Source organism: Candidatus Hamiltonella defensa 5AT (Acyrthosiphon pisum) (genome assembly GCF_000021705.1).
GTDB lineage: Bacteria > Pseudomonadota > Gammaproteobacteria > Enterobacterales > Enterobacteriaceae > Hamiltonella > Hamiltonella defendens.
In genome coordinates this window covers 115,344-173,014 of record NC_012751.1, presented here as the reverse complement: position 1 = coordinate 173,014, position 57,671 = coordinate 115,344, and the positions used below count along the sequence as shown (strand labels likewise).

Here is a 57,671-nt window from a genome sequence, read left to right as displayed (position 1 = left end):
ATAAATACGTCAGATGTTTTAGCATATAGGCCTAGCCCACCCCCGGGTACTGAAAAAGACACCGTTAAATCTTCTCTGTACCAATCGGGAAAAGTACGAAACAAATACATGAATTCTTCAGCAGGTCTATGCCAATGATTAATTGCCTGAACCTTTAGTGACCAGTTATGCCGACCTAACGATTTATATCCATTGAAAACATTATGCACTACTTGACATTTTCCATTAACCTTTTTAATGAGCTGGCTCTCAAGTGCTTTTTCTATCACCAGTTTAGCCAGCTCATCAGGTGAAACTGGGTTAATAAAATTAACAACAGCTTGCTTTAACAACATAGGATGCTTTTGCCAGTAATGTTGTAAAAAATCCTGCCAGTTTATCATCAGATACATCTTACTTGCCTTCCCCCCCTATTTATAGCTAGGCAAAATTAATAAAAATCAACAATATAAGGATGAAGCCACTGTTGGAGATGTTCATGAACGTTTCGTCGGTAATTTTAACCTGAGATTGATGGGGTGTAGCATAGACTTTAGACGTTTTTCTCATCACACGAGGCCACAATTTCCAGTCCAAAACATAGCACTCTTTGATGAGCAAAAATGAGGTTTTCTTTTACAGCTTTATTATTTTTGTGGTCAAAAAGTGTAGATGAATGCTTAGATTAATCCATTAATCGAATAAGTATATATAAAATATATACCAGTTATATACATACTATTGTAAAAAATTGCATCTATACAAAAAGCTAGTTAATTTATCGGGCATAAATATGCCAGTGTTAACAACAGTTAGCTAGTTAATTAACTAAAATAGAAAAAGTTTAAGTGAAAAATTTATTTGCAGTAGATTGAAGCTAAGCTGACAGACACAAAAAGGCATAACGGTAAGTGACTCAGGAAGGTGAAAATGGGGAATACTTATTTTTTTTTAGCCGCATTCAGTTTTTTCTGAGCTTCTTTTTTAGCAGCACTTAGAGGATATTCCTCAATGACTCTTTGATAAATTTGCTTTGCTTTATCAGTTTTACCTGTTTCCTGCATGATCATACCCACTTTTAACATGGCATCTGGCCTTTTAGGCGATTTATGATATTTTTTAACAAGCACGGCATAATAATAAGAGGCTTTATTTTTCATTCCTTTATTATAAAAAAGCTGCCCTAGCCAATAATATGCGTTAGGTCGATAGATGGATTCCGAATACTCCTCTACAAAATGTTGTAACTTGATGATCGCTTGATCATCATCTTTTTTTTCAAAAATAAAAAAAAGTGCCGCATCATAATCCTTTTTTTCATTATTTTTACTTTCTGGGGTGGCTACTTTTGTTGCTCTGTTTTTATTATCTGTATTTTTTAGAGTTATGGCTTGTATCTCGGTTTTATCATTTTTAAAAGACATATCGCTCTGTTGATTGCTTTGTTTCTTTTTTATTTGCTCAATCTCATACTGATTTTTTTGAATCTGCCCCCGTAAATCATTTACATCCTCCTGTAAATCGGCAATTTTTTGTTCATATTCTGTTAGTAACTGACCACGACCGCCAGAAATACGCTCAAGCTGCGTAATACGATATTCCAGAGATTCTGAGTTTAGTTGACTGACGGGCGCTTTAGCCATCGTGGTGGATGGAATTGTTAATGCGCCAATCAGTAACGACAAACTGTATCGCTGTTTGAAGTTACTGTTCATTTCATTTGCTCACTTTATTAATAAATCAACACAGCTCTACGATTTTGAGAATAATCTTCTTTGTTATTACCCCGATAAACTGGCTTTTCTTTACCATAAGATACAATTGACATCTGTTGAGCAGAAACACCTTTACCTTGGAGGTACATCTTTACAGCGTTAGCCCGACGTTCCCCTAAAGCCATATTGTATTCTGATGTACCACTTTGATCTGTATGTCCCTCTATATCGACTTTAAAAGAGGGATTATTAAGTAAGAAATCAGCATGGGCATTAAGTATCTCAGCAAAATTGGGCTTAATGTTGTATTTATCAAAATCAAAATACACCACACTGGTTTTTTGCAATCCTTCTATTTGTGCTCGAGCCCGTTCATCAGCAGAAGACACACCTGAATTACCATTCATATCCGTGCTAATATCCGTTGTTTCAGCTCCCATTTCAGAATGATTTGTATTTTTATGAGAGGTACAAGCCATTACAGAAAAAATAAATAGAGCCAAAGTGAGGCGTTTGAGTATTTTATGATTGAATTTCATCATTTTAAACCTTTTTAGTTAAGAGAGAGGGAGGTTGTATCACAAATAAGGCGACCATGCTGGAAATTTTACCTGTCCGTCCACTTCTGGTAATAGGGCTTTAAAGCGCCCATCTGTTGAAACTAGCTGTAGTACTGAATTCGCGTTCTGAGTAGAACTATAGATTACCATTGTCGTATTAGGCGCGATGCTGGGCGTTTCGTCTAACAATGTGTCTGTTAATATTTGAACATCACCGGTTTTTAAATCCTGTTTGGCAATATGCTGTTGCCCATCTTTTGAATTCACCAAAATTAAAAATGTCCCGTCTGGGCTGACAGCTGAATTTTGATTCTGCTTTGCATTCCAGGTGATTCGTTGTGGTACACCATGACCGCTGATATCAATTTTATAAACTTGAGGCCGACCTGCTTGATCAGAGGTATAAGCTAAGTACCGACTATCCGGAAACCAACTAGGCTCTGTATTATTGCTGCGACTATCCGTGATTTGAGTGATGTTTCCAGAAGCAAGATCCATCATATAAATATTAAGGCTCCCAGTTTTAGATAAAGCAAAAGCCAATTTAGCCCCATCTGGAGAAAATGCCGGGGCACCATTATGACCTTGAAAATTCGCTATTTTTTGAATACTACCACTAGCTAAATTTTGTATGACTAAAGCTGATCTGCCACTTTCAAAATTCACGTAAGCCAATTTTTGACCATCAGGAGACCAAGCAGGGGACATCAATGGTTGAGATGAACGATATACAACAAATGGATTATAACCGTCATAATCAGAAATTTTTAGTTCATATGGGAGCTGCCGAGTGTTTTTTTGTACAACATAAGCAATTCTAGTAGAGAAAGCTCCTTTAATGCCTGTTAATTTTTGAAAAATTTCATCGCTGGCACTATGCGCCGCATAACGTAACCATTGTTGAGTCACTTTATATTGATTTTGTGTTAGCACTGTCCCTGATGAAAGCTCTACCAGCTGGTAAGAAATTAAATAGTGATTATCAGCCCCAGCTTGAATTTGACCGACTACAACAGCATCCACACCTAAACCATACCAAGAAGACGTGATCAATTCGGAGGCAGTAAAAGGTTTCTCTGGCATTCGAGAAGGATCAATCGGATTAAATTTGCCGCTATTTCGTAAATCTGAACTAATAATGTCCGCTATTTTTTCTGGCGGCTCAACAGTGCCTAGCCACTTAAATGGTACAACAGCAATAGGTCGGGCTGAATCAACCCCTTGAGTGATTTGAATACGTACTTGTGCATGTAATAAAGAAGTCCATAATATCAACAGACTGAGTAGCATTTTAAATACAGGCTTCATTTTATTTCCTTTATTCTATCAAATCATTCCAACAACTTTATAGAAAGTAAAAACGAGATTTTTATAGATGATTATGGTGTAAAAACCAGAGAAGCGTTTTTAAATACTTGATAAACATCTTTGTTGGGTGGCTTAGGAATATGTGCTTGCTTTGCTGCTGCTACCGCCGCTTGACAAAGATCAGTATCTCCGCTTTCCTCTCTAATACTGATTAATTTTCCATCAGGGGCTAATTTAATACGTAAATGACACGTTTTGCCCTTGTAAAGACTGGCATCATAGAATTTACTTTGAATCGCTTGTATAATTTGATTTAAATAACTTTTTATTTCAGTATCCGATCCCTTTTTTCCTCTTTCAGTCGTCTGGATTTTAGGCGTATTTTGAGGCGATGCCAAAGCATCAAATAATTGATCAACATTTTTTGTTGTGTTTTCAGACTTTTTTTTGGCTGCTGCCACTGCTTTTTTTCTTTTTTGTTCAGCCTGCGCTTTTTTTTCTATTTCAGACCTGATTCGCCTGGCCTCTATTTTTGCTTTGGCGGCGGCCAATTTAACTTGTTCTTGCTCTTCTTGTGCTTTTTTAATCGCAGAGTCGATCTGTTTTTGTTGATCGACTAAACGTTGATGCTGTTCTTCCATCTGGCGCTTTCTTTTTATAATTTCCTGTTTTTCATTTTCTTGTGCTTGCAAACGTTCCTCTTCTAAAATTTTTAAACGCTGTTGTTCTTCATTCTGTTTTTTCAATAATACTTCCGCTTGCTGTTGTGCTTCTTTTTTTTGCCTTTCTAACACCAGTTTTGATTCTGCTCCTTGATTTTTCTGAGGTTGGTATTTTTCTGTCATTGCAGATGAGTCTACTATAATCGCATCTATGACGTTATCTTTATCACCCTGACTTCCTTTATTCAGTTTGAACCTGGAGGAATTGACAATAATGAAAATGATGAAGATCAAATGCAAAAAGCCCGAAAGAATAAGAGCATAATTTAATTTATTCTCTTTAGTAAACTTTTCCAAAGTTATCTTCCAAATAAATCATCAGATTGAATGAATTTAAAATTTATATCGTCTGTGTCATCAGACCGACAGAAGTGACGCCGGTCTGATGTAACATATTGAGCACTTTCATGATTTCATCGTAAGCGACTTCTTTAGCTCCCCCTATCAAAAAAATCGCTTTTGAATTGTTTTTCAGCTGCATTTTTGCTTCAGAGATTAATTGTTGCTCTGAGAGTGCTTCCATTCTTTTATGATCAATAATCATAGCGTATTGACCTGTCCCAGACACTTCAATAATCACAGGGGAATGATTTCCATCTACCATTTTAGAGTGGCTTGTTTCAGGTAGGTTGACTTCAACACTTTGAGTAATAATAGGCGCCGTTGCCATAAAAATAAGCAAAAGTACCAATAATACATCGAGCAATGGAACCATATTAATTTCGGGCTTCAGCTCACGACGATGACGACCACGTATTCGCATTAAATAACCTTTTCTATCAAAGTGATCCAGGTGTTTATTGTTGGACCGCTTTTGTATTTATTATAGAGTTTTTATCCGTCTCAGAAGTCACAACCTCACGATGCAAAATAGCAATAAATTCCTCTACAAAGTTATCGTAATTTTGCTCAATTTTATTAATATTTTGATTAAAACGATTATAAGCCATAACGGCTGGGATAGCAGAAAATAAGCCAATCGCGGTGGCAATTAAAGCTTCTGCAATCCCAGGCGCTACCATTTGTAAGGTCGCTTGTTTTGCGGCACCTAATGCTATGAAAGAATGCATAATGCCCCAAACTGTACCAAAAAGACCGATATATGGACTAATAGATCCGATGGTACCAAGAAATGGAACATGCGTTTCTAAAGCTTCCAGCTCACGATTCATCGAAATACGCATGGCTCGGGCTGCCCCTTTAACAGCGGATTCACAAACATGATGATGTGCACGATGCAAACGCACAAATTCTTTAAACCCAGAATAAAAGATTTGCTCTGAACCGGAAAGCTTATCGCGTCGATCATCACTTTGTTGGTACAAACGCGACAGCTCAATACCAGACCAGAATCTGTTTTCAAAAGCATTGGCTGCCTTTGTAGCTGATCTTAAAATGCTTGTTTTTTTAAGAATAATTGCCCATGAAAAAATAGAAAAACAGATTAATATTGAGATAATACCTTTAACCAAAAAACTTGCCTTCAAAAACAAATCTAAAATACTCATTTCAGCCACAAAAAACTCCACGACTATCATTACAGTCAATATTTCATTAAAGTAAATCTTTATGATTCTGCTTATTTTATATACATCTACTTTTTTAGACCGGTCTTATGAGTGAAACTCAGACCAAGTATCACTTCGATTTAACGGCTAAAGCCAAAAATCCTGATAATAGCAAAAAAAAAAGACGCCAAATAAGTGTTCCAGGTATAAAAGCGAGAAAACATATATTTTTTGAAAATATAAATTTTCAGTGCCATTAATAGCGTTTTAGTCAGTATAACAAAAGGTTTTACGACAACACACAAATAGTGAGAGCAAGATAATTGGAATAAAAATAAATGCAATAAAAGTTATTACTTTAAAACTTAAAAAAGTTTCTGCTAAATCACATAAAGTAATACAAAAATCAAGATTTTTTATCATTTACAAACAAATAAACCTACTTGAATCGTAAACCCATAAGGGATCTTACCAGGCAAAACATTCAGAAAACGTTGCCACAAGCCGGAACAACCCAAATCATATCGCCGCCTTCTTGTAGAACATGAAAAATCTGATGTAAACTTTAAACCCGTTTGCTCCAGGACAGGTATGTCGGGTTTGACGTGGCCATACTAAAAACCAAATCATTAGGAGATTTTCATGTCAAAAAATATTGCAGAGTATGATGCTGATCTATGGCGCGCCATGAAGCAGGAAATAATACGTCAAGAAGAACACATTGAATTAATCGCGTCTGAAAACTACACAAGTCATCTTGTGATGGAGGCTCAAGGTTCACAGCTGACTAATAAATATGCGGAGGGATATCCGAGAAAACGCTATTACGGTGGATGTGAAAATGTTGATATCGTTGAAGAACTCGCAATAGAACGAGCAAAAAAATTATTTGATGCTGATTACGCAAATGTGCAACCGCATTCAGGCTCACAAGCGAATACTGCTGTTTATATGGCATTACTCAATCCTGGCGATACGGTATTAGGGATGGATTTAAATCATGGCGGCCATTTAACACATGGATCTGCAGCCAATTTTTCAGGAAAGCTGTATAATATTATTCCTTATGGTGTTGATCAAAAAGGAAAAATTGACTATAGCACTTTAGAAAAATTGGCAACACATCACAAACCCAAAATGATTATTGGAGGATTTTCTGCTTATTCAGGTATCGTTGATTGGAGAAAAATGCGCACTATTGCAGATAGCGTCGGGGCTTATTTATTGGTTGATATGGCTCATGTAGCAGGTTTAGTGGCAACGGGCGTTTACCCAACGCCGCTGCCTCATGCGCATGTGGTCACTACCACCACTCACAAAACCTTGGCTGGCCCTCGGGGTGGTTTAATTCTTGCAAAAGGGGGCAATGAATCATTATATAAAAAACTCAATTCGGCGATTTTCCCAGGAATTCAAGGGGGGCCATTAATGCACGTGATTGCAGCAAAAGCCGTAGCATTCAAAGAAGCCTTGGAACCTCAATTTAAAATTTATCAGCAGCAAGTGGTAAAAAATGCCAAAGCGATGGTCGACATATTTTTAAAGCGGGGTTATGAAATTGTTTCAGGTGGAACAGAAAATCACTTATTTTTACTGAATTTAGTAGATAAAGGCTTAACTGGAAAGGAGGTAGATGAATTGCTGGGCCGTGCTAACATTACAGTGAATAAAAATACGGTGCCCAATGATCCCAAAAGTCCTTTTATCACATCGGGTATACGGATTGGGACTCCAGCAATTACAAAACGAGGGTTTAAAGAGGAAGAAGCACGTGAAGTATCAGCTTGGATATGTGATTTATTAGATCATACTCAAGATGAAAAATTGATACATAATGTTAAGGAAAAAGTGCTGTCTATTTGCGCGCGCTTTCCTGTTTATTGATTTTTTTAAAAATTTTATTAAAGAAATATTGATTCATCAACATAAAACAATATTTCTTTTTTATTGATATTAAAAACAAGTTTCAATTAGCCTACCCTTCAATGAATACGGTCATTTTCTGCTCACATCTTTTCTTAGGTGAATATTAGTTTTAATTCTGGTTAATCAAAGTATAATATTAAAAAAAAATCTTCTTACTATAAAGCCATTTATCAAGCGAATTATTCGAGTGATATGCAAAACGATACCGTCTCAGGTGTGAGATAAGTAGAACAACAGACGTTTCAGATTGTATAGACAGGGAAAATGTGTCAGGTACATTTTTAAATTCAAACACGTCTATTTTTATTAAATGTAATATTGGGGAGTCAGCAAGTGAATATTGCTATTATCATTGGCACACATGGAAATTGTGCAAAATACCTTTTAGAAACAGCAGAAATGCTGATAGGTCAACAAAAAAACGTGGCTTATGTTGACTTTTTGCCAGGGGAAAACACGGAAACATTAGTACATAAATATCATGAAATATTAGCAACTTTGCAGGCCCAGGATGGGGTGTTGTTTTTATTGGATACTTGGGGTGGAAGCCCTTTTAATGCAGCAAATAGAATAATTGCTGATAAAGAAAATTATGAAGCGATTTCTGGTGTTAACGTGCCGATGCTGATTGAAGTTTTGATGGCGCGAGATGATGACATTTCTTTATCTCAATTAGTTTCTATCGCATTGGAAACAGGGAGTGCTGGAATCAAAGCGTCTAAAATGAGTAACGAACCTGCTCTGAAAAAATCGAATCTCCCTTCTTTGAATATTCATCCCGAATCTGAACGCTTCAATTTAGCATCTGTAAATGATCCACAGAATCAGGGCCACATGAAGATTCAATTAGTTCGTATTGATGATCGTTTAATTCATGGGCAAGTAGCCACTCGATGGACCAAAGAAACCAATGTAAATCGCATTATCGTGGTCAGTGATGAAGTCGCAGCAGATCAAATGCGAATCAGTTTATTAAAACAGGTTGCGCCGCCTGGCGTCAGTGGTCATGTTATCAATATTAACAAGGCGATTCGTGTTTATCACAATCCTAAATATGCAAATGATCGAGTCATGCTGCTATTTACTCATCCTTCTGATGTACTACGGTTGATTGAAGGGGGAGTGAAGATTTCGTCAGTGAATGTAGGGGGTATGGCTTATACTCAAGGTAAAATCAAAATAAACAATGCTATCTCGGTTTTCGAGAAAGATATTGATGCATTTACGACATTATCTCAACTAGGAATAAAACTGGATGTTCGTCAAGTTCCTTCAGATATCTCCTCTAATATCATGGATTTAATCAGTAAGATAAAAAATAAAAAATTAATTTATTCAGAATAAATTAATTTTTTTGTTGTGTTTCAACTTTTTATTAACAGCAGGAAAAGTTCAATGGAGATAACGACTCTTCAAATTTTACTCATATTTTTTATTGCATGCATTGCTGGCATGGACTCTGTTTTAGATGAATTTCAATTTCATCGTCCATTGGTTGCCTGTACTTTGATTGGCTTGGTTTTGGGGGATCTCAAAACAGGGATCATCATAGGGGGGACCCTTGAAATGATTGCCCTAGGCTGGATGAATATTGGTGCTGCGATGGCTCCCGATACGGCTTTGGCTTCTATTATTTCCAGTATTTTAGTAATAGCGGGAGGACAAAGTATCGGCGCAGGGATTGCGTTAGCAATACCTCTGGCAGCGGCAGGGCAGGTTTTAACGATCATTGTTCGTAGCATCACTGTTGCTTTTCAACATGCTGCTGACAGAGCTGCGGAGCAAGGCAATCTCAGAGGCATCAGCTTCTTGCACATTTCCGCTTTATTTTTGCAAGCGATGCGTGTTGCTGTGCCTGTCCTGGTTGTTGCTTTATCAGTTGGAACCAGCGAAGTACGAGCCTTACTGAGTTCTATTCCTGAAGTAGTCACAGGAGGATTAAATATTGCAGGAGGTATTATCGTGGTAGTCGGCTATGCCATGGTCATCAATATGATGGGAGCTCGATACCTGATGCCATTTTTTTATTTAGGATTTGTCACTGCCGCATTCATTCAGTTCAACCTTGTCGCTTTGGGTGTCATCGGAATAGTCATGGCGATTTTGTATATCCAATTAAATCCGAAATATCATAAATCAGCGTCTGAGCCATCTGATGCAAACAAACTTTATAATGATCTTGATAACGAATTAGATTAATTCAGAGAAAAATTATGATTGATACGACTGAAACATCTCAAAAAGAAACCCAAACAATCGCAGATGAAAATGTGGCATCCAGTAAAAAAAAATTAACGGCAGGTGATATGCGTTCGGCATTTATCCGTTCTAATCTTTTTCAAGGTTCCTGGAATTTTGAACGTATGCAGGCATTAGGATTTTGTTTTTCGATGATCCCTGCGATCCGCCGTTTGTATCCAGAAAATAATGCTGAACGTCAACAAGCAATCAAACGCCATTTAGAATTTTTTAATACTCATCCTTACGTTATGGCGCCTGTCATAGGTGTCACGATGGCAATGGAAGAAAAACGAGCCAATGGTGCACCCATTGATGATGCAGCCATTAACGGAATTAAAGTCGGTTTAATGGGTCCTCTTGCCGGCGTGGGTGATCCGATTTTTTGGGGAACGGTACGTCCTGTTTTTGCTGCTCTTGGAGCAGGGATTGCCATGAGTGGAAGCCTACTGGGACCTTTATTGTTTTTTATATTATTTAACCTTGTGCGTTTATTATCTCTCTATTACGGCATAGCTTATGGTTACTCAAAAGGCATGAGTATGGTGAGTGACATGAAGGGAGGGGTCTTGCAAAAATTAACAGAAGGCGCTTCTATTCTTGGGTTATTTGTGATGGGTGCCCTAGTGAATAAATGGACACATATTAATATCCCTGTCGTTGTCTCTACAATCACAGATCAAACAGGTCATACCACTGTCACGACGTTACAAACTATTTTTGATCAACTGATGCCTGGTTTAGTGCCATTACTATTGACCTTTGCATGTATGTGGATGTTACGGCGAAATGTTAATGCCCTATGGATTATTCTAGGTTTCTTTGCCATCGGCATCTTTGGTTATTGGCTCGGCTTTCTTGCTCCTTAATTTTTGAATGCCTGTTTTAATTTCTGAACCTGGATCTTGAATAATAAAAAACAGGCAAAAATTAAGAGATTTTAGGAACTCACTTTATGTCAAATGTCGATCATACTTTAATTATTTTCATCATCTCCTTTTTAATTTATGCCGTTTATAATGAATTTATTTTAAATTTCATCAAAGGAAAAACCATTCTTAAGGTTAATTTAGAACGTAAAAATAAAGTTGATGCCACTATTTTGATAGGATTAACAATAATTTTTATATATAACAATATGATAAATTTATCATCGCCCTTAACGATATATTTACTATTCGGTTTATTATTGTTAATAATTTATATATTTTATATTCGATATCCAAAATTAATTTTTAAAAAAGACGGATTTTTTTATTGTAATATTCTTATTAATTATAAAAATATAAAAAAGATAAAATTATCTGAAGACGGAATTTTAGCCATTCATTTAAAAAAACGATCAATATTTATTAAAGTGGTGTATTTCGAAGATTTAAAAAAAATGGTTCATGTCTTTCTTGAAAAGACCACATTTTGAGATGTTTAAAAAGTCGATCATTTTGAAGAGAAATCAAGACGTTTTATATTAACTGATGAAATAAGGGTTTCACTATCCGTTGTCTTCCCAAATACCCTGGATCATGAGTTGCAGTTGTGGCTGCTGACGAAATACATTGATATCCAGCTTATAGGCCAAAGTCACTTTTTTGAACAGGGGATACGGCCACGATTTTGAATCAACATTAAAAGCAATCGCATCTAAAGGAATACCACCTTCAATCGGTTCAACTTGTAATTTAAGATGACAACCACAAAGTAGACGTTGTTTTAAAATGCGAAATTTTCCATCAAAAACGGGTTCTGGAAATCCTTGCCCCCAAGGCCCTGCATCACGAAGTAATTGCGCTGTTTCTAAAGAAATCTTATCAGGAGAGAGCTCACCATCGGACCAAATACTATTTTCAAGCTCCAGGTCCTTTAAAGAAGCCGTCACTCGTTCGGCAAAACATTGACGAAAGAGATCAAATTTATTCTGCTCAATCAATAAACCAGCAGCCATAGCATGCCCGCCAAATTTAAGTATCAGCCCAGGGTAGGCTCGGTCAATCTGTTCCAGGAGATCTCGCATATGTACGCTCGTCACAGAACGCCCAGACCCTTTGAGCTGTCCGCCGTCGGTTGGTGCAAAAGCAATGACTGGCCGATAAAAACGATCTTTGATACGTGACGCTAAAATGCCAACCACACCTTGATGCCATTTAGGGTGATAAAGCGCAAGACCCTTTGGTAGCGGCTGATCATGACATTCAATTTGATGACATAAATCCAATGCCTCTTTTTTCATGCTTTGTTCAATCTCTCGTCTTACTTTATTTAAAGCATCGAGATCTCTGGCCAACTCTCTGGCTTCAGACAGATCTTGCGTCAGTAACAGAGAAACGCCTGTCGACATATTGTCCAAGCGACCTGCCGCATTTAAGCGAGGAGCAAGAGCAAAGCCAAGGTCAGCGGCCGTTAATCTGTGCTCGCTTCGAGAAGCCACTTCGAGTAAGGCGACAATACCAGGGCGACTTTTGCCCGCACGGATACGATTTAAGCCCTGATGCACCAAAATACGGTTATTTGTATCAAGTGGGACGACATCTGCCACTGTGCCTAAAGCCACCAAATCCAAAAATTCCGCCAAATTCGGCTCCTGGATATTTTTTTTATGAAACCATCCCTCTTTTCTCAAATGCGCTCTTAATCCAAGCATCAGATAAAAAGTGACCCCGACCCCCGCTAGAGATTTAGAAGGAAAAGGACAATTAAGTTGATTGGGATTAATAATGGCATCCGCATTAGGCAAGCGCTCAGTCGGAAGATGATGATCTGTGATCAGTACCTGCATGCCTTTGTGATGTGCCAAATCGACACCTTCATGTGAAGAAATGCCATTATCTACGGTGATGATCAGATCTGCGCCACGAAGAGATACCTGTTCCACTATCTTTGGAGTCAATCCGTAGCCTTCTTCAAAACGATTGGGTATCAAAAAATGCACATTTTGGGCTCCCATTGCTTCCAGGGCCATCATCGCCAATGCTGTACTGGTCGCGCCATCTACATCAAAATCCCCCACAATCATCATCCGCTTTTGCAATGAGAAGGCCTCTTTTAAAATCTGAATCGCGTCTTCTATGCCTGCCAATGCTTGCCAATCGCATAAACTTTTTGTCCCTCGCGCCAGTTGTTGATCTTTTGTTATCCCTCGACTGGCATATAACTGGCGAATCAATTGAGGGTATGTTTCTGAGAGCGGATGATGGTGCATTTCCCTTCGGCGTAATTGTTTTTTGATATTCACGATGATTTCCGTTTTATAGAGGCATCTTTCAGTGGAGGTAAACCTCAATGGGTTTTAAACCGGGTGAAGACTTTATTTTTCGTTCAAATGAAATTTGAACAAGAGGTTAAGTGTATTCAGTAAAAGAAACAATTCTGAAACTGATCACCCACGATTTTTATCGTTAATAGTGATGATGAGGCGATTAAATCATTTTACTGATTTAGGGGCATTTTGGGGTAGTAAGCCAGAGCGTTTTTTGGAGGAATTGCAGGTGCAGAATCATAAGCCGACAGATTCTACAGGAAAGTCTCAAACTACACTAGAAGAGGGACAAAAAAAATCGACAGAGACACCGCCACCGATATCGCTAAAGACAGAGGACATGGAACGGACAAAGAAACGACCACCAGTATCACCGTCGCAGAGCGACCCAAAAGAAAATTTCTTAGAACAGATTCAAAGAGGTGTCCCTCTAAAAAAAGTAAAAGTAGAAGAAACGCCGAAAAAACCAAGTGACTCAACTGCTTTTAAGAATATGATCACTCACCGAATGCTTGATACTGGTCCTGGTCCTGATGCTGATTAGGGTGATTAATTGAATAAACCTCAAAATCCTCCTCTCTTTATTTTCAATTTTTTATGAGGTTTGCTTTGTCTGGAGGTAAAGCGGCGTTGTATTAGGGGAATTTGTGTGTTTTTAGGAGAGATAATATGAATACACACTTTTCTCACGCTTATCAACAGCGTTCTGACATTTCTAAATGGGGTTGTTTGAATACCTTTGGTAAAGGCAAAAATTGTTTTCCCAATACAGTCAGTTGGCGATAGCGATCTTCCAACTGATGGCAAGTATGAAATCACTCGATCAGATCGCAATCAGTGATTTGATGACCAAAAGGATGAGGGGCAATCACAGCTGATCGATAAAAGTGGATGAGATGTCAATTTCATAACAGGGTTGATAAGCCGTTCCGGTTAATTTCATTCGTCCTTGATGAATAAAATTTTCTAATAATTGAGCCAATTGTTGCAACATGTCTGGATCCCCTTTAAGTTTAAAAGGCCCTTGAGTTTTTACAGCTTGTATGGCTTTTTCTTTGACATTACCCGCCACAATGCCTGAGAAAGCACAACGTAAAGCAGCCGCGAGCGCCTCTGGCGCCTGGTCGCATTTTAGATTGAGATCTGCCATATTTTGATGCGTTGGATTAAACGGATGCTGTTGTTTTTCGTTAATATGAATCGACCAGTTGAAACTATAGGCATCTTTTGTGTAGCAACGATTTTCTTTGACTTTTTTCATCATTTTTTTCATTTTTTGTGCGACTTCTTTCTCCTGACCAATCATAATTTGATAAAAACGACAGGCTTGAGGGCCCAATGTTTCGATAACAAACGTATTAAGTGCATTAAAATATTCCGCGCTTTCTTCTGGGCCGGTGAGAATCAGCGGTAAAATCTGATGCCTGTTTTTAACATCCATCAAAATGCTTAAAAGATAGAGAAATTCTTCTGCTGTGCCGACACCACCAGGGAAAATAATAATGCCGTGGGCCATGCGTACAAAAGCCTCCAGGCGTTTTTCTATATCTGGCATAATAATCAGCTCGTTAACCATGGGGTTGGGTGGCTCTGAGGCAATAATAGAAGGTTCCGTAATGCCAATAAAACGCCCTTTTTTATATAGTTGCTGAGCGTGACCAATCGCCGCGCCTTTCATTGGCGCTTCCATGACACCCGGCCCGCATCCTGTGCAGATATTCAATTCTCTCAAACCCAACTGATGCCCAACCTGATGAGCATATAAATACTCTTGTGTGTTAATAGAATGGCCACCCCAACAGACGATAAGATTGGGTTCTTGATGAGTATGAAGCGCTCGCGCATGACGGAGTATAGAAAAAACTTGATTTGTTAAATAAACAGAAGCCGTTGCATCTTGAAGAAATGGGGTTTCTGACATTTTACCCTGTAAAAATAAAATATCGCGTAATACAGAAAAGAGATTCGCCTGTAATAGTTTCATTATTTTTTGATCAATAAGAGCTGCAGCAGGGGGATTGATCAGCTCCAGTTCAATACCGCGTTCGTGGCGCAATATATTGATCCGAAAATCTTCATAACGTGATAACAATTCTTTGCTATCGTCTGTTTGGCTACCTGAACTGAGCACAGCCAGCGCGCAATGACGAAAAAGATCATACAAATAGGTATTTTGTGTTTGTTTGAGCATGTCCACTTCTAGATGAGACAACAGATCCATAGAACCCAGTGGATTGATATTTACTATCAAAATGATTCCTTTTGTAGGCATTCATCGTAACGCAGCAATTCATTCATAGAGATTTTTTCTTTTGTTTTGGCATCTACTTTTTTCACAATGATCGCAGCATACAGGCTGTGGCTTCCATCTTTAGCAGGGAGGCTGCCTGGAACAACGACGGCACCGGCAGGAACACGACCATAATGCATCGTTTGGGTTTCACGATCATAAATGCGGGTACTTTGGCTGATAAACACGCCCATAGAAATCACAGCGCCTTCTTCCACCACCACGCCTTCAACGATTTCTGAACGAGCACCAATAAAACAGTTGTCTTCGATAATAGTCGGATTGGTTTGTAGAGGTTCCAAAACACCTCCAATACCCACACCGCCTGATAGGTGAACGTTTTTACCAATTTGGGCGCAAGAACCCACTGTGGCCCAAGTATCGATCATCGTACCCTCATCAACAAAAGCGCCGACGTTAACATAAGAGGGCATGAGAACCGTATTTTTCGCGATAAATGCGCCTTTTCGTACGGTTGCCTGGGGAACCACACGTAAGCGTTCACGTAAAAATCTGTCGCTTTGATAATCAGAAAATTTCAAAGGTATTTTATCGTAATACGCTGTTTCCAAGCCTTTTATCATCTGGTTATCATGAATACAGAAAAAGAGCAGGATTGTTTTTTTTAGCCATTCATGTGTTACCCAATGCCCATTTATTTTTTCGGCAACTCTTCGTTCGCCCCTGTCTAATTGCTCAATAATCTCATCAATGGTCTTCCTCAGCGAGGGAGCTACATTTTTTGCCGTGATACTGGCGCGATTTTCATAGGCATTCTCAATCATCTTTTGTGCGTCTGACATGTTCATATTTTCTCAATATAAGTGAATGATTTTGATGTATCTCAAAAAGATTTATCTTAAAGAGGATGAATCCTGATGCTTAATCAGCTTAGAAACAGGTTCATCTGGACGCCAGGTTAAAATTTCGCAGCCATCATGAGTGACTGCAACGGTGTGTTCATATTGTGCGGATAAGCTGCGGTCTTTGGTTTTGACTGTCCATTTGTCTTTCATGACTCGAATATGTGCTTTGCCTGCGTTCACCATAGGTTCAATCGTAAAAGTCATGCCTGCTTTCAAAATAAGACCATGATCTTCATCATCATAATGTAATACTTGAGGATCTTCATGAAATGTTCGGCCTATACCATGTCCACAATATTCCCGTACAACAGAAAAATGATGTGATTCAACAAAAGCTTGCATGGCTTTGCCTAATGAGCGCAGACGAATACCAGGCTTCACCATTTTGATGCCTAAATAAAGTGTTTCCAAGGTGGTACGACACAGACGTTCAGCGATAATTGTCGGTTTTCCGACCATAAACATCCTGGAAGTATCGCCGTGAAAGCCATCTTTGATGACGGTCACATCGATATTGAGAATGTCTCCTCTTTTTAAGATTTTTTCATCAGATGGAATGCCATGACAAATCACATCATTAAGCGAAATACAAACTGATTTTGGAAAACCCCGATAGCCCAGACAAGCAGGAATGGCTTTTTGCTGATTTGTAATGTAATCATGACAAATACTATCCAGTTCACCAGTCGACATCCCTTCTTTCACATGAGGTTCAATCATTTCTAACACTGCTGCTGCTAAACGACCAGCGACTCGCATTTTTTCAATTTCTTCAGATGTTTTTATAAAAATAGACATAAAAGCACTTGCTACTCCTCACTGCCGTTTTGAAAATGTTTGAGTGAATATTTTAATTCATCTTTTCAATAAAAATGATTGATGCTGATTCTACATTGAAAGTATGAAGTTATCTTCATGGAATTTGTATATCAGGAGCCCTGGGTGTGGTTTTTATCTAAATATTGATACCTAAACGTTGCGACCACTGAATCAATTGAGCTACTTTGTGGACATCAAGTTTTTTCATCATATTAAGACGATGTGTTTCTACCGTTTTTTCACTGATATAAAGCCTGTCTGCAATGATTCGATTGGAGACCCCTTCTGTAATCAGTTTGAGAATTTGTCGTTCCCGTGAGGTTAATATAGAAGGATAATGCTCCGATTCTTTGATTAATTTCAGTACACTATCCACATTTAAAGTAGGGTCTATATATTGTTTCCCTGCAAGTACGGTTTGCACCGCCGCCATTAAAATTTGTTGAGGGCTTTTTTTAATCACATAACCCAGAGCCCCCATTTTTAATGTTTGACTCGCATAATGCTCTTCTTCTCGAGCAGTTAAGACTAAAATGTTCAGTTGTGGCCATCGGCGATGTAATTGTAAAATCACTTCTTGACCATTCATTCCAGGTAATCCTAAATCCAGGATGACCATATCAGGCTCTGTTTGAACACATAAATTATAAACATCTAATCCATTCTCTGTTTGCCCTACTACTTGATAACGTTTATAAGGCGAGAGCATATTTTTGATACCATTAATAATGAGCTCATGATCATCTACGATCAATATTTTTACGTTCATACTTCTTTCCCCTAGCTTTCAAAATAAAAATTTTTATAATTAATTAATTAATTAATTAATTAATTAATTATTTATATTATTTTTTGATTTAAATTTTTTAATTCTTTGATATCTTTTTCCGTTATTTTATTGTTTTCATGAATACTTTTTTCTAACTCTACCACTTTTTCTTGCAATTCTATGAATCCTGCCTGTCCTGCACACCCTTTCAATTTATGTAAATGATCGGCGAGATAGACTGGATCCGGATTGTGAATGGATTCGGCTATCTCTTCAGCTAACTTTGACATGGATAAATATATTTTTGATATTAGGTTTTTGTCTTTTGTATCCAAAACGGGTTTTAGCGTCGATACCTGTGCGACTAAAGAGATATCGCGCTTTATCTGAAATTGAGCTGTCAGGTCAAGAATACCGGCGAGATCTGCTATAGTTACGGGCTTACATAAATAATCATTCATGCCTGCTTTACAAACCCTTTGTTTTTCTGAAGGACTCGCGTTAGCGGTTAAAGCAACAATCATGCATTCTCTATCCCTATTTTTGAGATCTGTTCGCCACAACCTGGTCGTTTGTAAACCATTTAGCTTTGGCATACGAATGTCCATCAACACTAAATCAAAACGTTGATGATGCGCGAGCTCCAGCGCTTCATCACCACTATGAGCCAACTCCACGTCATGACCCAGTTCAGACAACATCATGCCTATAATTTTAAGATTTATTTCTGAATCGTCCACCAATAAAACGCTCATTTTCCAGGGTTGGACGGGTAATTTTGATTCAGGGAGATGTTCTTGTTCAAAAAGTATTTTTTTCACATTTGAATAAAGCCTTCCTGGCAGATAAATCAGATCTTTATCCAAAAGCTTTGGGTTGACCTCATTATTTGACAGACACGCTATCCCCCAAGCGTTCAGTTGGGGGATTAATGAGGAGGGAGCAGATAAACTGCCGCTGAAAATAGTAGGAGGCGCATATTTTTCATTGACAGGAATCTCAAAACAGACACGTGTCCCTAAATTCAAAGTGCTCTGTAAATCCAGAGTGCCTTTCATGAGGCTGGCTAAATTACTCGCAATCGTGAGTCCAAGACCTGTTCCTTTGTTAATTCCTGCCTGAAAAAAAGGTTGAAATATTTTTTTCTGAAATTTTTCATCGATCCCACAACCGGTATCTTCAACGGTAAAACAGAGCTTGTGATTTTCATGTTGGACGTAAAGAGAAATAGATCCCTTTTGAGTGAATTTTACCGCATTACCTAGTAGGTTAATTAAAATTTGTCTTAAACGTAAAGCATCTAGTTTTAATACTAAAGGCACCTCTTTACTGACGAAGGTATACAAATTCAGTGAATGTTTAAACGCTTGGCTTTGAATGGTTAACATGGCTTGATCTAAAATGGGCAGCAATTCCGTCTGCTCTAAGACCAATGTCATCTGACCTGATTCTATATGTGAAAAATCAAGTAATGCATTAATGATACTTAACAAAGAAGCAGAACATTGTTGTGTTGTATCCAACAGCTTTAATTGGGAAGGACTCAAAGAAGTATGTTTGAGTAATTCAATAGCACCAAGAGCGCCATTGAGAGGTGTTCGGATTTCGTGGCTAATCGTGGTTAAATGTAAGCTTTTACGACGATTGGCCTGTTCTGCCACTTGTTTGGCGCGTTCCAACTGTAGTGTTCGTTCATTGACTCTCGTTTCTAAAGTATCATATTGCTTATTAAGTATATCCAGTAAATCATTATATGACTGAGCGATTCGTCCTAGTTCATGATGACGATTCATTGGTAGACGTTTTTCCATGGATTCCGGCCCTGTTGTACTCATGATTTTAACGAAATTCCAGAGGGGAACGGCCAGGTAATAGCGTAATAAAAAAAATACGGTGAGAGTAAGTAATACCAAAATGCAGATGGCAAAGGGTAATTGATCTAACGCTGGCTGAGCGGCTTCTTTTAGGAAATTGGCGCGGGGATAAACGATCAATTGTTGCAATTTTTGGACAGGTAATCGTAAACGCCAAACCAAAAAATTTTCAGTTTGTTGTAATCCATCATGCAACTTAATCGTTCTAAGTTCTTTCAAAAGATGATTGATTGTTTTTTTTGAGCTGAGGGGGTGGGAAGACGCTAAGAGATCACCCGCCTCATCTAATAATAAATGAATATCCTGATTCTTTTTTTGGGGATCATGAGAAAAAAAACGGTTTATGTTCAAAGCAATGCCAGAGAATCCTCCATGTTTATTACATAAAGCAAGAGAAAGATGCCATCCATCGTTTTTTACATAAACTGGTTTTCCCCAAAAAATATTGTCTTTTGGAGAACCAGACAACAGATCTAATAACTCATTTTGTCTTTTTATGAGCTCTTGATGAGAAAGAGTTTTAGGTGTGAACAGAGCGATCCCTTTTTCGGGTTGTATGATAAAACTAAAAAAATAATTTTTTTGATCTATCATTCTTGAGACCTGTAAGATATTTTGCGCACTGCTCAGAAGTGGCAACCTATTGCAGTTTTGATTTTGAATGAATGATCCAGAAAAATCTTTAGCGTTATGGGGAGCAATTTCATCAATTTGTGTCAATAAAAGCGCATCGCGCTCAGCTGTTTGAAACAGCTGATTGATTAATCCAACTTGTAAATCCGCTTTATTTTCTAACTCCTTAATCAAACGCGTTGTTGTGTTTTCAAATGAAAAAAAAACATTCATCGCTGTTGCAATGAACCAAATGCACGTCAAGTTGATACCCAATAATAGGGTCAATTTATTGACCAGTGATGAGGATTTATTCTTTTTCATAGTATTATCATCCCGATTTTTTAAGGGCATTTTGTCAAACCAGTACTAGTTCGCGTTCAATAAATTTTATTCTAAACTTTGATATGTTTAAAAAATCAAACATTTTCAATTGAGGTTTTCGCCTTATATTTTAAATCTCTTATTGAGTTAATAATATAAATGTCCAAATTCACTTGGGAGTTGAGATGCAAGAAATATTAAATGTGCTCCCTCTGGTGACCGATATCCAGCTTTTAAAAAGCTCAAATACCATTGAGTTTATTTTAGATAACGTCCAGGCCCAGGCAAAAGATTATCAACATTCTGTTTGTGTAGGATTGCTTTTATGTGAAGAAAAGATTTTATACGATGTCATCTTTAAACATATAAGCTTACTATTCGCCTCCTTGGAAGAGGCACAAGATTACGGACTAGAACTCAGAAAGAAACATTGGTGGTTATGGTGTCGAGCTGATGGTGATATTGGGACCAATGTAGAACAGATGGCATCCATATTAGATCAACTATTATCTTTTAGACATTATCTGATCTCACTGATATCAAATCATTCTAAAAATTGATGAGAACTTTTTGGTCATCATTTCAAAATGAGTCTAAATCGGATGATGAATCTGAATGATATTTCCCTCTTTATTTTCCCGTTTAACTATAGTTGATATTATTCGGGATAATTTTCAAAAAAATAAATGCGATATCACAATGAAAAAAATCATCAGCCTTTTTATCTGTTTTTTGTTAAGCAACCCCTTTTTAAAGGCACAGACCATTCATTGGCAAGGTGCCCCGTTTTTTATTTACACTCATGGCATCTCGCTTGGAAAACTTCTAAAAGAAATCGGGCTTAACTACGGTATTCCTGTGATCGTAAGCCCCGACATTACTGACACTTTTTCCGGCGAATTAAAAGATAAAACCCCTAATCAAATGTTAGATGAGTTATCCACTCGATATAATTTGACGTGGTATTTTGATGGTGATGTCATTTATTTTTATAAAATTCAAGATATTAAAAAGCAGATTCTGTCTTCTGGTGATTTACCCATCAAAGCATTAATTAAGTATTTAAAAAATAGCGGCCTCCCTAATGGGAAAAATTGTGCCTTAAAAGCCTTGACTCGTCTTAATACAGTAGAAATCAGCGGTGTGCCTGTGTGTATTGAGCGTGCAACCCAGTTAACCTCATTATTAAATACACAACGGCAAAATTATAATGACAATAAACAAGCCGTCCGGGTGTTTTCACTGAAGTATGCTTCAGCCACTGATACCACTTATCAATATCGTGATCAAAAAGTGACTTTACCAGGATTAGTGAGTGTTTTACGTGACATGAATTCACAAAATACCATCGCTATAGGAGAAAATAAAACCTCTGGCAAAGATCAATCTTTAGGGTTACCCCTATTTTCGGCCGATCCTCGTCAAAACGCCCTCATTGTGAGGGATAGAGTGGTTAACATGCCAATTTATGCCAGTTTAGTAAAACAACTTGATGTTCGCCCGATTGAAATAGAAATTTCAGTCGCGATTATTGATGTTGATGCCTCGGATATAAACCAGTTAGGTATTAATTGGGAGGCTTCTGCGTCTCTGGGCGGTGGTAAAGTTTCGTTTAATAAGGGTTTTATATCCAGTGATGACGGTGGATTTTCTACCGTTGTGGGCAATGATTTCATGGTACGAATTAATGCGTTAGAACAACATTCAAAAGCTCGGGTTTTATCGCGTCCTTCTATAGTCACTCTAAACAATATTCAAGCGGTGCTGGATAAAAACGTGACATTTTATACGAAATTACAAGGGGATAAGGTGGCAAAACTAGATTCAAGAACGACGGGTACCCTGATGCAGGTCACACCTAGAATGATTAAAGATAAAGGCAAAGAAGACGTACTATTAAATCTCGATATTCAAGATGGTCAGCAGAGACCTTCTATTAATAATACAACCGAAATACTACCTCAAATAGATAATTCTCAAATTACGACTCAAGCAGTTCTTAAACCTGGACAAAATCTTTTATTGGGAGGATTTATTCAAGATAGTCAAAAAGCTTCAAAGCACAAAATTCCTTTATTGGGAGACATTCCTTTAATTGGAGGACTATTTCGTAGTTCAAGCAAACAATCCAGTAGTGTTGTCAGATTATTTTTAATAAAAGCTGTGCCGGTGAAGAATAAAAGGCAATAAAATATGAAAGCACAGTTTAAAGTACGCTTATTGAATGGCATATTGAATGGCCGTGAAATTTTATTGCCAGAAGGCATATTTACTTTCGGAGAGCAGGATTGCGATATCTTTTTAGTATTGCCAGATGCTCATATCCTGACACTCAAAATCGAAGAAAATGAAATTTTCATGGAGGCTCAATGTCAGGTTTGGGTCAATGGTGTTGCGTTTGATTTAAACCATCCTTTGCCGCTTCATCAGGTGATTGAAGCAGATGGCATTTATATGCTCTTGGGAGCACATGACGATACTCTTACTGCGATGCCTTTACCAAGGCGGGTTGATCAAAGACCCTCTCTATGGTTATCAGTATTAGCGCTCATTTTATTATTCACTTTTTTAGGGGGAGTGTATTGGCTTTCTTCTAATAAGAATAGGCTTTTAAAGCACAGTGAAAAGAAAATGATTGAATATCAATCGACAAACATCGCAAGTCAACTGGCAAAGAAATTAAACACATTAAAATTAAAAGAAGTGAAGACTATTTGGCAGCCTGATGGAAGCGTCATTTTAAATGGATATTGCCAAAATTCTGATTTAATAAAAAATGTACAGAACTTTTTGTTGGCGAATGAGATCGCATATCACAATAATCTGATCTGCGATGATCATTTAATGTTAAGTGTAAAAAACGTTTTCCTTCAATTTGGTTATCCTGACGTTGAGGTCAAGCAAGGTAGTCTTCCTAACACGTTGGTAATTCATGGATTAATTCAATCAGGGCCAGAATGGGCAAAAGTGCAGGAAGCCCTTTCATCTATTGCAGGGTTAAAAGGATGGAGCGTTGTTAACAATCAGGGCGAACAAATTAAGTTTTTGATACAACAATTAATGGAATCGGATCTGCTGGGTTATTTAAGCATGGAGCAAAATAAACAAAATATTGTGATGAGCGGTTGGCTTTCTTCTGAACAGCAAAAAAAATTAAATGAAATGTTAGACAATATTCATCAAAAAGATCCCACTTTTCCCAAAGTCATTTATCAAAATATTCCTGTATTCGATCAATCTGCACAGATATTACCCTCTCCTGTCATGAGCTACGGTGGTAATATTAAATCTGTATTTATTGATTTAGAAAACGGACAGCGTTTACAAGTAGGCACAGTATTATCGAATGGATATAAAGTTATATTCATAGGCAAGCAAGGAATACAACTCATCAAAGGAAATGACATGATACATATTCCTTTAAATTTTTAATTTTTAGACGTTATTGAGAACATCATTTTTATGGCCACTATCACTTATCTTGAAGACTCATTAAAAAACTGTCCTGAACAATTACAGTCAAAATTAGATGAATTGGATGAAGCAGAGGTGACACTAAAATCCGCTTTATCTTCACCAAAAACCCCTGAAGAATATGAAGGGCTACAAAAACTTTATGATTCAGTATTAAGTGCTAGAAAAATCATCAAAACATTGTCTTATCGTTATCACAAAAAAAAACCAGAAAATCTTTTTGATCACGATCAATTTAGTTAGAAAAATCCAAAAATTGAAAGACGAACTCACAAAAGAGGTCTAAATTACTTATAAAATAAATTAAATGAATTTTTTTAAAAAAAATATATATTTAATCAATAATTAATATTAATATTTAGTGGTCAAAATTAAATCACCAGGGAGTGTATATTATGAATATGCAGGTTATGCCTGATTTAGTTAATCTGGTTAATGAAAATAAGGCTTTTTATGCTGAAAACAGCGACAAAACTATTCCAGCCAAGGGCGCTACCGAAGGTATCCAAAAGCTCACAAAAAATCAAATGGGGCGTCTAGAAAACATTTTAAAACAATTGATTCATTCAGTAGAACATGAACCTGTTGATGTTGGTAATAAATTACAGGAACTGCTGACTCTTGCAAAAGAAAACATCTCTAATAAAGATGACTTTAAAAAATATATAAATGATTTTAAGCAATTCATTAATCAGCATAAAGAAGCAAAAGCTAATAAAGAAGCAAAAGCAAAAGCTAAGGCTGACGCGAACATAAAGCTGGTTGCTTTAGCGGTTGAACATTTTCTAAAAGAAGTCGATCCCAAGCGAATCAACAAAAACATGTTGCTTTTCGAGAAGCAGCTCCATGAAATAGCGCTTTCAGGACACCTTTCAGAAATACAGCACAAAGAAATCAGAGAGCAAGCGCGAAAACTACATAATAAACATATATCACCTACAAGAAATAAACGGAGTGTTTTTAATGAGCCTGACCTTAGTGATGATTCTGATGATAATCGCCAGGATTTTAATCATAAAGATATATCTTCTATTCCTATAAGAAATAAACGTAGTATTTCTAATGAACCTGCCCCTGGTCCTGATCCGTATGATAATCCCAACGATGTTGAGGGTAGAACTCTTTTAAGCATGTTATCCAGTGCGCTTCATGATCCTAATATAAGTATGTGGATGTTAATGATATTGCTCTCAATGTGCGAATACAATGCGAGTGCTTCTGGCGCCCTTCATATAGCGGAAAATCAAAAAAAAGCATTAGAAAGACAACAGGCAGCTCAGGAATTAAGCAATCGAGTCAATGAGCTTGTAGATGAAATTCCGCCCAGTGATGCTACTAAAAAGGAAGATTTTACTAAAGAATTAATTGAAAAGGCCGAAGCATTAGGTCTTCAAGTTGATGGTAAAAACATTGTTGAGTATCTAAAGAATCAAACGTCAGATGGAAAAGGTGGTTATCAGATTTCGAGAGATTGTCTTGATGCCATAAAAGGTGCTTCTGATCAAATTGTGTCTGTAGCAACTCAAGTTTCTAGTGAGGCTCAAATAAAGGTTTCTCAGCAAAATAATACAGCATCAAACTGGATGAACCTGGCAAAAACAATGGTATCTGCTTTGGGTCAACTATGCAGAACCATTATGAGCTCTTAGTCACCTGCTTAAATAACAAAATTATCTTAAATAGAATCCATGACTTTATAAAAAATCATCTTAAATGTTTGAAAATGCCGGGGGTGTCATATGGTTGCAGAAATTGATGTTAATCAAACAAAATATCATGGCTTTCAAAAACAAAAAGAGGTTGGTACCTTAACTTCTTTTATAGACAAAAAGAAAGAAGAAAAAACACAGGAACAAGAACTCAAAAAAATATTAAAACAATTAAAACAACGCTTTGTTAATTTTAATTTAAAATCAGAAAATTTAATTTTGATATTAAAAAATCATACATCGCAAACTGAAGCAGTCAACTCTCTTGAGAAACAATTAAAAAATCAAAGTTTGGCCCCACACGAACGACAAGAAATCATCTCCAATTTATTGCCTCATATAAAAAACTTTTTTAATCATTCAAATACTAAAAACGATAAAGCAATTTCACAAAGATCTGCAATAAAAAAATCTTCAATAGAATTAAAAGACAAAATCCCTACTGCACTTGATGCAATAAAAGGGGCAAACCATTTGCTCGATTCTATTTCGGATTTTTGCAATCTTTCCCATGTTTCAGACTTAATGGGTGCTTCCCCTGAAAAGGCAAAGGAAGCCATCAAAATGACTCTTTACCAATTGCATTCTTTAGGTAAGGATCTTGATTCTTTTTCTTCTAATAAGGATCTGGTTAATCTTTTTTCCCGTTTAAAAACACTTCATTCAAATTTACTATTACTTCAAAACACTCCTGATTTCTCTGTTAATAACAACCATGATGCGTATTTAAATTTCGGAAACAACATTATAAATAACAATTTGAGTTTTCAAAATATAATGATCGCCGTCTTTTTGCATTATCAACAAGTTGTTATAAATAATATGTCATCACAGAATCAACAAGACAGGGATAATCTTAAACATCAAAAATTATTAATAGATTATGAGCACCAAAAATTGGTAGATATGATTCATCAACAACAAGAACAAATTAAAAAAAATGAAGAAAGAAGCTGGTGGGATAAATTAATAGACGTTATCGTTAATGTGGTCCAGGTTATCATTGGTGTAGTAGAAGTTTGTATCGGAGATGAAGTCTCTGGTGCGGCTAATATTCTTGCAGGTGCGTGCGGTTTGGCAAAAGATTTATGTCAAATTCTGGAAGCCTGCCATATTGGTAATAAGGAGGCAGAAGATAAAGCAATTGAAGTCTTAACGGGTTTATCAACGTTTTTTCAGTTTGTTGCACTAATGACTGATATGTTTTCTGTTCTCTATAAGCCCGCTAAATTACTAAAAGAAGGTGCAGTAAAACTCATCAGAAAGGGAGGTAGTGACGCTCTTGCAGATGCTGCTAAAGTTGGATCATCCCGATTGGCTGAAGCCGCCGCAGAAGGCATGGAGAAAAAGGGGATCAAATTACTTGAAGAGAGAATGGAAAAACAGCTTGGAAAAGAAGCAGAAGAGTTTATCGAAAATCTTTCTGAAAGGTTTAACTTTAACCCGGAGGAAGGAGGAATTGAGCTGAAAAATATGGCGTCGGGTGAGGGTGAAGAGGCTGAATTTGCATTCGAGGACATTAATGCTAAACCAAAAAATATCCAAAAAAATATCGATCGAGCAACAGAATTTTTTGAAAAATCAAAAAAACAAATCATAAACCGCATTAAGCAGAACGTAATGAAAGCCGCTAAGCAAGCCGCCAAAGATGGAGAAGAAATCACACAAGAAGCAATCAATCAGATTATATTAATGTCAGTATCTAAAGAAATCGAAAAAACGGCTTTCAGATCATTCAGATTTGCAGGGTATCGTGCAGCTCAAGCCTTTGTTGAAGCATCAAAATTAACATTTGACGGTATCATAGAATGGCAAGTCACAGGCTTAACATACGAACAGGAAAAAGACGCTGCAGAAAGAGAGATTTCTAAAAATGAGGTCGATAATACCAAAAAAAGGACAGAACTAAACCAAAAAAATCAGCAAAATGAAGTGAAATTTCTTCAAGCAGAGCAGCAAGAAACCATTAAATCGTTACAGCAGGTGGGGCAGCTGAATGACTTAATAATGGGTGGGTAATTAACTAGTAGGCCACTCACCATAAATAAAAATCAGGAGATCATTATGAATTACAATACCGGATTAACTCAAACTACTTCAAACTTTTTTTCTGTAAACCCAGAGAAAGCTTCTCCAACTTTTGAAAACGATCAAAGTGATAAATCAAAATTAAAGGAAGAGCGACCAGGATTTTCCAGCGTTATATTGAAGACTATTGAAGAAGAACTGAAAGTGAATGGTAAAAAAGTCAAGCCTGACCCAGAGTTAATAAAAATAACAAAAAAAATGGAGGAAGAACTAAACAGTATTCCTTCAGCCACTATCGAAGGAAAGAATAAATCACAAATAAATGACAAAGATATAGAGCCTATGGCAAAGATATGTTTAAAGTATGCGTTCCCTATCGTAAAGATTCTTGAAAAGTCTGAAATCAGTAATAATCCTAAAAACGGTATCATTTTAGATAATCTAGATACTATCAGTAAACGTGTACATGACATAGCTAACGGGCCTTCAGATAACATGGAGCTCGTCATGTTACAGCTCATGATCATGATCATGCTGGTGGCATTAGAGACTTTAAAAAAGAACTGCATGGACCTTGAGCTGAAAGATAAAAGCCAAATGCGTAGATGCGAGCTCATGCTGGCCTCAGCAGATGAAAAAGCAAAAGGAGGTTATATTGATAGTGGTTGCAAAATTTTCGGGGGCTTACTTGGGGCGGTATGCTCATCTTATGGTATGGCAAAAGGAAATGAGTTGGGTTCTATTGCCGGTCATGCTAGCAGTGGTGTGTCTGGTCTTGGTGGCATCGCCAGTCAAAATGATTATAAGCAATCAAATTACGACAATGCGTTTGCTCAAAATGCAACTGACATGGTTCAGTCAGCTGACACTATGTTTCAGAATAACCAAAAAATAGTGATAGACCTCTTGACCACTTTATTGCAATTTATGAAAGAAATGATGCCTCTGCTCTCTCGTTTACTGCATGGAGGGAGTTTTGTCGCCGGCGGTTAATGAAAAATCGGCGGTTGTTTTTTTCATATAATAGAGCGACTTTGTATAAAATATACTCGATCCATTTATCACCCATAGAAATAATAAACTGATTACTATATGATAAACACACTCCCGATAGGGGGGGCAAAACAAACTTTTTGAGGAATCAAATATGAAAAAAACATTAGCATTCATTATTGCAGTGACGATATCTTCCACTGCTATTGCTGCGGAAGGTTCTATGTTGAAGCAACCCAACCCTACGGAAGTCACTTCTAAAGTGGCGTCTTCAGCAGTGACTTCTTCGACGGCTGATTCAGCGGGTAATATCAAAAAGACTAAAATTGAGAAGTATCATAAAAAAACTGAAAAAAAAAGGATGAAAAAAGATTCTAAAAATAAGCCGGATGCTAATATGAAAAAAGAGAGCAATTTTAATATGAAATAATCCATTTTTTTCTGGTTTAAAAAAAATGCTCATTTAGCATCACATTCCTTATTACCCTATCTTTAGGTCACATTGCATAGTTTAACCGATTGGCCGAAAAGATAATTTAGGATGGTTTGTAACACAAACCATCCTTCCCATAACCTCTCTCAACCCACGCGGCCTACTTCATTAAAGTTAAACAACCCGAGAGTTAGAGCTTAAGTCGAACGAATCGTTTTGCTTATAAGGCCTTTCTGAGTTTTAATTTGCTTTCGACTCAGCCTGATGTATGGAAATGCCATGCTTTTTTTGTATTTCTTTTATTTTTTCTCTTTCGCTTGAATAAGATTGAATCACTTCTTGAAGCTTTTCTTGTTTTTTGCTTGAATTTTTAAGCTCTTTTAAAACGTTCCCGAATACGATGAACCCAACAATGGCTCCCCCTATTATTACAGCCGGTACGGCTCCAATAGATGCAAGCAATAAAATAACAGTTGTACCAATTCCGGCAACTACCCCTGTGCGCGTGAAAGTTGATGTCATTGCTGCTGAAAAGCTTTTCCAGAAAGTTTCTTCTCTGGGAAGAGAGTTGTTTATTAAATCGAGTCTCTTCAAAGCCATGCTTGTGATTTTATTTATGCATTCTTTCTTTACTTCTTTTGGTATATCTAGATTAGAGATCTGAATAACTTTCTCATTGATTTTATTTCCATTTTTCTCAATTTCTTCTTTGTTTATTTTTTTTGTTGAATTAAAAATGAAATAATCTTTTTTATCTAAAATTTTGTCTACAATGTCTGGAAAACTCAACGTCTGTTCGCAGTTTTTGAGTTTTGATTCATAATTCTTTTTTAAAGAATCATTTATTGTAATCTTCGTTTTATCCGAAAAACCTTTGATCTCTTTGTTAAATTCTTTAACACGATCTTCTTGAACTTGATCTATTTTTTTGCTGAATTTTTCAAGTTTTCCAAAAGAGTTGAGATGATCAGTATCAACCTTACTTATTTCTTCCTGTAAGATTTTTTTATGTTTTTTAAAAATTTCTTTAGTTTTTACATCAGTTATATCAGTTATTATTGCAGTTGTTTTTTCTGGGAATCGCTGCGCTAACAATTTACGTAACGACGATTCATGATCCATAGAATTTTCTAATAATTTTTTTAAAATAGCATCTATTTTTTCTTCTGTAGGCTCTTCATTCCATTTATATGGATTTTGAGTATCTTTTGTTTTTTTCAAAACATCATTATATTCATCTAATTTTTTATGTAGTTTTTCTTGATGATCTTTGTCTTTCCCATATTGATTCAATACTTGTAAAAGTCTATCACTATTGATATTAAGCTCAGGATGACGTTTAGAAAATTCTGATTGAAAATGAACTAAAAGTTGATTCAGCTGCGACTCTTTTTTTGGATGCTTTTCTAATAATGCATTTACAATAAAACAAATATCGTTGATATCTGGATTTTTCTTCCATTTAATTTTTTCTTCAAAATTATTCTTTTCTATTTTAATCCAATTATTACCTAATATATCTTCTAAAATTTTTAGATGACTACCACCATGGCTCAATTTTTTAATGGGGCTTTTTGTGGATGTATTGGCATATTCATTCAATATCCTCAAAAGTTGATCGTGCTCTTTAACTATTGTCTCTTCATGAAGAGGATTCTCAGCTGGCTGAGTCACTAAATTATGATTAACATTGTCATCTACATCATTGAATAAATTGTTATTAGTAGAATCATCAGACTGAGAGTCAGGCGTATTATTTTGATTATCTTCACTGCTGACCAATTTATTTTCTTGAGTAGCAGGAGATATTATTGATATTGTATTTTGTGTTGTATCCTGAGTTATTGTATCAGTAGAAAATGCAGGCACTTCGGGAGTTTTTTCGGCATCGTTACTATCACGTGAATTTTTTGTATAAGTATATGAAGTTAAATTACTTTCAGCAACTTTGATTTGTTCATTAACCGTGTTTAAAATGGTACGCAAACTCGACTTAAAAAAACTACAACTTTCTAAAGTTTCTCCAATGATTTTTTTAAGTTCACTCAGATCTTTAGGCTGTTTATGTTGAGACCATGCGACTTTGTTGCTATCTGTTATAATCAGAAAATCTTTGAATCTGTCTTTTACGTTGTTCTGACGAACTGTTCTGTGTTCATCATTTACATCTAAATCATTTATATATTTATTTAACTTTTTAAATAAAGTTACCTGAATTAAAGCAAAATCAAGACTAAGTCTTGATTTATCAGTCTTAGATTGTGGCTCCCCATTTAATTTAACCTGATCCGCTTTATTTTGAGAAAAAATACCCTTGTCTGTATTTTTAGCAGTAAGCCTCTTTTTAGAAATAGCACTTGCCCCTTTTTGTTTGGAGGAGTCTTGACTTTTTAAAAAAGTAAAAAATTTTAAATTCATATTTGAAACTGTTGATTTTGGCATACTGACCTCTTTACTAACTTAGTATGAATTGCATTATTAAAATATATTTTAAGTTATTCCTTTTTTAAAAGGCGCTTTTTAAAAAAGTGAGTGGTTAATATTAAAAATATTTTTAACTTTACAGTAACTTGAAATTAAAAAAAACTTGAAGGTCACAAATTGATAGAATAAGGAAAAAACAATCAAATTGATATTTCATTGGGATTGATCACATCGATTGGGTGCTTTTTTTAAAAGAACCTGAGCCTTGATACGTGACACCAGACACATTATCTATTTTTTGATTCATTTAAAATATGAGGTATACACCGGATATTCCCTTTTAGAAAAAATCGATAGATTGTCAGCATTAATACTTAAACGAAGGGGAAAATAATGCAATCAATACAATTTATTTTATTTCTTAAAGCCGGCTCATTGAAATGCTCTGGTGAATATTATGATGTTCCTTCTGGAAGTTTGGTTGTTTCAGATGAAAGTGCTGTCGCTTCTACTGTTGATGGTTATCATTTAAAAAATATTATATGCTATTCGGCTGATTTATTACCGATTTACAAAACACTGACACAGCATTCATCACAATCAAATTCATTTCAACGTTTTGCATTTGATCGCTGTAAAATATTGTCTCTTCAAAAAAATATTATTCAAGTCACTGAACGACTTATGAGCATTCAACCTGGAATGTCGCTTCGATTTATTTATCTTTATTGCCTGGGTTTGGATAGTGAATATTTTTATAATTTGCTGAATTTGATGGTCGGCAATAGCAATGAGTTGCTAGAATTTTTTGAACAAAATAGTCTTAATGCGTGGAGTGTTTCACGCTATGCCGAAGAACTAGGTGTATCATCACGAAAATTGAATTTCTTGTTTTATCAAAAGTTTGGAACGTCCGTAAAACAGTGGCTATTAGACAAGCGTTTAAAAAAAGGATTAGAATTGCTCAAGTCGACTCGGCTACGTGTCTCTGATATAGCGATGGAGTGTGGTTTTAGTAATCATGCTCATTTTTCAGACAGTTTTCGTCGTCGCTATCAGCATTCGCCTTCGCAATTGCGTACTTTAATCTAAAATTAGGAGAAAACCATGAATATTGAATCCTTGATAAATGCTCTGTCAGATAAAATGTCAAAAGTTTCTCAAGATTTAAAAGCCAAAGTATCATCTACTGACCTCAATAATCCTGGCCACATGGTAAAAATGCAATACAGCATACAGCAGTATAGTAATTTAGTGAGCATTCAGAGTTCATTAGTTAGAGTATTTAAAGATCTTTTTAGTTCGATTATTTCAAAAATATGACGATACTTTCAAAATCCTGTCGCCAACTGATCGTTGAAGCCGCTATTGCTGGCCTCAACCACAATTTTTGTAAAGAAAGTCGTGCAATCATGGAATCTCTGCCTTTTTTAGTGCCTGATATTAACGTCCGTTTAACTTGTCATGCCTTATTACTGCATGGTCTTGGCGAAACTCAAAAGGCAATCAATTTACTTAAAGACAGTTCATTAGAAGAAGCCATAGTGCTTAGAGAAATATTTTTAAATGTTGAAACATAAAAAGATAAAAAATCAATGTACAGATAAAACATTATTTTGGAGCTATGACTATGACCACTGAACCTATTATTGCGTTAACTGAGCATCTACAGAACGTCCAAAAAGATAAAAAAGCGCAAGGAACTCCTGAACAAATTAATCGTTTTTTTGATCTCCTTTATAATAAAAAGCCTGTAACAGATACCCCTCAAGATGCACTGGGTATTCAATATGGTGTGGCCCGCGCAACAGTAAAAATTGATTTAGATGCTAAAATTGCGGGCGTTTTGGGGCAAGGAATTAATAAATTAGTGAGTATGCAATGAGGTCTGTAAGACGTATTTTTTATATATTTTTAATAATACTGTCTTTAAGCGCTTGTAATGTTCAACTTTATTCCGGATTAGCGCAGTCTGAAGCCAATCAAATGTTGGCGTTGCTGATGCTTCACCATATCAATGCTGAAAAACAGCAAAACAAAGATGGCACCGTGACTGTGAATGTTGACCGTAAGCATTTTATCGATGCAGTCGAGCTATTACGCCAAAATGGCTTCCCTCGGAGAAACTATGTCACTGTGGATAAAATATTTCCTTCAAATCAACTGGTGACTTCTCCTGGGCAAGAACAGGCCAAGATGGTTTACATTAAAGAGCAGCAGTTAGAAAGCATGCTAAGCCATATGGAAGGGGTGATTCGTGTTGATGTCAGCATCGCTGTTGCCGCACCTTCAAACGATAAAAACATGAATCCCAGTTCTGCCTCGGTATTTATGAAATATTCTCCTGAAATCAATTTAGAAATTTATCAATCTCAAATTAAAAATTTAATTCACGATGCCATACCCGGCATTGATTACTCAAAAATCAGTATATTAATGCAGCCTGCCAATTTTCGATTTACTCCTAAAAAAATAACAGAGGCAGACAACTTACAAAAACAGGAACAATCACATTCTGCGCTGGAATGGCTATTAGAGCACATTAAAGTCATACAGATGATTTTGGCTGGTTTGGCAGGAGTGGTAGCCGTATTGTCAGTAGTGGGCTGGATAAGGTATTTACGAAAATGAAAGACCAAAATGAACCTGTTTATCCCAATTTCGATCAAAAGTGTGGGGGTATTAAGACCATTTCGAGTCAGCTTTTACATTTACATCAACTGGCCTGGCAACCCGCTCGTTTTGCTCATCCTTTATGGTTAACCAAAGCAGGTTTAAAAGCGCAAAGCTACTGTTACGGGAATTCTCCTGCTCTTGATGCAGCTTTGAACCGTTATCTCATTCATGTGCGGAACTTTCCTCTCGAACCTCTCCCCGCTGTTTTAACAGATCAACAAAAGTCAGATTTATTGCTGGAATCTCGTTTAAAGAAACTCTGTATGGCGTTAGGCCTTATCAGCTTAAAATGCGTAGAATATCTAAGGATAGCGCATTATCGTCAGGCGTTTCATCCCACTCTTAATGAAACAGATATGCGTCAACTTTTAGGGATTGGCTGTCCATCTCAAAGTGCTATCAGCTTGACTCCCGATTTATTACCAAAGATAGCCAGACAGTTGGGTTATGGCATTTTTCATTCGATAGAATCAGGTAATTTAATTTGGCGTGCATTCTCTATTCTTTTGCCACCTTTACCTAGAGCCATTCATTTTCCTCAAGCACGTCTTTGGCTCGGACGTTTGGAGCGCCTTTTATGAGTAATCCTTTTCATATCAGCATCAAGGAATACAACAGTTCACTGCCAATCGGGCCTTACATCCCCTCAGAATTTTTAAAAAAAATTGACTGGAAAGAAACAATAGAAGAACAAGCTCACAAAAAAGCCAGAGCGATCTTACAGCATGCAGAGGAAGAAAAAACAGCCATATTGAGGGAAGCTCAACTAGAAGCAGAAAAAATAAAACAAAAGCAACAGGATAAATTAGAAGCCTCGCTCCTTGAACGACATGTGAAATGGTTATTAGAGAATAAAAAAATCGAGGACATTTTAGTAGAAAGTGTTCGCCAAAATATTATACAAGCTATCACCACAGTCATCAGAAGTTGGGCTGGCCAGCAATCTATTGATGAAATCCTGGTGGCCCGTTTGGCCGATAAAGTGGAGAAGTTAGCAAAACAAGGCAGCTTAACTTTAAGGGTACATCCAAAGCGCTTATCCCCTGTATTACATGAAACCTTCGCTCATCGTTTACTTTTATCCGAAGACGAGACTTTGGATGTCAATCAGGCCATTTTGGCTTCTCCATTACTTTCAGTAGATATTTGCCTGGATCGTCATTTATCAGAATTAATCATCTGGATAGAAGCCGCATCAGAGGGGATAGCGTCATGAGTACAATCAACAGCCATCATTCACTCTTGATCAATGATATTGATCATCGTCAGTCAGCTGAAAGTGAAAAAAAAACCACAATTGCTCACCAAATATCTCCTGGCAGCTCTGTCATGGAAGCCATCTTCGAACAACAGGTACAATTAAGCAGTCAAACTGAAACGATAGAAATGATGGGGCTTAAGATAGGAGAATATTACAAACAGCTGAAAAATACGCGCTCTGAAAGAAGTAAAAACCTGCTACTTCAATTCATTGAGAGCCAAGGCAAAGATGGTTTCAATGATTTACTAAAAAAAAATTTATCCCATCATGCCAATTCGGATTTACTGTTGGCTCAACAAATATTACAAACTGGTTTTTTATTAACACAGCAGGGGCATAACCCTTTGCGGCGGCGCCAATTATCAAAGCAACTCGCAGATTTAATGGAGCAAGAAGGTTGGGAAATTTCCTTATTTGGTCTATTAGAATTTAATGACATGCCCACTGAAAATTTTTCGCGCCTAAGACGCCTTTTTCAACAGGTGATAGATGATGAAGAATATTCCGTGATAAATTTTTTTGAAAAAATAAAAGAATGGGCAGATCGTAAGCGTAGGATCAGAGTCCTTTTACGTGCCATGGCATTTGAATTAAATTCACAGCCCGCTCCAGAGAAAGGGCGGAGGCTAAAAATAATGATCGATCGATTAAAACGCCTTCTTCTTTTTCTCAGTCTAGATGAGCGTTGTGAAGTGATGGCATCTTGTTATGGGTTAGAAGGTGATGTCTTACTATCCCAAATATTAGAGATAACCGCTCAATCCTGGGTCTTCAAAGATTGGCTAGAAGAGCGTTTAGATGATGCTTTCAATTTAGAGAATCTACAAAAGCGCGAATTGATTTTTGATTTAACCAGGCTTTTTAAAATCATGCCTGATGGCTGTTTTACTGATGATGATCATCGTGAACAAATTTTAGAAGCGTTTTCTTCTTTTGAATGTTGAACTTTAAAAAGTGGATATCAATCTCGTCGTCACTCGTAACTTGCAACTGTTTGTTCGACTAGCTCAACTGCCTTGTGAATCGATTGAATCCTGTATGGAATGGAGAATCGGGCAACGGGTCGTTTTTTTAGAGGTCCGCCAGCAAAGAGTATTATTAACAACAGGACGTTTACAGGAATATGCAAACAATACTCAATTATTTGATTTACAAAAGCGTTGGCGTCTCGAACGTTTCCAAGGTATACCGCAACGTATCTATTTATTAAATGCAGGTGTTATGGTCAGCTGTTGTTTTGATTTTTCATCCAGGGCTGAGCTCTGGTATCAAATTTATTTACAGCAATATGTATTATTGCGATCTCTGCCAGGCACATGGTCATGAGAGGAGATAAAATAAAAAAAGCGCTGGCTTTACTGTTAGAGCGGCAAGATATTTTTTTAGCGGTCATGTTGCTTGTCGCCATCTTTATGATGATTTTGCCATTACCCACAGAATTGATCGATGTCTTGATTGCCGTCAATCTGGGGCTTTCTGCTATTTTACTGATGATTTCTATTTACATTCGGGATCCACTTGAATTTTCAGTATTCCCTTCTTTATTGCTGATCACCACTTTATATCGCCTTGCCTTAACCATCAGTACCAGCCGTTTAGTATTACTACAACATGATGCAGGCGAAATTGTTGAAGCTTTTGGACAATTTGTTGTGGGCGGTAATCTGACAGTAGGTCTGATTATCTTTAGCATTATTACTGTTGTTCAATTTATCGTCATCACAAAGGGCTCAGAACGGGTTGCTGAAGTGAGCGCCCGCTTTTCTTTGGATGGAATGCCCGGTAAACAAATGAGTATTGATGGTGATTTACGATCAGGATCTATCGATTCGGCTGAAGCGGGGAGACAAAGAGAACGAGTTCAAAAAGAAAGTCGCTTGTTTGGTGCGATGGATGGTGCGATGAAATTCGTTAAAGGAGACGCAATTGCAAGTATCATCGTGATTTTGGTCAATATTATTGGTGGCATTTCGGTTGGGGTTTTTCAACACCAGATGTCTGCGAGCGAGGCATTACAAACTTATGCGGTTCTCTCTGTCGGGGATGGTTTGGCCTCTCAAATCCCTTCCCTCCTGATTTCAATCACTGCCGGGATTGTGGTAACACGAGTACCAGGGAAAGAAAGAAAAAGTCTTGCAAATGAATTAGCTAATCAAGTGGGCAGGCAACCTGAAGCTTTATGGATGGCCGGAGGTATTTTGCTCGTATTTGCATTGATCCCAGGTTTTCCTTTTTTCGTTTTTGCTTTGTTGGCTTCTCTTGTTGCCAGCCCCGCTTTTCTTGTTTATCGCAAAAAAAAGAAGCTCGGCCAATCTGAATCTATGGGTTTGAATGCCGACGGGGAACCTCAAAATGAAATGAAGCCAGGGGCTGTGCCTTTACTGCTACATTGTGCGCCCAATTTAAACCGCTCTAATCTCAAAACGGAAATTGATTCACTGCGTTTACGTCTTTTTGAACACCTTGGCCTACCAGTCCCTGAGGTCGTTGTACATATCAATCAACAATTAGAAAAAAATGGTTTATCCATCAGCGTCTATCAGGAAAGAGTATTAGAATTGGTATTAGCAGAAAATGAATTGCTGATCGAACGGCCTCACGCCGAATTAACAGTACGCCATCAAAATTTAAGCCGACGTATGGGCGAGCTGTATTGGATATCTTCTGACCAAAAATCACAGGCAATAAGCTTGAAGATCACTTTTTTTGAAGGGGACGAACGCATTATTCAATGCTTGAATTATGTGTTTGAGCGCCATTCTTCTGAATTTATCGGTGTACAGGAAACTCGTTATTTAATGGATGCTATGGAAAAAAATTATGCGGAACTGATAAAAGAGTTGCAGCGTCAAATGCCGGTGAACAAAATTTCAAATATTTTGCAAAAACTGGTACAGGAAAACATTTCTATCCGCGATCTGCGAACCATTTTTGGCGCAATAGTGGAATGGGCACCTAAAGAAAAAGACAATGTGATGTTGACCGAATATGTCCGTATTGCGCTTAGGCGTCATATCTGCCAACGTTTTAGCCACAGTAAAAATTATTTGACCGTATTTCGTGTAGGGGAAGGGCTAGAAAATATTATTCGTCGTTCTATTCGTCAGACTTCTGCAGGCGCTTATTCAGAGCTCAATGCAAAAAAATCCACTCTCATTTTAAATAAAATTAAAAAATCCATTGAAAATAAAACGGATATTTTATTACTAACCAGCATCGATGTACGCCACTACTTGCGTAAAATGATTGAACATGATCTCTTTTCATTACCTGTCTTATCTTTTCAGGAAATAGGCGATGAAATGCCGATTAAAGTAGAAGGCATGGTCGAATTCATTGGAGAAGAGTTAAATGAGTTTGAATAAAATTCATTTGCCAGATGTCTCACCAGTGAGTGAGCGCCTGAAAAAAAAACTGGCTTTTACGATCCCTGTACCCAGTGGCGCTGTTTATAGAGGACCGATACTGGATGTTGGACGCACCTTAATCAAGGTGAGTTTACCTGGCGTCAGAATGGGTGAACTCTGCCGAATAGAGCCGAATCGAATTTTAGCAGAAGTCGTTTCTATTGAACAAAAAACAGCGCTTTTATCCCCTTTTTCATCCTGTGATGGCCTTTATGCAGGTCAATGGGTTTCTCCTTTAAAATATTCTCATCAAGTCCCTGTCAGCATGTCCTTAATGGGGCGTATTCTCAATGGATTAGGTCATCCCATCGATGATGGTCCTGGCTTGGGTTACCATTGGCGTTCATTAGACAACGCCCCTCCTGATCCTCTGAAGCGTAAACCCATTACAGACCAACTTGTCACAGGTATTCGATCATTAGACGCGATATTATCTTGCGGAGAAGGTCAAAGAATCGGGATTTTTGCAGCAGCAGGGGTAGGAAAAAGTACTTTACTTGGGATGCTGTGCGATGGCAGTGATGCTGATGTGATGGTATTGGCACTGATTGGAGAACGGGGCCGAGAAGTTCGCGAATTTTTAGAGCAAGTACTTACCCCTAAAGCCCGACAGCGTACCGTTGTGGTCGTGGCCACCTCAGATCGACCTGCTTTAGAACGCTTAAAAGGGATTTATACGGCCACCACCATTGCTGAATATTTTCGGGATTGTGGTAAAAAAGTCGTATTAATGGTGGATTCTCTCACGCGTTATGCCAGAGCCGCGAGAGAAATTGGTTTAGCCGCTGGCGAGCCACCCGCTGCTGGCAGTTTCCCTCCAAGTGTATTTGCTCAAATGCCGCGTTTACTTGAACGAACAGGAAACAGCGATCTTGGAAGCATTACCGCATTTTATACCGTACTGGTAGAAGGTGATGACATGAATGAACCTGTTGCTGACGAAGTGCGTTCTCTGCTAGATGGGCACATTATATTATCCAGAAAATTAGCCGGAGCGGGTCATTACCCTGCGATTGACATTGCGGCCAGTGTGAGTCGAATTATGCCACAAATAGCCTCTTCCTGGCACTTGGAAATGGCGCAAAAATTGCGATTCATATTGGCGCGTTATGAAGAAATTGAATTATTGGTACGAGTGGGAGAATATCAAAAAGGGCAGGATTTAGAAGCAGATGATGCCTTAAAACGATACCCAGCTGTTTGTAACTTTTTGAAGCAGAAAGGAGGTGAGCATTGGGCATTAGAAAAAACATTAAAAATGCTCGAACAAACAGTGATCTCGTGACCTTGGTTCGTCTATTAAATCTAAAAAAAAATAGAGAACAAACTTTACGTCGCTGTATTTCTGGAAGCATCAAAACACAGGAAAATTTAAAATGGCAAACTGAAGGTTGCCGCATCAAGCGTGAACAAATATGTGAACAATTAAAAAAATTGACACATTGGCAGGGTGTTTTAGAGGCTAACGAATTTGCTGAACACAAGGAATTGTTTCACTCATTTTATGAGCAAGAGCGTGAACAGTTATCAAAAAGAAATGAATTTTTGATGCAATTGAAACAGGTTGAAAAAAAACTTCAAGAACTTCAGCTTTTGTTAAAACTCAATTTAATAAAACAAGAAAAATTACGGATACTTATTAAAGATGAATCGAATTCATATTGAAGGTGCCATTCCCTTACCTCCACCAGAAAAGGCACGTCGTCAATCAAAAGACGGACAAGATCACGAACAAAAGAAAAAGCATTTTCAACATTTATTGCAGCCCCCCTCTCCTTCAACTCAATTAAAAGAAGATCTGAACCCCTCGCTTTCTCCTTTAAGAGAAAAATGGGCAGATTATCATATTGTATCGGGAGTACTTACGGGTACCGTGATCAGAGTCAGTTTTGCTCAAAAAGGCTTTGTCGTCAGATTAACCTGTCCTGGCGATATAATAAAAAAACGAGTGCTAGGATTAAGTAAACGTTGGGAGAGGGAATTAGTACGTATCGGCATACCCTGTTTTTTGGAGGTCAGTGATGCTACTACAAGTCCTCCCTGAATTTAAAGCATTAAGCGCTTTAGTAGGAAATGGCCGGAAAAAAGAAGAAGTGACCGTCAACATGAGAGTGATGGAAGGCCCAGGGATTTATTTTTCAGTGATGTTAAACGAATTACCCTGTGGCCTTTGGTTATCCGAGCAACAGTGGTCATCCTGGTTAGAATCCATCATTTCTGTTGCCTCTCCAGATTGCTTGCACCCTGATTTGTTGATGGGTATCTCCGATTGGACTTTATCTTATTTGCCTAACTTATTTCCTAAAATGACATTGGGCCATGATATCCCTCGTCCAGCCAGTTTAATAAAACAATGGGCTGTTGTTTGTAATTACAACATAAATCAACAGGAATTTGGTTTTGTGCTGCTAAATTGGTCTGCTCATTTTTTGCTTGAAACCTTGGCAGATTGGCATTCTGTTGATAAGGAAAAAGAGTTTTATGATAAAAATAATGATAAATTACAGTATGAATGCGGACTAGTCGCAGGATGGTGTCGCTTATCTGTATCTCAGTTGAAACATATTCAAGTGGAGGATGGCTTAAGGTTACTGGCCTGTGCCGAACTGGATCAAAGCTGTTGCTGGATGTGGCCAGAGCAGGGTTCCCAATTTTATATCAGCTTAAACGAAGGCAAAACTGTGACGATAAAAGACATCAATGACAATATTGACACTTTTTTGGAGTTAGATTCCGATACAGAGTCAAATGACTTTTCTTATAAAGCGCCTTCTGATGAAGACGCTCCGGATGCATCATCACCTGATGTTATTCCTGAATTTGAAGAAGAGCCAAAAAAAATCTCTTTAAATGAATTCACACAGACTTTGGTGATGGAAATTGGTCGCATTAACATACCAATCCAGGATCTGAATCAACTTTTTGTTGGAAAAACGTTAAATTGTAAAACGAGCTTTTATGGGGAAGTGATGATCCGTTTAAACGGCCGCAAGATAGGATCCGGTAATTTATTGAACTGCGATGGGGAATTGATTGTTCGCATTGAGCAGTGGTTATTGGATAAATAGGGTTAGAAGTTTGTCAATTCATCTGTCTCAATGGCATTTATAAAAAATGCCTTTTAAAAATAAATCCTCCCCAAAATATCGTGCTCCCCTGAACTAAATCCCAATTTTATTATCAGTAAGTTGATTAAGTTTGATGTCAATTAAATGATATCGATACTGTTTAATGTGTACCGCTCAATACTTTAGCAGGATCTAATTTGCTGGCTCGACGTGCTGGATACCAGCTGGCCATTAAACTGAGTAATAATGAAGTCATAAATACGTAAAATACGTCAAACCAATGCAGCTCAACGGGAAAGAAATTGATAAAATAAATATCCCCAGACAAAAATGAATAACCCATCCATTTTTCCAGTAAGTGCATAATTTCAGTTAATTTTAGTGATAGCAGCACACCAAGAAATACTCCACTGATACTACCGATCAAACCTGTCCATAAACCATAAAAAATAAAAATGGTTTGTATGAGTTTATCTTGAGCTCCTAATGTACGTAATATAGCAATATCATTTTTTTTATCTTTTACCACCATGATGAGAGTCGAAACGATATTAAAACTGGACACACTCATCACTAATACCATCGCGATATACATGATGCTTCGAATCATTTGAATGTCATGATACATATAACCATAGGTAGAGATCCAACTACTAAAATTGACATCACTTTTTGTCGCTTGAGCTGCTTTATGAGTGATATGATCTGCATTAAAAATATCCTTTATTTTTATTTTAATACCACTGATTTTATCACCCATTTCTAAATATTGTTGTGCATCTGACAAGGGAATGATAGCCAGATTATGGTCTAATTGACCACTGAGCTGAAATACGCCTATCACTTGTAGATGTATCCGCTTTGGTTTTAATAATCTGATTTGAGTATTTATGTTAGGGATCAGGATGGTTAGCCATGACCCCACTTTGACACCGAGAGTGTTTGCTAAGCCTTGACCTAAAATAATTTGTTTCTGGCTGGCTTTAAATTTTTGCCAAGCATGATTAAGAACGAAATCGGGTAAAGCACTAATGCTGTGTTCCCTTTTTAGAGAAACGCCATTGATCTGCACTGCTCGAATTTTTGTTTCATTTTCTATTAAGCCCGTAAAATCAATGTAAGGAGCCGCTGAAATAATGCCTTTTATTTTTTCTACACGATTTAAAATAAGAGGCCAATCATAAATAGACAAATCAAGAAAATGAATTTGTCCATGTGGTACCACTGCAAGCACCCTGTTTTTTAATTCTCTTTCAAAACCATTCATTGTACTAAGACTAATAATGAGCACTGCAACTCCTAGCGCAATCGAAAAAATCGAAATTAAAGATAGCAGAGATACCATCCCTCCTTTTCGCCGATCACGATTGAAACGCCAAGCGATTAACCATGCTCTGGCAAATAGGAATGTCATTCTTACCGTGCCTCGGATAACGATAAAATCGGATGCAAATGGCCATCAGTCATTTCCAATTGTTGATTTAGGCGTTTTGCATATTTTAAATCATGGGTCACCACCAGAAAGGTCGTGCCTTGATTTATGTTTATTTGACTTAATAGATTAAAGACGGCTTCTGCATTTTGTTGATCTAGATTACCGGTCGGTTCATCCGCAAGTACTAAAGAAGGTGTATTGACTAACGCACGAGCAATAGCGACTCTCTGGCGTTCCCCACCAGAAAGTTGGGAAGGGCGATGTTGATGACGATTATCGAGGCCGACTAATTCAAGCATCTTCAACGCTTTTTGTTTGGCTGTTCGTGCTTTTTCTCCAGCAATCAACAAAGGCATGGAGACATTTTCTAGAGCAGTAAAATCTGGAAGAAGGTGGTGGAATTGGTAAATGAACCCTAAATGACGATTACGTAACTTTGCTTTTTTTGAAGTAGAAAGATGATTTATCAGGTTACCTTGAAAAAAAATTTCACCAGAGCTTGGTGAATCAAGCCCTCCCAATAAATGTAACAATGTGCTTTTCCCAGAACCAGAGCTTCCAACAATGGCCATCATTTGGCCGGCTTGAAGCGTAAATGTAATATTTTTCAACACATTTGCATGCAATTTTCCTTCTCGGTAAGTTTTACACAGTTTTTCACAGTGCAACAATGGAGGAGCATTTTTATTCATAGCGTAATGCCTCAGCAGGTTGAAAGTTAGCTGCACGCCAAGAAGGATAGAGAGTAGATAAGAGCGCCATGAATATAGCAGACAGACTAATAATAAACACCTGCATAGGATCAATGCTAACAGGTAAGGATTCCCCTGCTATTAATAAACCTAAAATAGGAAGCAATTTTTCTAATTGACCTGTTAATATTATTCCTAATAATGCCCCTAAAACACTGCCAACAATCCCAGATGTTGACCCTTGCACTATAAACATGGCCATAATTTGGCGCCGAGTAAAACCTTGAGTTTGTAAAATAGCGACTTCCCGTTGTTTATCCATCACTAGCAACCCTAATGAAGTCATAATATTAAAGGCTGCCACAATGATGATAAGACTTAACAATAGACCCATCATATTTTTTTCCATTTGCATTGCTTGAAAAAGTGCGCCTTTGCGTTCACGCCAATCTTTCCATACTGTGCCATCCGGTAGTTTTTGCTTGCTTAATGAGGCGACCTTAAGAGGTTGAGTCAAGAATAAACGCCAACCTGTAATATCCCCTAAGGGATAACGCATTAAGCGCGAGGCATCTTGCTGGTTCACAAAAAATTGATCAGCATCGACTTCACTATTTGCAGAGAAAACGCCAACTAGGGTAAATAGGCGTTGACTCAGCATACCTCCCATAGGAGTAAGCTGGCGGACGCTAGGCACAATTAAACGAACGGTATCACCGGATTGAATCCCGAGTTGCTGAGCTAATTTAGCACCCATGATGATGCGGTATTGGCCTGCTTGAAGTAGATTTTGATGAACATTAATAAAATATTTTGAAAGAGGTTCGTATTGTTCTGGATTAATCCCCAGCATGACACCAGCACTGATATTTTGTGCACTCTGTATGACAACATCACTAGTGGTAATAGGTGCAATATGCTTGATGCCTTTTAAATTCTGTAATTTGGAGGCAGGTATTTTTTGAGGATCAATCACATTTTCAGGAGTTGTAATTAATGCATGAGGCATAAGCCCTAAAACATTATTTTGCAAGTCTCGTTCAAATCCATTCATCACAGATAAAACCACAATCATTGACATGACTCCAAGCATAATCCCGATGCTAGAGAGCGATGAAACTAAACGACCGAACCGGTCAGAACGCCTTCCATAAATATAACGTAAGCCAATAAAGAGCGTGACAGGCTGATACATGCAAATTGAGATCCTGTTGCTAAAGTAAAGTGTTCGAGGATAATAAAGGGTCCAACTATTTTATGGAACCACTCATATTTATATTTGCGAGCCTTATCGCATAATTTATGATCTGGTTTTCTTTTATTACATTTGTATGTTGACCGATTATGTTAAATAAAATGATCTCTCAAAAAGACCGTTATAAATTACCCACTGCGCCTTCTGATGTAAGACAATTAGGTCAATTAACAGGTTCTGCATGTGTGTTAGAGTGTGCTGAAATCATTGAGCGTCATTTGGGGCTCGCCATCCTGATAACCCCAGATAGGCAAACTGGGCTGCAGTTAGAATATGAACTTCAAGCATTTATCTCTCATCCCATTTCCATTTTGCCTGATTGGGAAACTTTGCCCTACGATCATTTTTCCCCTCATCAATCGATTATTTCTGATCGGTTAGCTTGTTTATATCAGCTGCCAAGTCGAGATCGTGGCGCGATTATTATTCCCATAAACACTTTTATGCAGCGAATTTGTCCTTATTCTTTTTTGCATCGTCACGCCGTGTTTTTAAAAAAAAACCAACGTTTGTCCCTTGATCTATTGCGTGTTCAACTCGATAAGGCAGGTTATCGTTCTGTACATCAGGTGATGGAACATGGTGAATTTGCTATTCGTGGCGGATTGCTCGATTTATATCCTATGGGGAGTGAAGAACCCTATCGAATTGATTTTTTTGATAATGAAATAGAGAGTTTGAGAGTGTTCGACGTCGATACACAGCGCACTTTATCTGAAATTGAACAAATTAATTTGTTGCCTGCTCATGAGTTTCCTATTGATAAAACAGCCATTGAATCGTTTCGTAGTCAGTGGCGAGAGCAATTTGAGATACGTCGTGATCCAGAACATATCTACCAACAAGTCAGCAAAAATATTTTGCCTGCAGGCATTGAATATTGGCAGCCGCTTTTTTTTAATGAGCCCCTGGATACTTTATTTGATTATTTATCCGCTGATGTTTTGTTGATGAATATAGGTGATATACAGGCCGCAGCGGAAGGTTTTTGGAAAGATATTCATCAACGTTATGAGCATCGACGCATTGATCCCATGCGCCCGTTATTGGCGCCTGATAAATTATGGTTAAATGTACCAGAGCTTTTTAGCGGACTAAAAGCCTGGCCTCGTATTCAATTAAGAACTGAGACGCTACCTAATAAATCCGCAAATACCAATTTACCTTATGAGCCATTGCCAGAGCTGGCTGTGCAACGATCGCAAAAAAATCCTTTGATGCATTTATCTGATTTTATAAAACGCTTTAAGGGCATTGTGGTGTTTTCAGTGGAAACTGAAGGCCGTCAAGAAACACTCCGAGATCTCTTAAAGCCGATGGAAATCAATCCAGTTTTGATTTCTTCATTAGATGAAGCCATTCAACATGGGCATTATTTGATGCCAGGAGCCATGGAACGCGGTTTTATCGATACTCAGCGGCTTCGGGCTTTTATTTGTGAAAGTGATTTGTTGGGTGAGCGAGTTAATCGTAGGCACCAAGACAATCGACGGATCATTAATACGGATGTTTTAATACGTAACTTGATGGAGCTTCGCTCTGGCCAGCCTGTTGTACACCTCGAACACGGAGTGGGTCGTTATCTTGGCCTGATAAACTTAGAAACAGGTGGTATTCAAGCCGAATATTTAATTTTAGGTTATGCGAATGAAGATAAACTTTATGTTCCGGTTTCTTCTTTAAATGTCATCACGCGTTATTCAGGTTCTTCAGACGAAAATGCGCCTTTACATAAATTAGGAGGGGATGCCTGGACAAAAGCATGTAAAAAAACACTCGAAAAAGTACGGGATGTGGCCGCAGAGCTTTTAGGTATTTATTCTCAGCGAGCCGCAAAACCCGGGTTTTCATTTAAGAAAGACTCTGAACAATATCAGTTGTTTTGCGAAAGCTTTCCTTTTGAGACCACCCCAGATCAAGAACAGGCTATTCATGCTGTATTAAATGATATGTCTCAGCCATTAGCGATGGATAGACTTGTTTGTGGAGATGTCGGTTTTGGAAAAACGGAAGTGGCGATGAGAGCCGCTTTTTTAGCGGTCATCAATCATAAACAAGTAGCCGTTTTAGTGCCAACCACTTTGCTTGCTCAGCAACATTTTGATAATTTTCGCGATCGTTTTGCTCATTGGCCGATTCAAATAGAAATGCTTTCACGGTTTCGAACCGCCAAAGAACAAAAACAGATCTTGCAACAAGTGGCGGAAGGAAAGTTAGATATCCTTATAGGAACGCATAAATTGTTGAAAAATGATTTGTGCTGGAAAGATCTGGGTTTGTTGATCGTAGATGAGGAGCATCGTTTTGGTGTACGCCATAAAGAGCGAATAAAAGCAATCCGAACAGATGTTGATATCTTGACCCTAACGGCAACGCCGATTCCTCGTACACTGAATATGGCAATGAGTGGCATGCGAGATTTATCTATTATTGCTACTCCTCCTGCTCGGCGTCTTTCCGTAAAAACGTTTGTAAGAGAATATGACTCGTTTCTAATCAAGGAAGCGATATTGCGTGAAATTTTAAGAGGCGGTCAAGTTTACTATCTTTATAATGAGGTTGAAACCATTGAAAAAACTTATGAAACCTTAAAAAAATTGGTGCCTGAAGCACGAATTACCTTGGCTCACGGACAAATGCGAGAACGGGATCTAGAACGTGTGATGAACGATTTTCATCATCAGCGCTTCAACCTGTTGGTTTGTACCACGATTATTGAGACCGGTATCGATATTGCAAATGCGAATACCATTATTATCGAAAAAGCAAACCATTTTGGTCTTGCACAACTTCATCAATTGCGTGGTCGAGTTGGGCGTTCCCATCATCAGGCTTATGCTTATTTACTGACGCCTCCCCCAAAGGCCATAACAAATGATGCAAAAAAACGTTTGGAGGTCATTACCTCGTTAGAAGATTTAGGTTCTGGATTTGCTTTGGCCACCCACGATCTTGAAATTCGTGGTGCTGGAGAATTATTGGGAGAAAACCAAAGTGGTCAAATAAATGCAGTGGGGTTTTCTCTTTATATGGAAATGCTAGAAAATGCAGTAGAGGCTTTTAAAAAAGGCAAAGATCCTTCATTGGAAGCATTTATTCGTCCTCAATCTGAAATTGAAATGCACCTTCCAACGCTCCTGCCTGAAAATTTTATTCCTGATGTTAATATTCGTTTGTCTTTTTATAAAAGAATTGCAAATGCGAATAATCATGTTGAATTAAATGAGCTCAAGATTGAATTGATTGATCGTTTTGGTTTACTGCCAGATGAAGTGCAGTATCTCTTAAAAACGGCTTATTTCCGACAGAAATCAGAAAAATTAGGCATTAAGCGAATTGAAAGTCATGAAAAAGGAGGATTTTTAACTTTTAGAGACGATCATCAAGTCAATCCTGCTTATTTAATTGGTTTATTACAAAAAAACTCAACAATTTATCGTTTAGAAGGCTCCAGCAAATTGAAATTTATTCTCGACTTAAAGAATAAAAACGAGCGTCTTAAATTTATTGAAGATCTGTTATCATCTTTAGAAGATCATAGATTGATAACAGCTTGAATTAATTGAAGAGATAAATAGATTATCTTTTGAAAAAATTGTATGATGAAGCGCGAAATTTTTCGCAGATTTGTATTTTTCTGCTATCAAATATCAATTTTTAATTGAAACAGCATGATAAAGAAAAGTATATTTTCATTACCTCTCTATTCAAAACTCCAGCAAGGGCTGTCTATTCAAAGTCTTAGAGTGTCATGTTAAAAACTGTGAAGACAGAAGTCACGGTTCCCGATCAGTTTTGAAGAGGTTTTTAAGGAGATTAAAAATGACACAAACAGTATTATTTCAGGGAAAAGAAACCAGGGTTTCAGGAAAATTTCTTGAACCAGGTAATAAGGCCCCTTCTTTCAAACTGGTTGGAAAAAATTTATCAGAACATTCACTCAGTGATTTTGCAGGAAAGAATAAGATCCTGAATATTTTTCCAAGCATTGATACGGGGGTATGTGCTGCTTCAGTACGTCGATTTAATGAATCAGCGGCGGAACTCCGCAATACTGTTGTTCTCTGTATTTCTGCTGATCTTCCTTTTGCTCAATCTCGATTTTGTGGTGCTGAAAATTTAAACAATGTCATTACCCTGTCTGCTTTTCGCGATAACAGTTTTAAGCACGCTTATGGCGTCGACATATCCGAAGGGATGTTAAAGGGATTAACGGCAAGGGCTGTATTAGTGCTCAATCAGCAAGATGAAATTGTTTATAGTGAGCTGGTGAGCGAAATGACTACTGAGCCTAATTACGAAGCTGCTTTGGATGCGTTAAAAAAACTGTAACATTTCATCCGCTCTCTGCAGTAGAAAATTGAAAACATGGGAAACAAGATAGCAGACAAATAGACAAAAGAGATGATTTGTGAATGAGGGCTCTTGTGCATCAAAATTGAAAAGATCCCATCATTTTTAGCTATGATCACAGTTGTCTGCTCTATCTGTGAAGAGCTTAAGAAAAGAAAAATACAAAGTTCACTCTGAGATTCAACGTTTTTTGGCAGGATAAAAAATATCAAAAGCTGTCTTTACGTTTTTGATTAATCGGAACTGACTTTTTTTTCGTTTCTCAGTGGCTTATTTTAAAGTATTTTTATTTAGTTTAATCCGTGGGAAGATCTTGTTTGTAAAGCAAAACTATTCTCTTCTTTATCTGTAGTAATTTTAGTCTCTTTAAAATGAGGAACCAATCGAGCTTGCTCCTTACGATAATTAGATGCCTCAGAAAAATTATGTTTTACTTTCATACAATCTGAAAACACGTTCGTTACTTTTTCAAAGTTTTCTTTAGTCGCTGGAACATCAACATTCAAATCTCCTGTTGATACTTTATGTGCAGTTTTTATAAGGCCAGTGAACAAACCCGTTAACATATTTGATAAAATTGGTGCTGGATATTCTTCAGGGTCACTTTTACCAAAACGACCATTTTTAGCGTACTGACAATATGTACTTGCGGTATCCAAGAATTCAGAGATGTTTTCTAAATAACTTTTATTTGAACTTGTTTCACTGCTGCTTGCACGAAGTGTGGGTGGTGTATTTTTAGAGGATGTATTTGTTATCTCTTTAAAGGTTGCAGGGAGATTTTATTTATTATGAAAAACTTTTTGATCTATAAGACTGATTTGTGGCATTTCGGTTTTCTTAGAGTAGTTTATTGATGGTAGAGGAATATAATTTCCTCTTATGATTAAAATTTACCGTCATTTTCTATGAAAATAGGTAAAAATGTAAATAAATTGTTTTATAAAATATTAAATAAGTATCAATATTTCAATTGAGTGTTTATATAAAGCCACGTTAACTTACTTGAATAAGGTATTTTACTTACTTTTGTACTTTTTAAATTAATATATTATTTATTTCAGTAATTTAAATTATTTACCATTCTTAATGGTGCCATATAAACATAATATGTGAGTCACATTTCAAAAAATTCACTCTGAGTTTTTAGGAAATAAAAAGCTGGCTATAATTCCAAGCATCAATACTACTATCACGATCAATAAGCTGGTTGGCCATGAAATATGATAGCCATGATGGAAAATATGCTCTGAAGCATTTAAAGCCAGTTTTATGGCAATAAAAAATAATAACGCAATCACAGATTTTTCCAGATGGATTAAACACTGTTTCATTGCTTCGAGCACAAAATACAAGGTTCTTAAACCCAGTATGGCAAAGACCATGGCACTATAAATAATGACAGGATCACGACTGACAGCGATCACAGCGGGTACAGAATCAAATGCAAATATCACATCAGAAAGTTCAATAACGGCCAAACACAACATTAATGGAGTTGCATAAAGTGCACTGTTTCTAAATTGCTCAATCTTAATATCGCTGTTTTCTGGCTTTTTTAATTCTTTCTTGACTTCATTTCCTGTTAATAAAAACGCCGAGCCCTTGAGTCTAGGCCATATAGGAAAAAACCGCTTCACCAGACGATAAGCAAAATGTTGAGAGTAATCTTCAATCTGCTGTTGATTTTTTTTATCTTTAAGCATCATGATGGCTGTCCAACCAACAATACCGGCAAATATAAATTCTATCCAAGGCCCCAAGGATAACAGACTGGTTCCTATGGCAACAAAAATCGCCCTAAAAATAATGGCCCCAATTACCCCCCAATACAGAACACGTAACTTATCGTTATCAGGGACTGCAAACCAGGCAAAAATAGCCATAATCACAAATAAATTATCGATAGATAGTACTTTTTCTAAAGTGTATCCAGTGATAAATAAAGTCGCCAATTCCTGGCCATGGGATAAGTATAGAAAGCCCGCAAAAACAAAGGCAATTCCAACCCAGAAAAGCGACCAAAAACAAGCACTTTTAAGTGAAATAGGCTTATTATTTCTGTGCATAAACAAATCTATAAAAATAGCAAGTACAGATAATGTGACGAATACGATGAGCGTTTTTGGAGGAAAACCAATAGTCAAAGGTTCCATATTTTTTTCTCAATCAGGTTGATATTAACTTCAAGGCGATATCATAAAATGATGATTAGGAAAGTATGGTCAAATTAAAAAACAGTAAAAATTATTTTTTAAAAAAATGCCCCATTTTATTCTTTTTTGTTGATAAATAGTCTTGATTGTTTGGATTACTCTCTACGATTAACGACACTCGCTGAACAACATTGATGCCTTCTTTTTTCAAAATCTTGATTTTTTCAGGATTATTGGTCAGCAAACGTATCGCTTTGACATCCAGAATTTTATAAATGTTGGCACAGACGGTAAAATCACGTTCATCGGTGGCAAAACCAAGTTGATGGTTTGCTTCAACCGTATCAGCTCCTTGATCTTGAAGTGCATAAGCTCGAATTTTATTTAACAGTCCGATATTTCTTCCCTCTTGACGATGATAAATGAGTAGACCTCGTTTTTCTTCACAAATCTGCTTAAATGCGGCTTTCAGTTGAAAACCACAGTCACAACGTAAGCTAAACAAGGCGTCTCCTGTTAAACATTCAGAGTGGATCCTGGATAATACGGGGGCATCCGTTGAAATATCACCTAAAACTAATGCAAGATGATCTTGTTCCTTGTCTAATTCTTTAAATCCGATCATTAAAAAATCACCCCAAGGGGTCGGTAATTTTGCTTCCGATATACGTTTCAGATTCATGTCGATGAGTCATACTCTTAAAAATTTTTTAGTGTAATTTAGTCATAAGATAAAAGCGATATATTGCCGGTTTTTTCTTGGCTTATCTTTATTTTATTCGGCAAGATATAAAGCAGACCGTATGAATGATTCAAATAAATCAAAGGAGGTGAAATGAAAAGTGTGATGAAACAAATTATTTTCAGCAGTATGCTTTTATTGATCATTCCGTCTAGCGCCTGGATTTTTGGGTGGCAATGGCAGCTTACTCATGCTGATTCTAATTTATTAAAGGGGCTATTTGGAGTAACAGAAACGGCAGGTTATTCTTGGGGCATTTTGACCTGTATTTTATTATCGGCTTGTTTTCTTCGATGTTTGCGCTTTCGTTTAAAGGTTGCCCTGCAATTTTTGGTGCTCTTGTTGATATTAATGGTCATTGGGCAGACGGTGAAAATTATCATGAAAAATCAAATAAAAGAACCTAGACCTTTTTTAGTATGCTTGGAAAAAAAGCATCATATTGAAAATAAAAATTTCTATTCTTTAAATATTGAACCTCGAACGGTTTTATTAAAACGTTTATTAAAATCGGAAACGAATGCGCCCAACTGGTTGAAAAAATATTGGCAGGCTGAAACAGGATTCTCTTTTCCATCAGGGCACAGTATTTTTGCTGCGAGTTGGGCTCTACTGGCGGTCGGTTTATTATGGCCCCTTCGTTATTATAAAACGGTGATTTTTTTGATGTTGTGGTCATCCGGAGTGATGATCAGCCGTTTGCTATTAGGCATGCACTGGCCGATCGACATTTTTGTCTCAATATTAATCAGTAGTTTATTGAGCATATTATCATGCTGGGTTGTTTATCGCTGGATTGATCCAATCCCATTGAATAAAAAAAAGTTCTAACGCTCATTGATTAACGTTTTTTTACTTTTTTTCTAAGGTAGGAATATCTGTGAAATTTGTTCTCATTTTTTTATTAGTCTGCATACTGTCCGTGATTTTAATCATATTTGGTGCGAATAATAAGGAAGAGGTTGTTTTTAATTATTTACTGGCTCAAAACTCATATCGTTTATCAACCTTGTTAGTCAATATTTTTTTAACTGGGTTATTTTTGGGGTGGATCATCACGGGTATATTTTATTTAAAAGCACGAATAGCGCTGATGAAAGCAAAACGAAAAATAAAAAAATTAACATTAAATAAAGATCAACGGGTCAAAAATGACGCCAATTTAAAGATCATTGACGATAAAAAGAGATTTTTTTAAATGCTTGAGCTTCTATTTTTATTGTTACCTGTAGCAGCAGGCTACGGGTGGTATATGGGATCGAGAGGTTTTAAAAACAATCAACAACAAAATGAGAATCGATTATCACGTAATTATGTCAATGGTCTTGATTTTTTACTTTCAAATCAAAAAGACAAAGCTTTTGATCTTTTCCTCGAGATGCTTAAAAAAGAGGGTTCTGCTTTTGAAGCGCATTTAACGTTAGGAAATTTATTTCGCTCTCGAGGCGAAACGGATCGTGCCATCAGGATCCATCAATCTTTGATGGAAAGTGCTTCTCTGACCTTTGATCAACGTTTATTAGCTATTCAACAATTGGGGCGAGATTATATGGCCGCGGGATTGTATGATCGTGCGGAAAGAATGTTTAATGAACTTATTGAAGAAAAAAATTTTCGAGTGAGTTCATTACAACAGCTTTTGGCGATTTATCAGGCCATGAGCGAATGGGTTAATGCCATTAAAGTCGCCCAAAAATTAATCAAATCAGGCAAAGAACATCAACATTTACAAAAAAAGGTGGCACATTTTTATTGTGAGTTGGCTTTAAAGGCGATTGCTATCGATGATATTTCTAATGCCATTAGTTTGCTAAAAAACGCCATTTCGGTAAATAAGCATTGTGCGAGAGCATCCATTATGCTTGGAAGACTTTATATTGATTCTAATGATTTTTCTAAAACAGTGGCAGTGCTTCAAAAAGTATTGGATCAGGATAAAGAAGTCATTAGTGAAGCATTACTCATGCTTGATAAATGCTACAAAAATTTACCGAAATCCACATCGGATTGGATGATTTTTTTAAACCGTTGCGTAAATGAGGGGGCAGGGGTAGTCGCTGAGCTGATGATGTCAGATTTAATTGAACAGAAAGAGGGATTAGAAGCCGCGCAAATTTATGTTAACCGGCAATTACAACGTCATCCCAATATCCATCTTTTTCATCGATTAATGCATTATCATTTATTGGATGCAGAGGAAGGTCGAGCAAAAGAAAGTTTATTGTTATTAATGAACATTGTTGCCGAACAGATTCGCACAAAACCTTCTTATCATTGTCGTCAATGTGGTTTTACATCACATTCTTTCTACTGGCGTTGCCCATCTTGTCGCTCTTGGGATTCAGTCAAATCTATTAAGGGCTTTGATGGTCAGTAAATGCTCATCGAGCTAATTGAAGAGATGCATCTTTTATAAAGAACCGCCCTTTGATATAAAATGGAAAATGACAAAAAATGATATTTTACAAGCCTAAAAAAAATTCATCTCACTTTCTTTCACCCATTATTGTTGCACTCGATTACAGGGATAAAAATAAAGCGTTGGCTTTTGTTGACAAAATTAACCCTCAGTATTGTCAATTAAAAGTGGGGAATGAAATGTTCACGCTCTATGGGCCTGAATGGATTAAAGAGTTGCAAAAACGGGGATTCCAGGTTTTTCTTGATCTTAAGTTTCATGACATTCCGAATACAACGGCTCGATCAGTGGCTTCCGCTGCTGAGTTAGGCGTCTGGATGGTCAATGTGCATGCAAGCGGAGGCGGCCATATGATGGAAGCGGCCAAAAAAACACTTTTGCCTTACGGTAAAGAAGCTCCTCTATTGATTGCGGTGACCCTGCTCACGAGCATGACAACTCAAGATTTACAGCCCATAGGTATTTATGGTGAACAGCAAGAACAAGTGACACGTTTAGCAAAATTAAGTCAAGATTCTGGAATGGACGGTGTCGTTTGTTCCGCTCAAGAAGCTCAAATCTTAAGACAGCACTGTGGATCAAGTTTTCAGCTAGTGACACCGGGTATTCGCCCATTAAACAGTGTTAATTTTGATCAATCACGCACCATGGATCCAAAAGAAGCCTTAAAAGCGGGGGCGAATTATTTGGTCATAGGTCGTCCCATAACAGGATCTGAACATCCAGTTCAAAGTTTAAAAAATTTATATACTTTATTGATGAACTCATAAAATATGATGAACGATCCCAACAGTCATTTAATTTATTCGACAGATAAGAATGCTTTTCCTAAATTAGAAAAGCGGGAACCTTTACCTATTCAAAAAGATGCTCTGATACGATTAGAGTACCAAACACATGGACGAAAAGGTAAAGGGGTAAGCCTTGTGATCGGTTTAAAAGGAGGGGATGAAGCGATTGCTTCATTGGCGGCAGAGTTAAAAAAGCAATGTGGTTGCGGGGGCACGGTGAAACAAGGAATCATTGAAATTCAAGGAGATAAAATCGCTTTTTTAAAAAAACGACTTGAAGCGGAAGGTTTTAAAATGAGACTGGTTAGAGGGTAAAACAGGTTCGAAATTTTATGAAAAAACGGGATTGAGTTTCGCTTGAAAAAGATCACGAATTAAGTGAATTTATTTTATTTGGATGTTCCTTACTGCCCGTTTTCCAACGGACCTCTGAATGGACGTTATTCCTTTATTGTGCCGAAGTCTGTCAGCAGAGGTGAACTGAGGGCGTTTAATGAAAATTAATAATTAATTAATAGTTAAATGGCTATTTAAAATGACAGATTAAAGGCGTTTAGTGTTCCGTTGATTCGAAAACACCTGGTTAATGTATCAGTTCATCGATTATAGGCATTTTTTTATCCTCAATAATCAAATTCTTAATTAGAATGGCTATTGACACAGTTTATTTTTTAGACTTTCGTATTTGATCACTGTGCTATTTTTCGACCTCACCCTAAACGATTTTAGTCCACTTTTTCATGTCCATTAATACAGGCGGTGTATCTTTAGTGAATTCTTTTTTAACACTATGACACAAAATGCGGGTTAATGAAGTTGGGAAAGCAGTCACTTCTCTTGAAAGGAGATCAGAAAATGCTTTATGCCCTGGATCATATACAGATATCGATTTTACAAAATCAAGTTTACTAAGGTCTGGTAGGCTAGTTATTGGTGCATCTTCTAATTTCAAATAACTCGCTTTCGTTCTGATAGCATGTAAAATTTTTTCTGAAACTAATAAACGGTTCTTCTTTTCATCATTATTAGGCGCGTTATTAATCCATTCAACCAAACGTGTTGTATTTGGATATTCATTTTCATCTAAATTAATTCCAGCTTTCACGCAATTATAAATCTGGTTCATATTAAGCTTATCAATTATGATTCTGTGCGGTAATACAGGTAATGATTGGAAGAAGTCGAAGGTTTGTTCTGATAAATTATCATGAGTTAAAGTACAATTGTTTTCTTCATATTTTTTGGTACTCATGCCAGCATATTTTTCTACAGTTTCGTTTGTTTTATTTTCATTCTTCACATCTTTAGTCTTCAAACTACAATTTGAATTTTTAATTTTAATAAGATTAACAAATTTATTTTTATTTACTCTGATTTTTTTGCAAACAAATAGATTCAAATTTGAAACAAAATTTTTGCACGCTTTTTTTATACTCATCATTTTTCACCAATCAAAGTTAGAATTTATAATGACAAATTTTTTGAGCTCATGCTCTCAAAAAATACTTAATTAGCTAAATTTTGCCAAAAAGGTAAAGCTAGCTTTTGTATTCATAAATCTGATATTGAATCGGCATTGAAAAAAGTGATTG

At 37.1% G+C, this 57,671-nt stretch carries 56 protein-coding genes (1 of these 56 only partly in view); 35 read left to right on the top strand and 21 right to left on the bottom strand.

Annotated elements, in window-relative coordinates:
• The 7 genes from HDEF_RS00950 to tolQ all read right to left on the bottom strand — a co-directional run.
• A protein-coding gene (locus tag HDEF_RS00950; protein WP_012737907.1) for a JmjC domain-containing protein crosses the window boundary here: on the bottom strand, positions 1-392 show its start. 748 nt of this gene lie to the left of the window's left edge; only the first 392 of its 1,140 coding nucleotides appear in the window; it begins with the start codon at positions 390-392; the stop codon falls past the left edge of the window.
• Between the two features lie 528 nt (positions 393-920).
• Positions 921-1,694 carry a tol-pal system protein YbgF gene (gene ybgF / locus HDEF_RS00945; RefSeq protein WP_012737906.1) on the bottom strand — a complete coding sequence of 258 codons (774 nt, stop codon included), beginning with the start codon at positions 1,692-1,694 and terminating at the stop codon, positions 921-923.
• A 17-nt stretch (positions 1,695-1,711) separates the two neighbouring features.
• The gene (pal, locus tag HDEF_RS00940; protein ID WP_012737905.1) at positions 1,712-2,233 is read right to left on the bottom strand and encodes a peptidoglycan-associated lipoprotein Pal; all 522 of its coding nucleotides are present in this window, start codon (positions 2,231-2,233) and stop codon (positions 1,712-1,714) included.
• A 39-nt stretch (positions 2,234-2,272) separates the two neighbouring features.
• Positions 2,273-3,562, bottom strand: a complete 1,290-nt coding sequence (gene tolB / locus HDEF_RS00935; protein WP_012737904.1) for a Tol-Pal system beta propeller repeat protein TolB — start codon at positions 3,560-3,562, stop codon at positions 2,273-2,275.
• A gap of 71 nt (positions 3,563-3,633) precedes the next feature.
• A complete protein-coding gene (gene tolA / locus HDEF_RS00930; RefSeq protein ID WP_012737903.1) occupies positions 3,634-4,581 on the bottom strand; it encodes a cell envelope integrity protein TolA in 948 nt (315 codons plus the stop codon).
• Positions 4,582-4,624: 43 nt separating this feature from the next.
• Positions 4,625-5,047, bottom strand: a complete 423-nt coding sequence (gene tolR / locus HDEF_RS00925) for a colicin uptake protein TolR (RefSeq protein ID WP_012737902.1) — start codon at positions 5,045-5,047, stop codon at positions 4,625-4,627.
• Positions 5,048-5,081: 34 nt separating this feature from the next.
• On the bottom strand, positions 5,082-5,801 hold the full coding sequence (gene tolQ, locus HDEF_RS00920; protein WP_044612428.1) for a Tol-Pal system protein TolQ: 720 nt from the start codon (positions 5,799-5,801) through the stop codon (positions 5,082-5,084).
• A gap of 633 nt (positions 5,802-6,434) precedes the next feature.
• On the opposite strand from tolQ, the gene glyA reads away from it, so the two are divergent.
• From glyA to HDEF_RS00895, 5 genes are all read left to right on the top strand, one after another.
• On the top strand, positions 6,435-7,676 hold the full coding sequence (gene glyA / locus HDEF_RS00915) for a serine hydroxymethyltransferase (RefSeq protein ID WP_012737898.1): 1,242 nt from the start codon (positions 6,435-6,437) through the stop codon (positions 7,674-7,676).
• Between the two features lie 375 nt (positions 7,677-8,051).
• A complete protein-coding gene (gene manX, locus HDEF_RS00910) occupies positions 8,052-9,062 on the top strand; it encodes a PTS mannose transporter subunit IIAB (RefSeq protein ID WP_012737897.1) in 1,011 nt (336 codons plus the stop codon).
• Between the two features lie 51 nt (positions 9,063-9,113).
• Positions 9,114-9,917: a PTS mannose/fructose/sorbose transporter subunit IIC gene (locus HDEF_RS00905; RefSeq protein WP_012737896.1), complete on the top strand. Its 804-nt coding sequence runs from the start codon at positions 9,114-9,116 to the stop codon at positions 9,915-9,917.
• A gap of 14 nt (positions 9,918-9,931) precedes the next feature.
• Positions 9,932-10,825, top strand: coding sequence for a PTS mannose transporter subunit IID (locus HDEF_RS00900; protein ID WP_012737895.1), 894 nt, complete (start codon positions 9,932-9,934; stop codon positions 10,823-10,825).
• A gap of 86 nt (positions 10,826-10,911) precedes the next feature.
• Positions 10,912-11,376: a DUF986 family protein gene (locus tag HDEF_RS00895; RefSeq protein WP_012737894.1), complete on the top strand. Its 465-nt coding sequence runs from the start codon at positions 10,912-10,914 to the stop codon at positions 11,374-11,376.
• 72 nt (positions 11,377-11,448) lie between these two features.
• Here HDEF_RS00895 and recJ read toward each other — a convergent pair whose 3' ends face one another.
• Positions 11,449-13,185, bottom strand: a complete 1,737-nt coding sequence (recJ, locus tag HDEF_RS00890) for a single-stranded-DNA-specific exonuclease RecJ (protein WP_012737893.1) — start codon at positions 13,183-13,185, stop codon at positions 11,449-11,451.
• Positions 13,186-13,357: 172 nt separating this feature from the next.
• On the opposite strand from recJ, the gene HDEF_RS00885 reads away from it, so the two are divergent.
• Positions 13,358-13,753 (top strand): hypothetical protein, encoded by a 396-nt coding sequence (locus HDEF_RS00885; RefSeq protein WP_044612223.1) that lies wholly within the window; start codon positions 13,358-13,360, stop codon positions 13,751-13,753.
• A gap of 324 nt (positions 13,754-14,077) precedes the next feature.
• Here the strand turns inward: HDEF_RS00885 and ppnN are convergent, their stop codons facing one another.
• From ppnN to HDEF_RS00860, 5 genes are all read right to left on the bottom strand, one after another.
• A complete protein-coding gene (ppnN, locus tag HDEF_RS00880) occupies positions 14,078-15,460 on the bottom strand; it encodes a nucleotide 5'-monophosphate nucleosidase PpnN (RefSeq protein ID WP_044612427.1) in 1,383 nt (460 codons plus the stop codon).
• Positions 15,457-16,302 carry a 2,3,4,5-tetrahydropyridine-2,6-dicarboxylate N-succinyltransferase gene (dapD, locus tag HDEF_RS00875; protein ID WP_012737890.1) on the bottom strand — a complete coding sequence of 282 codons (846 nt, stop codon included), beginning with the start codon at positions 16,300-16,302 and terminating at the stop codon, positions 15,457-15,459. Before dapD ends, ppnN begins: the two co-directional genes overlap by 4 nt.
• 51 nt (positions 16,303-16,353) lie before the next feature.
• Positions 16,354-17,163 (bottom strand): type I methionyl aminopeptidase, encoded by an 810-nt coding sequence (map, locus tag HDEF_RS00870; RefSeq protein ID WP_012737889.1) that lies wholly within the window; start codon positions 17,161-17,163, stop codon positions 16,354-16,356.
• 157 nt (positions 17,164-17,320) lie between these two features.
• Positions 17,321-17,953 carry a two component system response regulator gene (locus tag HDEF_RS00865; protein WP_012737888.1) on the bottom strand — a complete coding sequence of 211 codons (633 nt, stop codon included), beginning with the start codon at positions 17,951-17,953 and terminating at the stop codon, positions 17,321-17,323.
• Positions 17,954-18,024: 71 nt separating this feature from the next.
• Positions 18,025-20,763 carry a two component system sensor kinase gene (locus HDEF_RS00860; RefSeq protein ID WP_012737887.1) on the bottom strand — a complete coding sequence of 913 codons (2,739 nt, stop codon included), beginning with the start codon at positions 20,761-20,763 and terminating at the stop codon, positions 18,025-18,027.
• Positions 20,764-20,948: 185 nt separating this feature from the next.
• On the opposite strand from HDEF_RS00860, the gene HDEF_RS00855 reads away from it, so the two are divergent.
• From HDEF_RS00855 to HDEF_RS00820, 8 genes are all read left to right on the top strand, one after another.
• Positions 20,949-21,323: a type III effector protein gene (locus tag HDEF_RS00855; protein WP_044612222.1), complete on the top strand. Its 375-nt coding sequence runs from the start codon at positions 20,949-20,951 to the stop codon at positions 21,321-21,323.
• Positions 21,324-21,462: 139 nt separating this feature from the next.
• A complete protein-coding gene (locus HDEF_RS00850) occupies positions 21,463-22,953 on the top strand; it encodes an EscC/YscC/HrcC family type III secretion system outer membrane ring protein (protein ID WP_012737885.1) in 1,491 nt (496 codons plus the stop codon).
• Between the two features lie 3 nt (positions 22,954-22,956).
• Positions 22,957-24,195, top strand: coding sequence for a type III secretion system inner membrane ring subunit SctD (gene sctD / locus HDEF_RS00845; protein ID WP_012737884.1), 1,239 nt, complete (start codon positions 22,957-22,959; stop codon positions 24,193-24,195).
• A 30-nt stretch (positions 24,196-24,225) separates the two neighbouring features.
• Positions 24,226-24,480, top strand: a complete 255-nt coding sequence (locus HDEF_RS00840) for an EscE/YscE/SsaE family type III secretion system needle protein co-chaperone (protein ID WP_012737883.1) — start codon at positions 24,226-24,228, stop codon at positions 24,478-24,480.
• A gap of 152 nt (positions 24,481-24,632) precedes the next feature.
• Entirely contained in the window at positions 24,633-25,886 is a 1,254-nt protein-coding gene (locus HDEF_RS00835; protein WP_044612221.1) for a transposase, read from the top strand.
• A gap of 90 nt (positions 25,887-25,976) precedes the next feature.
• Complete coding sequence (locus HDEF_RS00830) at positions 25,977-27,965, top strand: type III secretion system protein (protein ID WP_086934964.1); 1,989 nt, start codon at positions 25,977-25,979, stop codon at positions 27,963-27,965.
• 45 nt (positions 27,966-28,010) lie between these two features.
• Complete coding sequence (locus HDEF_RS00825; RefSeq protein ID WP_012737879.1) at positions 28,011-28,967, top strand: transposase; 957 nt, start codon at positions 28,011-28,013, stop codon at positions 28,965-28,967.
• Between the two features lie 154 nt (positions 28,968-29,121).
• The gene (locus HDEF_RS00820) at positions 29,122-29,397 is read left to right on the top strand and encodes a hypothetical protein (RefSeq protein WP_012737878.1); all 276 of its coding nucleotides are present in this window, start codon (positions 29,122-29,124) and stop codon (positions 29,395-29,397) included.
• A gap of 243 nt (positions 29,398-29,640) precedes the next feature.
• Here the strand turns inward: HDEF_RS00820 and HDEF_RS00815 are convergent, their stop codons facing one another.
• Positions 29,641-31,842, bottom strand: a complete 2,202-nt coding sequence (locus HDEF_RS00815; RefSeq protein WP_012737877.1) for a hypothetical protein — start codon at positions 31,840-31,842, stop codon at positions 29,641-29,643.
• A gap of 375 nt (positions 31,843-32,217) precedes the next feature.
• On the opposite strand from HDEF_RS00815, the gene HDEF_RS00810 reads away from it, so the two are divergent.
• Genes HDEF_RS00810 through HDEF_RS00745 form a run of 14 tightly spaced genes read left to right on the top strand, consistent with a single transcriptional unit; the run spans position 32,218 to position 42,236 of the window.
• Positions 32,218-32,916, top strand: a complete 699-nt coding sequence (locus tag HDEF_RS00810; protein WP_012737876.1) for a helix-turn-helix domain-containing protein — start codon at positions 32,218-32,220, stop codon at positions 32,914-32,916.
• A 15-nt stretch (positions 32,917-32,931) separates the two neighbouring features.
• The gene (sctF, locus tag HDEF_RS00805; protein ID WP_012737875.1) at positions 32,932-33,147 is read left to right on the top strand and encodes a type III secretion system needle filament subunit SctF; all 216 of its coding nucleotides are present in this window, start codon (positions 32,932-32,934) and stop codon (positions 33,145-33,147) included.
• Entirely contained in the window at positions 33,144-33,404 is a 261-nt protein-coding gene (locus HDEF_RS00800) for an EscG/YscG/SsaH family type III secretion system needle protein co-chaperone (protein ID WP_012737874.1), read from the top strand. Before sctF ends, HDEF_RS00800 begins: the two co-directional genes overlap by 4 nt.
• Before the next feature lie 50 nt (positions 33,405-33,454).
• Complete coding sequence (sctI, locus tag HDEF_RS00795) at positions 33,455-33,709, top strand: type III secretion system inner rod subunit SctI (protein WP_012737873.1); 255 nt, start codon at positions 33,455-33,457, stop codon at positions 33,707-33,709.
• Entirely contained in the window at positions 33,706-34,455 is a 750-nt protein-coding gene (gene ssaJ / locus HDEF_RS00790) for an EscJ/YscJ/HrcJ family type III secretion inner membrane ring protein SsaJ (protein WP_012737872.1), read from the top strand. Before sctI ends, ssaJ begins: the two co-directional genes overlap by 4 nt.
• Positions 34,452-35,081, top strand: coding sequence for a type III secretion system domain-containing protein (locus HDEF_RS00785; protein WP_012737871.1), 630 nt, complete (start codon positions 34,452-34,454; stop codon positions 35,079-35,081). Before ssaJ ends, HDEF_RS00785 begins: the two co-directional genes overlap by 4 nt.
• Complete coding sequence (locus tag HDEF_RS00780) at positions 35,078-35,716, top strand: type III secretion protein (protein WP_012737870.1); 639 nt, start codon at positions 35,078-35,080, stop codon at positions 35,714-35,716. Before HDEF_RS00785 ends, HDEF_RS00780 begins: the two co-directional genes overlap by 4 nt.
• The gene (locus tag HDEF_RS00775; protein ID WP_012737869.1) at positions 35,713-36,705 is read left to right on the top strand and encodes a SepL/TyeA/HrpJ family type III secretion system protein; all 993 of its coding nucleotides are present in this window, start codon (positions 35,713-35,715) and stop codon (positions 36,703-36,705) included. The genes HDEF_RS00780 and HDEF_RS00775 overlap by 4 nt, the downstream gene beginning before the upstream one ends.
• 10 nt (positions 36,706-36,715) lie before the next feature.
• Entirely contained in the window at positions 36,716-37,087 is a 372-nt protein-coding gene (locus HDEF_RS00770; RefSeq protein ID WP_012737868.1) for a type III secretion system apparatus protein, read from the top strand.
• Positions 37,084-39,126, top strand: a complete 2,043-nt coding sequence (locus HDEF_RS00765; protein ID WP_407078889.1) for an EscV/YscV/HrcV family type III secretion system export apparatus protein — start codon at positions 37,084-37,086, stop codon at positions 39,124-39,126. Before HDEF_RS00770 ends, HDEF_RS00765 begins: the two co-directional genes overlap by 4 nt.
• Positions 39,113-40,453: an EscN/YscN/HrcN family type III secretion system ATPase gene (locus HDEF_RS00760; RefSeq protein WP_012737866.1), complete on the top strand. Its 1,341-nt coding sequence runs from the start codon at positions 39,113-39,115 to the stop codon at positions 40,451-40,453. Before HDEF_RS00765 ends, HDEF_RS00760 begins: the two co-directional genes overlap by 14 nt.
• The gene (locus tag HDEF_RS00755; RefSeq protein ID WP_048901542.1) at positions 40,402-40,833 is read left to right on the top strand and encodes a type III secretion system apparatus protein; all 432 of its coding nucleotides are present in this window, start codon (positions 40,402-40,404) and stop codon (positions 40,831-40,833) included. The genes HDEF_RS00760 and HDEF_RS00755 overlap by 52 nt, the downstream gene beginning before the upstream one ends.
• Entirely contained in the window at positions 40,814-41,212 is a 399-nt protein-coding gene (locus tag HDEF_RS00750) for a hypothetical protein (protein ID WP_012737864.1), read from the top strand. Before HDEF_RS00755 ends, HDEF_RS00750 begins: the two co-directional genes overlap by 20 nt.
• Positions 41,190-42,236: a YscQ/HrcQ family type III secretion apparatus protein gene (locus HDEF_RS00745; protein WP_044612220.1), complete on the top strand. Its 1,047-nt coding sequence runs from the start codon at positions 41,190-41,192 to the stop codon at positions 42,234-42,236. The genes HDEF_RS00750 and HDEF_RS00745 overlap by 23 nt, the downstream gene beginning before the upstream one ends.
• 160 nt (positions 42,237-42,396) lie before the next feature.
• On the opposite strand, the gene lolE is transcribed toward HDEF_RS00745, so the two are convergent.
• Genes lolE through lolC form a run of 3 tightly spaced genes read right to left on the bottom strand, consistent with a single transcriptional unit; the run spans position 42,397 to position 45,558 of the window.
• Complete coding sequence (gene lolE, locus HDEF_RS00740; protein ID WP_012737862.1) at positions 42,397-43,650, bottom strand: lipoprotein-releasing ABC transporter permease subunit LolE; 1,254 nt, start codon at positions 43,648-43,650, stop codon at positions 42,397-42,399.
• Between the two features lie 2 nt (positions 43,651-43,652).
• Entirely contained in the window at positions 43,653-44,363 is a 711-nt protein-coding gene (gene lolD / locus HDEF_RS00735) for a lipoprotein-releasing ABC transporter ATP-binding protein LolD (protein ID WP_012737861.1), read from the bottom strand.
• Entirely contained in the window at positions 44,356-45,558 is a 1,203-nt protein-coding gene (lolC, locus tag HDEF_RS00730) for a lipoprotein-releasing ABC transporter permease subunit LolC (protein ID WP_012737860.1), read from the bottom strand. Before lolC ends, lolD begins: the two co-directional genes overlap by 8 nt.
• Before the next feature lie 164 nt (positions 45,559-45,722).
• On the opposite strand from lolC, the gene mfd reads away from it, so the two are divergent.
• Together mfd and tpx are read left to right on the top strand one after the other, a co-directional pair.
• Positions 45,723-49,175 (top strand): transcription-repair coupling factor, encoded by a 3,453-nt coding sequence (mfd, locus tag HDEF_RS00725; protein ID WP_044612425.1) that lies wholly within the window; start codon positions 45,723-45,725, stop codon positions 49,173-49,175.
• Between the two features lie 265 nt (positions 49,176-49,440).
• Positions 49,441-49,950, top strand: coding sequence for a thiol peroxidase (tpx, locus tag HDEF_RS00720; RefSeq protein WP_012737858.1), 510 nt, complete (start codon positions 49,441-49,443; stop codon positions 49,948-49,950).
• A gap of 311 nt (positions 49,951-50,261) precedes the next feature.
• On the opposite strand, the gene HDEF_RS00715 is transcribed toward tpx, so the two are convergent.
• The 3 genes from HDEF_RS00715 to ribA form a co-directional block, all read right to left on the bottom strand.
• Positions 50,262-50,630 (bottom strand): hypothetical protein, encoded by a 369-nt coding sequence (locus HDEF_RS00715; protein WP_095033783.1) that lies wholly within the window; start codon positions 50,628-50,630, stop codon positions 50,262-50,264.
• 474 nt (positions 50,631-51,104) lie between these two features.
• Positions 51,105-52,127, bottom strand: coding sequence for a TerC/Alx family metal homeostasis membrane protein (locus HDEF_RS00710; RefSeq protein WP_012737857.1), 1,023 nt, complete (start codon positions 52,125-52,127; stop codon positions 51,105-51,107).
• A gap of 91 nt (positions 52,128-52,218) precedes the next feature.
• On the bottom strand, positions 52,219-52,809 hold the full coding sequence (gene ribA, locus HDEF_RS00705; protein ID WP_012737856.1) for a GTP cyclohydrolase II: 591 nt from the start codon (positions 52,807-52,809) through the stop codon (positions 52,219-52,221).
• A gap of 153 nt (positions 52,810-52,962) precedes the next feature.
• Here ribA and pgpB point away from each other — a divergent pair, with 153 nt between their 5' ends.
• The 5 genes from pgpB to HDEF_RS00680 all read left to right on the top strand — a co-directional run bounded on the left by pgpB (position 52,963) and on the right by HDEF_RS00680 (position 56,394).
• Entirely contained in the window at positions 52,963-53,700 is a 738-nt protein-coding gene (pgpB, locus tag HDEF_RS00700) for a phosphatidylglycerophosphatase B (RefSeq protein WP_012737855.1), read from the top strand.
• Positions 53,701-53,749: 49 nt separating this feature from the next.
• Positions 53,750-54,067: a LapA family protein gene (locus HDEF_RS00695; protein WP_012737854.1), complete on the top strand. Its 318-nt coding sequence runs from the start codon at positions 53,750-53,752 to the stop codon at positions 54,065-54,067.
• Positions 54,068-55,246, top strand: a complete 1,179-nt coding sequence (lapB, locus tag HDEF_RS00690; protein ID WP_012737853.1) for a lipopolysaccharide assembly protein LapB — start codon at positions 54,068-54,070, stop codon at positions 55,244-55,246.
• A 77-nt stretch (positions 55,247-55,323) separates the two neighbouring features.
• On the top strand, positions 55,324-56,058 hold the full coding sequence (gene pyrF / locus HDEF_RS00685; protein ID WP_012737852.1) for an orotidine-5'-phosphate decarboxylase: 735 nt from the start codon (positions 55,324-55,326) through the stop codon (positions 56,056-56,058).
• Positions 56,059-56,064: 6 nt separating this feature from the next.
• On the top strand, positions 56,065-56,394 hold the full coding sequence (locus tag HDEF_RS00680) for an SUI1 family translation initiation factor (RefSeq protein WP_012737851.1): 330 nt from the start codon (positions 56,065-56,067) through the stop codon (positions 56,392-56,394).
• A 400-nt stretch (positions 56,395-56,794) separates the two neighbouring features.
• On the opposite strand, the gene HDEF_RS00675 is transcribed toward HDEF_RS00680, so the two are convergent.
• The gene (locus HDEF_RS00675; RefSeq protein WP_044612218.1) at positions 56,795-57,517 is read right to left on the bottom strand and encodes a hypothetical protein; all 723 of its coding nucleotides are present in this window, start codon (positions 57,515-57,517) and stop codon (positions 56,795-56,797) included.
• Positions 57,518-57,671 lie beyond the last annotated feature (154 nt).

Excerpts from the sequence above, each read along its gene's own strand:
- ybgF (WP_012737906.1), bottom strand. The coding sequence starts at position 1,694 with ATGAACAGTAACTTCAAACAGCGATACAGTTTGTCGTTACTGATTGGC.
- pal (WP_012737905.1), bottom strand. The coding sequence starts at position 2,233 with ATGAAATTCAATCATAAAATACTCAAACGCCTCACTTTGGCTCTATTT.
- tolB (WP_012737904.1), bottom strand. The coding sequence starts at position 3,562 with ATGAAGCCTGTATTTAAAATGCTACTCAGTCTGTTGATATTATGGACT.
- tolR (WP_012737902.1), bottom strand. The coding sequence starts at position 5,047 with ATGCGAATACGTGGTCGTCATCGTCGTGAGCTGAAGCCCGAAATTAAT.
- glyA (WP_012737898.1), top strand. The coding sequence starts at position 6,435 with ATGTCAAAAAATATTGCAGAGTATGATGCTGATCTATGGCGCGCCATG.
- HDEF_RS00905 (WP_012737896.1), top strand. The coding sequence starts at position 9,114 with ATGGAGATAACGACTCTTCAAATTTTACTCATATTTTTTATTGCATGC.
- HDEF_RS00900 (WP_012737895.1), top strand. The coding sequence starts at position 9,932 with ATGATTGATACGACTGAAACATCTCAAAAAGAAACCCAAACAATCGCA.
- HDEF_RS00895 (WP_012737894.1), top strand. The coding sequence starts at position 10,912 with ATGTCAAATGTCGATCATACTTTAATTATTTTCATCATCTCCTTTTTA.
- HDEF_RS00885 (WP_044612223.1), top strand. The coding sequence starts at position 13,358 with ATGATGAGGCGATTAAATCATTTTACTGATTTAGGGGCATTTTGGGGT.
- dapD (WP_012737890.1), bottom strand. The coding sequence starts at position 16,302 with ATGTCAGACGCACAAAAGATGATTGAGAATGCCTATGAAAATCGCGCC.
- map (WP_012737889.1), bottom strand. The coding sequence starts at position 17,163 with ATGTCTATTTTTATAAAAACATCTGAAGAAATTGAAAAAATGCGAGTC.
- HDEF_RS00865 (WP_012737888.1), bottom strand. The coding sequence starts at position 17,953 with ATGAACGTAAAAATATTGATCGTAGATGATCATGAGCTCATTATTAAT.
- HDEF_RS00860 (WP_012737887.1), bottom strand. The coding sequence starts at position 20,763 with ATGAAAAAGAATAAATCCTCATCACTGGTCAATAAATTGACCCTATTA.
- HDEF_RS00855 (WP_044612222.1), top strand. The coding sequence starts at position 20,949 with ATGCAAGAAATATTAAATGTGCTCCCTCTGGTGACCGATATCCAGCTT.
- HDEF_RS00850 (WP_012737885.1), top strand. The coding sequence starts at position 21,463 with ATGAAAAAAATCATCAGCCTTTTTATCTGTTTTTTGTTAAGCAACCCC.
- sctD (WP_012737884.1), top strand. The coding sequence starts at position 22,957 with ATGAAAGCACAGTTTAAAGTACGCTTATTGAATGGCATATTGAATGGC.
- HDEF_RS00840 (WP_012737883.1), top strand. The coding sequence starts at position 24,226 with ATGGCCACTATCACTTATCTTGAAGACTCATTAAAAAACTGTCCTGAA.
- HDEF_RS00835 (WP_044612221.1), top strand. The coding sequence starts at position 24,633 with ATGAATATGCAGGTTATGCCTGATTTAGTTAATCTGGTTAATGAAAAT.
- HDEF_RS00830 (WP_086934964.1), top strand. The coding sequence starts at position 25,977 with ATGGTTGCAGAAATTGATGTTAATCAAACAAAATATCATGGCTTTCAA.
- HDEF_RS00825 (WP_012737879.1), top strand. The coding sequence starts at position 28,011 with ATGAATTACAATACCGGATTAACTCAAACTACTTCAAACTTTTTTTCT.
- HDEF_RS00820 (WP_012737878.1), top strand. The coding sequence starts at position 29,122 with ATGAAAAAAACATTAGCATTCATTATTGCAGTGACGATATCTTCCACT.
- HDEF_RS00815 (WP_012737877.1), bottom strand. The coding sequence starts at position 31,842 with ATGCCAAAATCAACAGTTTCAAATATGAATTTAAAATTTTTTACTTTT.
- HDEF_RS00810 (WP_012737876.1), top strand. The coding sequence starts at position 32,218 with ATGCAATCAATACAATTTATTTTATTTCTTAAAGCCGGCTCATTGAAA.
- sctF (WP_012737875.1), top strand. The coding sequence starts at position 32,932 with ATGAATATTGAATCCTTGATAAATGCTCTGTCAGATAAAATGTCAAAA.
- HDEF_RS00800 (WP_012737874.1), top strand. The coding sequence starts at position 33,144 with ATGACGATACTTTCAAAATCCTGTCGCCAACTGATCGTTGAAGCCGCT.
- sctI (WP_012737873.1), top strand. The coding sequence starts at position 33,455 with ATGACCACTGAACCTATTATTGCGTTAACTGAGCATCTACAGAACGTC.
- ssaJ (WP_012737872.1), top strand. The coding sequence starts at position 33,706 with ATGAGGTCTGTAAGACGTATTTTTTATATATTTTTAATAATACTGTCT.
- HDEF_RS00785 (WP_012737871.1), top strand. The coding sequence starts at position 34,452 with ATGAAAGACCAAAATGAACCTGTTTATCCCAATTTCGATCAAAAGTGT.
- HDEF_RS00780 (WP_012737870.1), top strand. The coding sequence starts at position 35,078 with ATGAGTAATCCTTTTCATATCAGCATCAAGGAATACAACAGTTCACTG.
- HDEF_RS00775 (WP_012737869.1), top strand. The coding sequence starts at position 35,713 with ATGAGTACAATCAACAGCCATCATTCACTCTTGATCAATGATATTGAT.
- HDEF_RS00765 (WP_407078889.1), top strand. The coding sequence starts at position 37,084 with ATGAGAGGAGATAAAATAAAAAAAGCGCTGGCTTTACTGTTAGAGCGG.
- HDEF_RS00760 (WP_012737866.1), top strand. The coding sequence starts at position 39,113 with ATGAGTTTGAATAAAATTCATTTGCCAGATGTCTCACCAGTGAGTGAG.
- HDEF_RS00750 (WP_012737864.1), top strand. The coding sequence starts at position 40,814 with ATGAATCGAATTCATATTGAAGGTGCCATTCCCTTACCTCCACCAGAA.
- HDEF_RS00745 (WP_044612220.1), top strand. The coding sequence starts at position 41,190 with ATGCTACTACAAGTCCTCCCTGAATTTAAAGCATTAAGCGCTTTAGTA.
- lolE (WP_012737862.1), bottom strand. The coding sequence starts at position 43,650 with ATGACATTCCTATTTGCCAGAGCATGGTTAATCGCTTGGCGTTTCAAT.
- lolD (WP_012737861.1), bottom strand. The coding sequence starts at position 44,363 with ATGAATAAAAATGCTCCTCCATTGTTGCACTGTGAAAAACTGTGTAAA.
- lolC (WP_012737860.1), bottom strand. The coding sequence starts at position 45,558 with ATGTATCAGCCTGTCACGCTCTTTATTGGCTTACGTTATATTTATGGA.
- tpx (WP_012737858.1), top strand. The coding sequence starts at position 49,441 with ATGACACAAACAGTATTATTTCAGGGAAAAGAAACCAGGGTTTCAGGA.
- HDEF_RS00710 (WP_012737857.1), bottom strand. The coding sequence starts at position 52,127 with ATGGAACCTTTGACTATTGGTTTTCCTCCAAAAACGCTCATCGTATTC.
- ribA (WP_012737856.1), bottom strand. The coding sequence starts at position 52,809 with ATGAATCTGAAACGTATATCGGAAGCAAAATTACCGACCCCTTGGGGT.
- pgpB (WP_012737855.1), top strand. The coding sequence starts at position 52,963 with ATGAAAAGTGTGATGAAACAAATTATTTTCAGCAGTATGCTTTTATTG.
- lapB (WP_012737853.1), top strand. The coding sequence starts at position 54,068 with ATGCTTGAGCTTCTATTTTTATTGTTACCTGTAGCAGCAGGCTACGGG.
- pyrF (WP_012737852.1), top strand. The coding sequence starts at position 55,324 with ATGATATTTTACAAGCCTAAAAAAAATTCATCTCACTTTCTTTCACCC.
- HDEF_RS00680 (WP_012737851.1), top strand. The coding sequence starts at position 56,065 with ATGAACGATCCCAACAGTCATTTAATTTATTCGACAGATAAGAATGCT.
- HDEF_RS00675 (WP_044612218.1), bottom strand. The coding sequence starts at position 57,517 with ATGAGTATAAAAAAAGCGTGCAAAAATTTTGTTTCAAATTTGAATCTA.